Source organism: Streptomyces sp. NPDC052052 (assembly GCF_040680455.1).
GTDB lineage: Bacteria > Actinomycetota > Actinomycetes > Streptomycetales > Streptomycetaceae > Streptomyces.
Genome location: NZ_JBFAWU010000014.1, coordinates 112,314 through 169,984, shown reverse-complemented (window position 1 = coordinate 169,984; position 57,671 = coordinate 112,314). Strand labels below are relative to the sequence as shown.

At 66.8% G+C, this 57,671-nt stretch carries 43 protein-coding genes, 1 tRNA gene and 5 pseudogenes (1 of these 49 only partly in view); 21 read left to right on the top strand and 28 right to left on the bottom strand.

Features of this window, described 5'->3' with window-relative positions; genetic code table 11:
- The first annotated feature begins 190 nt into the window (after nucleotides 1–190).
- Nucleotides 191–266, top strand: a tRNA-Arg gene (locus AB0L71_RS18935).
- A 76-nt stretch (nucleotides 267–342) separates the two neighbouring features.
- Here the strand turns inward: AB0L71_RS18935 and AB0L71_RS18930 are convergent.
- Nucleotides 343–603 (bottom strand): annotated as a pseudogene (locus AB0L71_RS18930) (tyrosine-type recombinase/integrase); the annotation flags it as partial.
- 43 nt (nucleotides 604–646) lie between these two features.
- Here AB0L71_RS18930 and AB0L71_RS18925 point away from each other — a divergent pair.
- Nucleotides 647–1,030 (top strand): NUDIX domain-containing protein, encoded by a 384-nt coding sequence (locus AB0L71_RS18925; RefSeq protein WP_365243942.1) that lies wholly within the window; start codon nucleotides 647–649, stop codon nucleotides 1,028–1,030.
- A 478-nt stretch (nucleotides 1,031–1,508) separates the two neighbouring features.
- Here the strand turns inward: AB0L71_RS18925 and fxsT are convergent, their stop codons facing one another.
- Nucleotides 1,509–3,902 carry an FxSxx-COOH system tetratricopeptide repeat protein gene (fxsT, locus tag AB0L71_RS18920; protein WP_365243940.1) on the bottom strand — a complete coding sequence of 798 codons (2,394 nt, stop codon included), beginning with the start codon at nucleotides 3,900–3,902 and terminating at the stop codon, nucleotides 1,509–1,511.
- 1,983 nt (nucleotides 3,903–5,885) lie between these two features.
- Between fxsT and AB0L71_RS18915 the strand changes: the two genes are divergently transcribed.
- Complete coding sequence (locus AB0L71_RS18915) at nucleotides 5,886–6,131, top strand: hypothetical protein (protein WP_365243938.1); 246 nt, start codon at nucleotides 5,886–5,888, stop codon at nucleotides 6,129–6,131.
- A gap of 244 nt (nucleotides 6,132–6,375) precedes the next feature.
- On the opposite strand, the gene AB0L71_RS18910 is transcribed toward AB0L71_RS18915, so the two are convergent.
- From AB0L71_RS18910 to AB0L71_RS18895, 4 genes are all read right to left on the bottom strand, one after another.
- Complete coding sequence (locus tag AB0L71_RS18910; protein ID WP_365243936.1) at nucleotides 6,376–6,684, bottom strand: hypothetical protein; 309 nt, start codon at nucleotides 6,682–6,684, stop codon at nucleotides 6,376–6,378.
- Nucleotides 6,681–7,424: a GntR family transcriptional regulator gene (locus AB0L71_RS18905; RefSeq protein ID WP_365243934.1), complete on the bottom strand. Its 744-nt coding sequence runs from the start codon at nucleotides 7,422–7,424 to the stop codon at nucleotides 6,681–6,683. The genes AB0L71_RS18910 and AB0L71_RS18905 overlap by 4 nt, the downstream gene beginning before the upstream one ends.
- A complete protein-coding gene (locus tag AB0L71_RS18900; RefSeq protein WP_365243932.1) occupies nucleotides 7,421–7,645 on the bottom strand; it encodes a hypothetical protein in 225 nt (74 codons plus the stop codon). Before AB0L71_RS18900 ends, AB0L71_RS18905 begins: the two co-directional genes overlap by 4 nt.
- A gap of 529 nt (nucleotides 7,646–8,174) precedes the next feature.
- Nucleotides 8,175–8,453, bottom strand: coding sequence for a hypothetical protein (locus AB0L71_RS18895; RefSeq protein WP_365243930.1), 279 nt, complete (start codon nucleotides 8,451–8,453; stop codon nucleotides 8,175–8,177).
- Nucleotides 8,454–8,531: 78 nt separating this feature from the next.
- On the opposite strand from AB0L71_RS18895, the gene AB0L71_RS18890 reads away from it, so the two are divergent.
- Together AB0L71_RS18890 and AB0L71_RS18885 are read left to right on the top strand one after the other, a co-directional pair.
- A complete protein-coding gene (locus AB0L71_RS18890) occupies nucleotides 8,532–9,287 on the top strand; it encodes a GntR family transcriptional regulator (protein WP_365243928.1) in 756 nt (251 codons plus the stop codon).
- A gap of 179 nt (nucleotides 9,288–9,466) precedes the next feature.
- Complete coding sequence (locus AB0L71_RS18885) at nucleotides 9,467–9,721, top strand: cold shock domain-containing protein (RefSeq protein ID WP_365243926.1); 255 nt, start codon at nucleotides 9,467–9,469, stop codon at nucleotides 9,719–9,721.
- Between the two features lie 343 nt (nucleotides 9,722–10,064).
- On the opposite strand, the gene AB0L71_RS18880 is transcribed toward AB0L71_RS18885, so the two are convergent.
- Nucleotides 10,065–10,685 (bottom strand): DUF4232 domain-containing protein, encoded by a 621-nt coding sequence (locus AB0L71_RS18880; protein ID WP_365243924.1) that lies wholly within the window; start codon nucleotides 10,683–10,685, stop codon nucleotides 10,065–10,067.
- 133 nt (nucleotides 10,686–10,818) lie between these two features.
- Between AB0L71_RS18880 and AB0L71_RS18875 the strand changes: the two genes are divergently transcribed.
- The 4 genes from AB0L71_RS18875 (at nucleotide 10,819) to AB0L71_RS18860 (ending at nucleotide 16,896) form a co-directional block, all read left to right on the top strand.
- The gene (locus tag AB0L71_RS18875; RefSeq protein WP_365243923.1) at nucleotides 10,819–12,663 is read left to right on the top strand and encodes an alkaline phosphatase D family protein; all 1,845 of its coding nucleotides are present in this window, start codon (nucleotides 10,819–10,821) and stop codon (nucleotides 12,661–12,663) included.
- 16 nt (nucleotides 12,664–12,679) lie between these two features.
- On the top strand, nucleotides 12,680–14,338 hold the full coding sequence (locus tag AB0L71_RS18870; protein ID WP_365243921.1) for a VCBS repeat-containing protein: 1,659 nt from the start codon (nucleotides 12,680–12,682) through the stop codon (nucleotides 14,336–14,338).
- 656 nt (nucleotides 14,339–14,994) lie between these two features.
- On the top strand, nucleotides 14,995–15,864 hold the full coding sequence (locus tag AB0L71_RS18865) for a calcium-binding protein (protein ID WP_365243920.1): 870 nt from the start codon (nucleotides 14,995–14,997) through the stop codon (nucleotides 15,862–15,864).
- Nucleotides 15,865–16,482: 618 nt separating this feature from the next.
- Complete coding sequence (locus AB0L71_RS18860) at nucleotides 16,483–16,896, top strand: DUF6086 family protein (protein ID WP_365243918.1); 414 nt, start codon at nucleotides 16,483–16,485, stop codon at nucleotides 16,894–16,896.
- Between the two features lie 41 nt (nucleotides 16,897–16,937).
- Here the strand turns inward: AB0L71_RS18860 and AB0L71_RS18855 are convergent.
- Nucleotides 16,938–17,312, bottom strand: a pseudogene (locus AB0L71_RS18855) (transposase); the annotation flags it as partial.
- A gap of 176 nt (nucleotides 17,313–17,488) precedes the next feature.
- Here AB0L71_RS18855 and AB0L71_RS18850 point away from each other — a divergent pair.
- On the top strand, nucleotides 17,489–17,728 hold the full coding sequence (locus AB0L71_RS18850) for a hypothetical protein (protein ID WP_365243916.1): 240 nt from the start codon (nucleotides 17,489–17,491) through the stop codon (nucleotides 17,726–17,728).
- Between the two features lie 323 nt (nucleotides 17,729–18,051).
- On the opposite strand, the pseudogene AB0L71_RS18845 reads toward AB0L71_RS18850, so the two are convergent.
- Nucleotides 18,052–18,216, bottom strand: a pseudogene (locus tag AB0L71_RS18845) (VapC toxin family PIN domain ribonuclease); the annotation flags it as partial.
- A 90-nt stretch (nucleotides 18,217–18,306) separates the two neighbouring features.
- Entirely contained in the window at nucleotides 18,307–18,966 is a 660-nt protein-coding gene (locus tag AB0L71_RS18840) for a nitroreductase family protein (protein WP_365244009.1), read from the bottom strand.
- Between the two features lie 552 nt (nucleotides 18,967–19,518).
- Between AB0L71_RS18840 and AB0L71_RS18835 the strand changes: the two genes are divergently transcribed.
- From AB0L71_RS18835 to AB0L71_RS18825, 3 genes and pseudogenes are all read left to right on the top strand, one after another.
- Nucleotides 19,519–19,983, top strand: a complete 465-nt coding sequence (locus AB0L71_RS18835; RefSeq protein ID WP_365243914.1) for a MarR family transcriptional regulator — start codon at nucleotides 19,519–19,521, stop codon at nucleotides 19,981–19,983.
- A 170-nt stretch (nucleotides 19,984–20,153) separates the two neighbouring features.
- Nucleotides 20,154–20,495, top strand: a pseudogene (locus AB0L71_RS18830) (glycosyltransferase); the annotation flags it as partial.
- A gap of 267 nt (nucleotides 20,496–20,762) precedes the next feature.
- A complete protein-coding gene (locus AB0L71_RS18825) occupies nucleotides 20,763–21,521 on the top strand; it encodes a tetratricopeptide repeat protein (RefSeq protein WP_365243912.1) in 759 nt (252 codons plus the stop codon).
- 292 nt (nucleotides 21,522–21,813) lie between these two features.
- Here AB0L71_RS18825 and AB0L71_RS18820 read toward each other — a convergent pair whose 3' ends face one another.
- From AB0L71_RS18820 to AB0L71_RS18800, 5 genes are all read right to left on the bottom strand, one after another.
- Nucleotides 21,814–23,676: a CotH kinase family protein gene (locus tag AB0L71_RS18820; RefSeq protein ID WP_365243911.1), complete on the bottom strand. Its 1,863-nt coding sequence runs from the start codon at nucleotides 23,674–23,676 to the stop codon at nucleotides 21,814–21,816.
- Nucleotides 23,676–24,353, bottom strand: coding sequence for a DUF4956 domain-containing protein (locus AB0L71_RS18815; protein ID WP_365243909.1), 678 nt, complete (start codon nucleotides 24,351–24,353; stop codon nucleotides 23,676–23,678). Before AB0L71_RS18815 ends, AB0L71_RS18820 begins: the two co-directional genes overlap by 1 nt.
- The gene (locus AB0L71_RS18810) at nucleotides 24,350–25,291 is read right to left on the bottom strand and encodes a polyphosphate polymerase domain-containing protein (RefSeq protein WP_365243907.1); all 942 of its coding nucleotides are present in this window, start codon (nucleotides 25,289–25,291) and stop codon (nucleotides 24,350–24,352) included. Before AB0L71_RS18810 ends, AB0L71_RS18815 begins: the two co-directional genes overlap by 4 nt.
- A 226-nt stretch (nucleotides 25,292–25,517) precedes the next feature.
- On the bottom strand, nucleotides 25,518–27,350 hold the full coding sequence (locus AB0L71_RS18805) for an MFS transporter (RefSeq protein ID WP_365243905.1): 1,833 nt from the start codon (nucleotides 27,348–27,350) through the stop codon (nucleotides 25,518–25,520).
- A 323-nt stretch (nucleotides 27,351–27,673) separates the two neighbouring features.
- Nucleotides 27,674–30,391 (bottom strand): serine hydrolase, encoded by a 2,718-nt coding sequence (locus AB0L71_RS18800; RefSeq protein ID WP_365244008.1) that lies wholly within the window; start codon nucleotides 30,389–30,391, stop codon nucleotides 27,674–27,676.
- Nucleotides 30,392–30,586: 195 nt separating this feature from the next.
- On the opposite strand from AB0L71_RS18800, the gene AB0L71_RS18795 reads away from it, so the two are divergent.
- The 3 genes from AB0L71_RS18795 to AB0L71_RS18785 all read left to right on the top strand — a co-directional run bounded on the left by AB0L71_RS18795 (nucleotide 30,587) and on the right by AB0L71_RS18785 (nucleotide 32,868).
- Nucleotides 30,587–31,309 carry a GPP34 family phosphoprotein gene (locus AB0L71_RS18795; RefSeq protein WP_365243903.1) on the top strand — a complete coding sequence of 241 codons (723 nt, stop codon included), beginning with the start codon at nucleotides 30,587–30,589 and terminating at the stop codon, nucleotides 31,307–31,309.
- A 251-nt stretch (nucleotides 31,310–31,560) separates the two neighbouring features.
- Nucleotides 31,561–32,430 carry a helix-turn-helix transcriptional regulator gene (locus AB0L71_RS18790; RefSeq protein WP_365244006.1) on the top strand — a complete coding sequence of 290 codons (870 nt, stop codon included), beginning with the start codon at nucleotides 31,561–31,563 and terminating at the stop codon, nucleotides 32,428–32,430.
- A gap of 231 nt (nucleotides 32,431–32,661) precedes the next feature.
- Entirely contained in the window at nucleotides 32,662–32,868 is a 207-nt protein-coding gene (locus tag AB0L71_RS18785; protein WP_365243901.1) for a DUF397 domain-containing protein, read from the top strand.
- A gap of 126 nt (nucleotides 32,869–32,994) precedes the next feature.
- Here the strand turns inward: AB0L71_RS18785 and AB0L71_RS18780 are convergent, their stop codons facing one another.
- On the bottom strand, nucleotides 32,995–33,834 hold the full coding sequence (locus tag AB0L71_RS18780) for a hypothetical protein (RefSeq protein ID WP_365243899.1): 840 nt from the start codon (nucleotides 33,832–33,834) through the stop codon (nucleotides 32,995–32,997).
- Between the two features lie 80 nt (nucleotides 33,835–33,914).
- Here AB0L71_RS18780 and AB0L71_RS18775 point away from each other — a divergent pair, with 80 nt between their 5' ends.
- On the top strand, nucleotides 33,915–34,697 hold the full coding sequence (locus AB0L71_RS18775) for an SDR family oxidoreductase (RefSeq protein ID WP_365243898.1): 783 nt from the start codon (nucleotides 33,915–33,917) through the stop codon (nucleotides 34,695–34,697).
- 27 nt (nucleotides 34,698–34,724) lie between these two features.
- Here AB0L71_RS18775 and AB0L71_RS18770 read toward each other — a convergent pair whose 3' ends face one another.
- Nucleotides 34,725–35,840: an ADP-ribosylglycohydrolase family protein gene (locus AB0L71_RS18770; protein WP_365243896.1), complete on the bottom strand. Its 1,116-nt coding sequence runs from the start codon at nucleotides 35,838–35,840 to the stop codon at nucleotides 34,725–34,727.
- 227 nt (nucleotides 35,841–36,067) lie between these two features.
- Nucleotides 36,068–36,523: a MarR family transcriptional regulator gene (locus AB0L71_RS18765; protein ID WP_365243894.1), complete on the bottom strand. Its 456-nt coding sequence runs from the start codon at nucleotides 36,521–36,523 to the stop codon at nucleotides 36,068–36,070.
- A 164-nt stretch (nucleotides 36,524–36,687) separates the two neighbouring features.
- Between AB0L71_RS18765 and AB0L71_RS18760 the strand changes: the two genes are divergently transcribed.
- The gene (locus AB0L71_RS18760; protein WP_365243892.1) at nucleotides 36,688–38,145 is read left to right on the top strand and encodes an MFS transporter; all 1,458 of its coding nucleotides are present in this window, start codon (nucleotides 36,688–36,690) and stop codon (nucleotides 38,143–38,145) included.
- A gap of 226 nt (nucleotides 38,146–38,371) precedes the next feature.
- Here AB0L71_RS18760 and AB0L71_RS18755 read toward each other — a convergent pair whose 3' ends face one another.
- Nucleotides 38,372–38,653, bottom strand: a complete 282-nt coding sequence (locus AB0L71_RS18755; protein ID WP_365243890.1) for a sulfatase — start codon at nucleotides 38,651–38,653, stop codon at nucleotides 38,372–38,374.
- Nucleotides 38,654–38,825: 172 nt separating this feature from the next.
- On the opposite strand from AB0L71_RS18755, the gene AB0L71_RS18750 reads away from it, so the two are divergent.
- From AB0L71_RS18750 to AB0L71_RS18740, 3 genes and pseudogenes are all read left to right on the top strand, one after another.
- On the top strand, nucleotides 38,826–39,650 hold the full coding sequence (locus AB0L71_RS18750) for a helix-turn-helix transcriptional regulator (protein WP_365243888.1): 825 nt from the start codon (nucleotides 38,826–38,828) through the stop codon (nucleotides 39,648–39,650).
- Nucleotides 39,647–39,847 (top strand): DUF397 domain-containing protein, encoded by a 201-nt coding sequence (locus tag AB0L71_RS18745; protein WP_365243886.1) that lies wholly within the window; start codon nucleotides 39,647–39,649, stop codon nucleotides 39,845–39,847. Before AB0L71_RS18750 ends, AB0L71_RS18745 begins: the two co-directional genes overlap by 4 nt.
- Before the next feature lie 41 nt (nucleotides 39,848–39,888).
- Nucleotides 39,889–40,528 (top strand): annotated as a pseudogene (locus AB0L71_RS18740) (site-specific integrase); the annotation flags it as partial.
- Between the two features lie 91 nt (nucleotides 40,529–40,619).
- Here AB0L71_RS18740 and AB0L71_RS18735 read toward each other — a convergent pair.
- The 9 genes from AB0L71_RS18735 to AB0L71_RS18695 all read right to left on the bottom strand — a co-directional run.
- Nucleotides 40,620–41,021 carry a hypothetical protein gene (locus AB0L71_RS18735; protein ID WP_365243884.1) on the bottom strand — a complete coding sequence of 134 codons (402 nt, stop codon included), beginning with the start codon at nucleotides 41,019–41,021 and terminating at the stop codon, nucleotides 40,620–40,622.
- Nucleotides 41,021–47,827 (bottom strand): polymorphic toxin-type HINT domain-containing protein, encoded by a 6,807-nt coding sequence (locus AB0L71_RS18730; protein WP_365243882.1) that lies wholly within the window; start codon nucleotides 47,825–47,827, stop codon nucleotides 41,021–41,023. The genes AB0L71_RS18735 and AB0L71_RS18730 overlap by 1 nt, the downstream gene beginning before the upstream one ends.
- 161 nt (nucleotides 47,828–47,988) lie before the next feature.
- Nucleotides 47,989–51,564 carry a LamG-like jellyroll fold domain-containing protein gene (locus AB0L71_RS18725; protein WP_365243880.1) on the bottom strand — a complete coding sequence of 1,192 codons (3,576 nt, stop codon included), beginning with the start codon at nucleotides 51,562–51,564 and terminating at the stop codon, nucleotides 47,989–47,991.
- 116 nt (nucleotides 51,565–51,680) lie between these two features.
- Nucleotides 51,681–53,258: an FG-GAP repeat protein gene (locus tag AB0L71_RS18720; RefSeq protein WP_365243878.1), complete on the bottom strand. Its 1,578-nt coding sequence runs from the start codon at nucleotides 53,256–53,258 to the stop codon at nucleotides 51,681–51,683.
- 791 nt (nucleotides 53,259–54,049) lie between these two features.
- Nucleotides 54,050–54,820: an inositol monophosphatase family protein gene (locus AB0L71_RS18715; RefSeq protein ID WP_365243876.1), complete on the bottom strand. Its 771-nt coding sequence runs from the start codon at nucleotides 54,818–54,820 to the stop codon at nucleotides 54,050–54,052.
- Nucleotides 54,817–55,443: a 2'-5' RNA ligase family protein gene (locus AB0L71_RS18710; protein WP_365243874.1), complete on the bottom strand. Its 627-nt coding sequence runs from the start codon at nucleotides 55,441–55,443 to the stop codon at nucleotides 54,817–54,819. Before AB0L71_RS18710 ends, AB0L71_RS18715 begins: the two co-directional genes overlap by 4 nt.
- Nucleotides 55,440–56,297 (bottom strand): carbohydrate kinase family protein, encoded by an 858-nt coding sequence (locus AB0L71_RS18705; RefSeq protein WP_365243872.1) that lies wholly within the window; start codon nucleotides 56,295–56,297, stop codon nucleotides 55,440–55,442. Before AB0L71_RS18705 ends, AB0L71_RS18710 begins: the two co-directional genes overlap by 4 nt.
- Nucleotides 56,294–57,559 carry a DUF4145 domain-containing protein gene (locus AB0L71_RS18700; protein WP_365243870.1) on the bottom strand — a complete coding sequence of 422 codons (1,266 nt, stop codon included), beginning with the start codon at nucleotides 57,557–57,559 and terminating at the stop codon, nucleotides 56,294–56,296. Before AB0L71_RS18700 ends, AB0L71_RS18705 begins: the two co-directional genes overlap by 4 nt.
- Before the next feature lie 71 nt (nucleotides 57,560–57,630).
- A protein-coding gene (locus AB0L71_RS18695) for a hypothetical protein (RefSeq protein WP_365243869.1) crosses the window boundary here: on the bottom strand, nucleotides 57,631–57,671 show its 3' portion. 1,231 nt of this gene lie beyond the right edge of the window; only the last 41 of its 1,272 coding nucleotides appear in the window; its start codon lies off the right edge, out of view; it ends in the stop codon at nucleotides 57,631–57,633.

Genomic DNA, 57,671 nt, shown 5'->3' with positions numbered 1-57,671 from the left:
CACCCTGGCACCCCGAGCCGGCCCGACGCAGGAGCCAGTGATCACACACCGGCACCGATCCCACCCGACCCGCTACACTGTCCGCGGTGGCCCAGGCCTCATCGGCCTGCCCACCACCACCTTGTCGGCAGCGCGCCTGAAGCCACCGCCATTCGCGCGGGGTTTTGGACACGTTTTCCGACAGATCCCCGCCTTCGTAGCTCAGGGGATAGAGCACCGCTCTCCTAAAGCGGGTGTCGCAGGTTCGAATCCTGCCGGGGGCACCAGTTCAGAAGGGGGTCACCTCCGGATTTTCGGAGGTGACCCCCTTCTGACATCCAGATCTGACATCAACGGCGGCGATCACTGACGACCGGGACGCCTCCTCAGCAGCCGGTCCATGTGGCTCATGGCCTCCCGCTGCGTGTCCTGGACGACGTGCGTGTACACGTCCATGGTGATGCTGATCTGCGAGTGCCTAAGGATCTCCATCACGACGCGGGGCGCGACCCCGGCCGCCGTGAGGAGAGTGGCGGTGCCGTGTCGGACGTCGTGCAGCCGGATCACACGGAGGCCGGCGGATTCGGAGACCCGGGTGAAGGAGCGGTAGACGTTCCGCGGCTCGTGCCCCTGCGCTCCGTCTCCGTAGCCGGGGCGGTGGTTCGCGATGAACGGGCGCCTCCTGGCGATTTGCCGAGCCGACAACGGCACGTGGGAGCTCCCCGGCGGCGTGCTCGAACTCAACGAAACCCCGGAGGCCGGCGTAGCCCGCGAAGTCCGGGAAGAGACGGGCATCCCCGTCGACGTGGACGAACTCACCGGCGTCTACAAGAACACGACCCGAGGCATCGGCGCCCTGGTCTTCCGCTGCAAGCCCTCCGGCGGCGCCGAGCGCACATCAAGCGAGTCAACAGCCGTCTCCCGGCTCACGCCCGACGAGGTCAGCGAGCGCATGTCCAAGGTCTACACGATCAGACTCCTGGACGCTTTGGATGGCAACGGCCCCCACGCACGAAGCCACGACGGCAAGCACCTCATCCCAGCGGGATAAGACTTTCCCTACTTCATCAAGGCCCGCGCACGGCGCGGGCGCGCGCCGCCCCAGCGGCGCGGCCTGCCTCTGTCTTCGCCCCGGCTGGCCGCGCCAGGCGGCGCGCTCGGCGGCTGCGGGCATGAAGTGGGGGACACCCTCTATGGCTGGGGCGGTCGGCTCCACGGCTTTAGGCAGCCACTTTGGGGCGAGCCTCTAAGATCAAGGCCCCAACGTCGTGCTTTACCGGGCAGGTCCACAGACTGCCCGACTCGCCATCAGCTTACGGGGCCATGATCACTCGCCCCAAAGCAGCTCCAGCCCAAAGCCGCTCCGCCGACCTACAACTGTCACCCATTGACCGGTGAATCCGAAGCCGAATGGATAGTGTCGACTACGCGCTCAGAATGGATTTTTGTCCTGGGTTGGCGATTCGCTCGATTCAATAAGTCGAACTACCAGAACGGGGTTCACTGAGGAGATAGTCGCAATTACTGTGCTAATCCGAACCGGCCGCGATTTCGCGCAAACAATCAAGGTGTTGTCGTACGACACAGCTTTCAGGGTGATGCAAACCAAAGGCCTCTTCTGTGTGAACTGAAAGTACCTTGAACGTGCTGATCGCTCGGTCCATGTCTCCAACGAGCATGTAATGGGAGCCGAGTTGGTAACGCGCGGTCAGAGTTTTGTGATGGTGGCATCCCAAAATCCTCTCCGTGTCAGTTACGAGCGCATCGAGTATGGTGATGGCCGAGTCAACATCATCCGCATCTGCATAGGCTGATGCAAGCGTATAGCGAACATTGAGCGTGTTCGGGTGTCTTGACCCCATCACCTCTTCGTGATCAGCCAGTGTCGCTTCGAGCAATATCAGAGCCTGCTCCGCCTGACCTGAAACTTGGTAAGCGCGCGCGAGATTGTGCCGAGCATTTAGGGTTCTGGGATGCCGCGGTCCCATCACTTCTTCGTGGTCGGCCACGACCGACTCCAACAGCGTTGAGGCCTGCTCCGCGTCACCCGCGTCCAGATGGCTGTACGCCAAAGAGTGCCGAGCATCCAGGGTGCTGGGGTGCCTCGGCCCCATCAACTCTTCCCTATCGGACAGCACCGACTCGGACAACGTCAAAGCCTCTGCTGTTTCACCCGCAATCTGGCAGGCGTCTGCCAGGCTGCTCCGGGTGGCTACGGTATGCGGGTGCCTTGGCCCCATCACCTCTTCCTGCTCGGCCAGCACCGACTTGAACAACGTCAAAGCCTGCCCGAAGTCACCTTCGAGCTCGTACGCATCTGCGAGGTCACTTTTCGCCATTAGGGTGTTTGGGTGGCGTGACCCATGCACCTGCTCGGTATCAGATAGCAAATCCTTGAACATGGGAACGGCGCGGCCAGCGTCCCCTATTTCTCTGTACACAGCCGCCAAATTTCTGCGCACAGTGAGAGCCACAGGAGCTATCTCGCCATGCATCCTTACCAAGGCATCCGTGGCTCGCTGGGCGAGCCTCAAAGCACGATTTCCCTGACCCTCCACTTTTAGAAACTGACTGGCACTGAAACAGATCAGGCCTGTGATTTCAGTATCGTCATTCGGGTCGGCGTGCTCGACGAGAGACTCAATGTGAGGAACTATCTTCCTCCACTGCTCCCATGTGGTGACGTCGGTCTGCGGGTTGCGATCTGGGAGGGCGGCAGCCAGGACGTCCGTGGCGATACAGAGCGCGCGATGAATGGCGCCAACACTGCGGTGCGGGTCGTGTTCAGAGGGAGTGCGGGCGAGGGCTTGGACGACTCGATGAACTGAGACGGTGTCTGCGGTGGTAGTCACCATGCTGAAATCAGCCAGCAAAGCGAGCTGTTCGTCAGCTCGGAAGGGTGGATCCGTCAGCAAGGCGAGAAGGTCACGAGAAACCCCTTCCGAAGCAAACCAAGCAAGCACCTGAAGAGTCTGCACCACCTCGGGATCTCTATCCGCGAGGACGTCCAGGGTGACGCGCCAAGTCCGAGCGATGGTGATTCCGTGCGGATCGCCGTGGCCAGAAGATTCCAAGAAGTGGTTTGTGTAGGAGCGATAATGCTCCAAGTACTTAGCATGAGGCCATCGCAGCCGGCGGATGTAGGTGCCAGCGTGCTCCAGCGCCAATGGCAGGTGTCCCAGTTCCTCCGCAAGTCTTGAGGCATCGGGATCATCCTGGCTAAGAGTGCGCAGCAAGGCGACAGAGGATGGCGGATCAAGAACATCAAGGTGGATCGGGTTGCGGCAGGTGAGTGAATTCCACCCATTAGTGCGGCGCGTGGTAATCACGCAATCGCTTCGATCGAGGCGGGCGAGATATGGAGCGAGAACGTCAGGTTGGCTAGCGTTGTCGAAGATTAACAGGCTGGAGCTTTGGGTTTGGAGCCAGGCTAGAGCCCATTCAGCGGAGAATTCCTCTGGGAGGTGACCGATATTTAGGCCAGGATTGAGGCGCAGCGTAAGCTGTGTGAAGGATTGCGTAAGCGCCTCTGGAGTTTCGGCATTCAGCCACCAAACAATCGGATAGGCATCTCGCGCGACCGCCTCGTGCGCGCAATGCAAAACCAAGGCAGTTTTGCCGATCCCACCCAACCCCGAGACCATCTGGGTCACTACATCGCCAACGCGACGACCCTCCGGACATAGAGCGGACTTCAGTTGCTCTAGCTCAGCAACGCGACCCACAAACGTATTCAGCCGAGGCCGTGGAAGATTATGAATTCGCTCGCGGGGAATTACCTCTTCGACGGGCGGCAGTGTGACCGGCATCACCGCGTCCCCCGCTAGGACGGAGCCATAGTTCACTCCGATTGCCGGAGAGCGGTCACCAGAAGTCTGGGCTGTAAGTCGTGTGCCATGGACTTCGGGCTGATCTGCGGTCACTGCTGCCTCCAATCTGAGTACCGCCCATCGCCAGTCTGGATGGTTCCGTAATTGGTGTGCACGGCAGGCGACCGCTCTCCTGAAGTGCTCACCGCTACAGTTGACGGGGCAGGTGGGCGCGCCCACCCAGCAACCTCAGCGGCCAATTCTGGTTCGGCCTCCAACAAGCGCTGCAAATGCAACCGCATCCACGCTACGCGACCCTCACCTGGTGGGATCTGGTTCGCCTCGATCACCGCACGCTCCAACTCCACCTGTGCTGTGCTCGGGCTCTCTTCAACCTCACCTTGCCCCGTCAGCCGGCGAAGCACTCGTTGTCCAAACGACACTGTGGCATCTGCTGCGTCTGTCTGAACTCGTGCCAGCACTGAACTTCCATATGCAGCGATCGCAGCTGTTACATACGGCGTCAGAGCTTGTGCGTTGTCTGCCGCACTCTCCCACATCGTGTCCCCCTCAAAGCCACAAGATGCCGCCCTTCCCTGGGCGACACCCTCCACACGCTACCGCTGAGCCCACGGCTCATGCGGGCTTGGTGCTCAACGGATCGCTCAGCTTGGCTCGTGACGGGTCGCCAACAGCCTAAATTACAAGGCGCGTTGATCCGTAGCCTCGTGGACTACCAGCGAAGACGCCCCACTTGACGAGCGGCTGGGGGCTATATATCTAGTGTCTTTGGCTGGGCCGCAAGGCTCCTCCGGGACTGTGCGTGCGTCGTGGTACTGCTGAGTGCAGTGGTGGCCCGCCTGACATCCGCGACTGACATCAATGGCGATGGATGTGAGTGGGCTTCAAGGCCCGTTCGTGGAGTAGAGACGCCCGCCCAGGCATGGCGGCCCACTCTCTTAGTCGAACTTGTAAAGCGGTTGTCCCACTCGGCCCAGCTCGAACGGGCTGGCCCCCTCCACGGCGGGCCGACGCTGGGGGGAAGCAGCAGCTGGCCGACGCGAGCCGTGGTGATCGTACGGCGGGCACATGCTTGAGTACACCGCAGTTATGCAAGACAGGCGCACCAGAAGCGCACCAGTCGGGGCAGGCAACAGCGGTCAACGACGGTGTCTGGGCAGCGGACGCTGGCGGGGCATCAGCCGCTCTTTCTGCTGGTCAGCGACCACATCAACCATAAATGGTCAGTGATTCCCAAGCTCAGAGCGCGCACGTCGGCTATCCGAATCGGCAGACACGGGCATAAAGGTATCGAATCACGTGACCGAACTGTTCAGATGCGGGCGTACGGCCGCCGCAAACTCCTCGCGCGCCCGCCGCACTGTAGATAGCTCTGTGTTCCAGTCGAACTGAGGAAGACCGGGATCCCTAAGGCATCCTTCAGCACACATGGTCAGGTTTACGCATGCTCTTTCCACTCTGTGCGCGGCGCTGGCAACCTCGTCCGTACCGTACAGTTCGATCACGGCGAGAGTGGCTCGCATCTGCCTGAGAGTCTCATCGATGGCAGTTCCAATCTGCGCTTCGGCCCGCCAAGAGCGGATCCTGCGCAAAAAGCCTCGTCCACCCAGCGGCTCTCTCAAACAGTGCAGATTAAACGCCTGATTCTTCACCTCCAAAGTCAAGGCCAGGAATTCAAAGCATGCAGAACTTCTACCACCGCGTACCCACTCCATGTGAGCGGTATCCGCCTGGTGCCTAGCTGCTGCGCGGGAGGCGTCAGCCTGTGCTCGGGCACTGCGGGCTTGCGCAAGCGCTCCCGCAAACGCGAATCCCCCACCAATCGCGGCTCCTGCTAACGCCGCTATGACCTCGTTCATGTTGAACGATATTGCCGCATCCTGTGCCACAAGGAGCACGATTCGGCGAGAGTCATCCTGACGCTGTCATCTTCGGTGAGGAACGACATGAACGTCCAGGAGCCATCAGCGCGGTGGAGCAGTGTCTCTCGTAGCCGACGCCGTCGTGCTCAGCTTCCCAAGCTGATGGTTGGGTACCAGCCTTGACCCGATCGGTCGGTGCTGATCGGCTGAGCCCATGGCCACGGACCCCAGCGAGTACGACGAGGCAATGCCGATCGTGGCAGCCCTTCTTGCGAAGATCGAGCGAGCGGTTGACCGGACCCGTGCCTCACATGCGGGGCAGCCGTTCGCGGCGGTCCATCAGGCACTTGCCGAAGCGCTGCAAGACGAGGGCGCTCAACGTGTCGTGCCCCAGGTCGTCGACGAGTTGGTGCGCCAGATCTCTGGTGCAGCGACCGAGCCAAGAGGAGCGGCGGGGTGAGTGTCTGACTGCGTGACAACGCCCATGAACAACGGCGGACAAGCGCGGACGTCAACGAACCGCCAGTGCAGGTGAGAGTCACACCAGCCCAAGGCCGTACCCACATCCAAGTTGCTTCGGGACGAAGCGGTCCTCGGGCTGTCCAAGGTCAGCCACAGTCGGCAGACAACGCCAGAAGCCCACGGCGTCTGAGCTGGTCAGAGCCGTGGGCTTCTCTTGCTGTGCAGGTCAGCGGGAGCGTAGATCAGTGGGCGGGCTCAAGCGGTTCGCTCACCGCCAGAAGGTGGCCGCGGCTGGTTGCGACGCGGAGGACGTCCCGCAGAGCCCCGGTCAGCTCCTTGGCCAGGCGCCGCATTTCCTCAAGGGCCGCGTCCTGGTCGTCGAGGGCTTCGGAGGCCTGCTCCAGCAGTTCAGCCGCCGAGCCGAGTTGGGCTGCTTCGACGTTGTCCGCCAGGCGGGACACGTAACCGCCGCGGTCGTCGGTGCTCAGGTAGCAGGGCTTGTCTTCCGGACCCGACCACGGGAGGAGCCGCAGTTCGTTCGGCGCTGTCATCTATGGGTCTGCCTCTCATCGATCACGTGGTGGGTTGTGAAGACGGCATCGACGCGATCTCCCGGGAAGGCCAAGAGCGTGGCTTCGACGATGCGGCCGGTGGAGTCGGTGGCGATGCGGGTGATGGAGAGGACGAACGATGCCTGGCCGATGCGAAGGGCCGATGCTTCGTCCGGCGTCGGGGGGCGAGCGCGCAGCGTCTCTCGGAGAGCGGCCGGCGGCGGGCCGAGGACTGCGAATCTTGTGACTGCATCTCGGCACGTGGAGTCGTCATCGAGCAATCCGGCCGGGACCAGGTCGCGCGGCATGTAGATGCGAGCCAGGCCGTGCGGCGACTCACCCTCGTGGCTGAGGCAGGTGGTCTCCACGATGGGACTGCCCGTGGGCACCTTCAGCAGGGTCGTGAGGTGCGCTTGAGCCTGAACGGTGGTGCTGCGGACGGTGACGCGTAATGCCGGCTCGGCGGCGGTCCACGGGTCCAGGGCGCCCCAGCCGCCGACGTACAAGATCTTGCGGTGAGGGCGACGGGCGAAGTTTCCTTTGCCGTGGATCTTCTCTACGAGGCCTTCACCTTGGAGTACGGCGAGGGCTCTTCGCAGGGTCGCCGTGCTGACCTTGTACCGGTTGGCAAGGTCGGCTTCGGACGGAAGGCGTTCGCTGGGCTGAAGACGGCCTGCGGTGATCTGCTGCCGGAGGTCGTCGGCGATGTCGTGGTGGCGTGAGCGCATCGAGCCGGTCACCGCCTTCTCGGCATGCGCACGGCGACGAGCCGGGTACGCGCGTGCACGGTCAGCAGGTCCCCCGACTCGAATACCAATTGCTTCGCTCCCCGGGGAAGCTGGAAGAGGTCTTCCACCCGGCGGGCAGCGCCGCCGAGTTGGATGACGTCGCCGCGTCGGACGGTGGCCGCGGTGATCTCGATGCTGGAGACCAGCGCACCGCCGGAGGTCCAGGCGCTCACCGCGTCGCTTCCTTGGGCGCGGACGGGCCGGCAGGCGAGTGGCACGGGCAGTCACACGCTTCGCAGATCACCGGGAGGTCAACTGGTATCGGGACTGGGGAGGATTCCGTGCAGGAAGAGTGTGTGCCGATCCTGCAAGCAGTCGAGCGGTAGGGGACGGCCGAATTATCCGAGACGTGTAGCTGTCGACGAGGCGGCATCAGCAGCCCTCCGCGAGCAACGACCAGGAGCCCGGCGGCAGATGAGAAGCGGTGACCATCGAGCGTGCGCGAACACGTCTTTCTGACACCAGCACGTACGGGCGGACGAGTGCGACGTCCTCCCCCCTGAGTAAGTTTCGGTGGGGCGCCATGTCGATGGTTGCCCGTCCCAGGACAAGGGTCGACTCACCAACGGGCACGTGGGAGACGAGCTGGGACGCCGGAGGGCAGGAGGGCGTTAACGAGCGGCGGTGCCTGCTTCTTGAGAAGTACCGCGCCCTGGTGAGGGCGAAGGCGCGGCGGATACGGTTGAGCATGCTGTTCAGCTCCTATCGCTGATAGCTCGGTCCCCCGACATCGCCCGTCGTGGGGACCGCTTTGCGTACGACCGCCCATAAGGTGCGGCCGTTCAAGCTGCTGGCGAGGAGCCCGAATCGATCGGCCTCAGCCACCACATCCAGGACCTCCCGCCATGACTCGGCGGAGAGCGCATCGGGCACCTCCGCTTCCACCGCCGTGTGCCGGGGGTGTTCCTGCACCCGCGCGGGAAGCCCGAGGGCGGACAGCCGGGCGGCGAGGGCCGCCGCGCTAATTCCCAAAGCGGGCACAGGGCAGCCTCCGTCACCAGTGATCACTTTCAGTGAAGCTAGTTAACTAGATTAGATCTAGTGGACTAGATTTTCCATATGCCTGAGCAGCCGCCCTATCTCCGCATCGCCGACGAACTCCGGCGGCGGATCGCGGAGCACGTATGGGAGCCGGGAGACCGCCTCCCCTCCCGCGCCCAGATCGGCCAGGAGTGCGGCGTGGGCGAGAACGTGGTCCGCCGGGCGCAGGAGTTGCTGATCTCCCAAGGTGTGCTGGAGGGTCGTGCCGGGTCGGGCACCTACGTCGCCGAGCCCCGACATCGGGTGCGGGTGGTGCGGTCGTCGGCGCGTGAGCAACCGACCGGTTCACCCTTCCGGGCCGACATGAAGGCCGTGGGCAGGCAAGGGGATTGGGAGAGCCGGACGGACGCCAAGGTGCCGGCGCCTGCCGACATCGCGGCGCGACTCGGAATCTCTGAAAGCGAGCTGTGTGTCCGGACGAGGTATGAGTTCCTGGCGGACGGCAAGCCGGTGCAGTTGTCGATGAGTTGGGAGCCCTACGACCTCACCGCGGGCTCTCTCGTCGTTCTCCCCGAGGGCGGACCGTACGCGGGCGCAGGGGTCGTGAACCGCATGGCCGCGATCGGGATCACGGTGAGCCATGCCGTCGAGCAGCCAGAGCCGAGGCAGGCGACCGCCGAGGAGGCTTCACTACTCGGCATCCAGAAAGCCGCGCTCGTGACGCACATCCGGCGGACGTACTACAGCGACGACGGCCGGCCCGTTGAGACGGCGGATATCGTCGTGCCCGCCGCTCACTGCGAGATCGTCTACGAGATCCCGATCAACCGGTGATCGCGCCGTTTACAGCGAGACCCCCGACGGAATCCACTACAAGGGCCACAGCCCTGCTTCGCCCGTGCATCTTTCGAGTCTCCTGACTGCCAGTGTTCACAGTGCCTTCCACGGAGGAACGTGTCAGCCTGGCAGGTCAGGTCTTTGTGATCTTGCGGGATGGATGAGAGGAGAGACGGATGCGTCGCCACAGAGGGCCCCGGAAGGTCCCCGTGACTGCGACTGTGCGTGAGTGGAGGGACGAGGAGGGGTGGGGCGTGCTCGACTCACCCGAGACTCCCGGAGGGTGCTTCGGCCACTACGCCGACATTCAGGCGCCCGGCTTTCGCACGCTGTCACCAGGGCAAGAGGTCGATCTCATCTGGGAAGCGCCCGGCTTCAAGCAGGACGGTTACGACTACCGCGCGTTGAGCATCGTCCCCAGGACTGTCTGACATCCACACCTGACATCAACGGCGGCGAACGCCGCCATACCGAAGCAGCCACAGCCGGACCAACGACGAGCCGTTCAAGGCCGTTTCAGCACCCTGCACCACGCAGTGATCGAACTCCTAAAGCGGGTGTCGCAGGTTCGAATCCTGCCGTGGGCACACAGCGTCAAGCCGCTGACCTGGGATTTTTCCCCCAGGAAGGCGTCTTATTCGGCCTCGGACTCCTCGTCCGCCGCTCCCCCACTCCTCGCGGTCCTTGTCCTGCTGGGCGCGGTGCCGTGTGGACAGAGGAACGCATCCTCCATGGGAAGCGCACCGGCGAGAAGCCTTCACCGTTAACCCTGGGTCACGACTCCGAGAACGCCTTCACTTGCACACCGGTGTCACAGATACGCACCGTCGCCTTCTCGCCGCCGCTCGTCGTGAACGCGGGGCTCAGCGGCCGGGACTCACCTGGCGGGACGACATCGACGCCGGTGACGACGTCGCACTCGTCCAGGGTCGTGAAGGTGAGCGCGGCGGAAGCGGAATCCCCCGGAGCGAGCTTGACCTTCGCGGCGTCGGCGGTCGACCCGGCCCAGTCGACCGGAAGTTCCATCCGGCCGGCCGTACCGACGAACATGAGGGACGGGAAGCCGCGCACCGTGCAGGAGTCGCCCCCCTTGTTGGTGATCACCACCGAGGACTGGCCTCGACCTGTGCTGACGGCCGTGGCTTTCAGATCCTTTGTACGGCAGTGATCGGCGGCGGGGCTCGGCAGGGAGTCCGCCCCGTAGAGCACCCCGGCCGACGGGGGCGAGGAACCACCGTTCTGCGACTGGCCCTTGGACCCAGTACTCGACGAGCTGGAAGCGGAACCGATTTCGGGGCGGGTTCCGGCGTCGGACGACGAGGAGGACGCGGACGACGAGCACCCGGTCGCGCCGACGAGGAGCAGGACCATGACTGCGATCGGTGGTCGGCGCATGACTCCTGCCTGCTCTTCGAACGGATCGACCGTACTTCTATGTCGCACACGTGAGCGTATTGCATAGAATCCTCGCCGATCGCGTTCACTGGCGCTGCGGAGCGCGCGCCACCTTTGGGGGAAAGGCACGCGTGTGCGGCAGAGCAGCGACGACACGGGCACCAACGTGATACGCAGAAGGCGCTTTCTCGGCGTGGGAGCCGTCACGCTGGGCGCCGCCGGCGCGGTGACCACCGGTCAGCTGCTGACCGGGAACGCCTCGGCCTCCGTCGGCGGGTCGACCGCCACGGCCGGTGCCGGTACGTCGGTGAGCGGCTCGGTCTTCAAGCTGGGCGTCGCCTCCGGCGACCCGCTGCCGGGCGCGATCGTACTGTGGACCCGTGTGGTGCCCGCGAATCCGGGCAGCTCCGGCATTCTCCCCCCGACCGTCGCGGTGAGCTGGGAACTCGCCTCGGACAGCGCCTTCACCAAGATCCTCAAGAGCGGGACGGTGAACGCGACCAGCAGCCTCGGCTACAGCGTCCACGTCGATGTCACGGGCCTGTCCCCGGCCACCGACTACTGGTACCGGTTCAAGGCGCTGGGCCGCACCTCCCGCACCGGCCGGACCCGTACCGCGCCCGCCGCCGGCAGCAGTCCCGAGAACCTGCGCATCGCGCTGGCCTCCTGCCAGAACTGGGCGCACGGCTACTTCACCGTCTATCAGGACATGCGCGCGCAGAAGCCGGACCTCGTGCTGTTCGTCGGCGACTACATCTACGAGAGTTCCGCGTACTCGTATCGCGTACGCCGCCACGAGGGCTCGAGCGCGCCCGTGACGCTCGCCCAGTACCGGGCCCGCCATGAGCAGTACAACACCGACCCGGACCTGCAGGCGATGCGCGCCTCCGCCCCCTTCGTGGTCGTGTTCGACGACCACGAAGTGGAGCAGGACTGGGCCGGCGACATTGCCAACGACCCGGTGGCCTGGCCCACCGCCACGTTCTTGGCTCGCCGGGCGGCCGCCTTCCAGGCGTACTACGAGCACATGCCGATCCGTGTCGCACAGAAGCCCAGCGGCCCGGACGTCCAGCTGTACCGCAAGCTCGACTTCGGCACCCTGGCCCGGCTGCACGTCCTGGACACCCGGCAGTACCGCGACGACCAGGCGACCACGCAGGAGGGTGCTATGGCGGCCGGCCGGGTCATCATGGGCGACGCCCAGCGCGACTGGCTGGTCGGCAGCATGCGCAACTCGGGCAGGCAATGGAACCTGGTCGCCTCCCAGGTGATGATGGCCGAGACCGACTACCTGGCCGGTGTGGGCAAGGAGTGGTTTTACGACGCCTGGGACGGTTACCAGGTCGAACGCAACGCCCTGCTCGGCGACTTCCAAGACATCCGCAACCCCGTGGTGCTCTCCGGCGACCGGCACCGCACCATCGTCAGCGACCTCAAGCTGGACTACTCCGACCCGAACTCGACCGTTGTCGGCGCGGAGTTCGTCGGGACCTCCATCTCCAGCAACGGCGACGAGGATCTGGAAGCCTTTGCCGCCGAATGGGCACCCAAGCTGGCGGACAACCCGCACTGGAAGATGATCGACGCCCGGCGCGGCTATCTGCTCCTCGACATCTCGGCGGACGGTATCGAGGTCCAACTGCGGGCCATCTCGACGGTCGTTACCAGGGACGGCACGACCAGCACCGCGGCGACCTTCCGGGTGGAGGACGGGGTGCCGGGTGTGTACATGGTCGGTGCACAGACGGGTTCCTCGCAGAGTGCGAGCCCGGACGAGTCGGCGAGCTCGACGGACTCGCCCACACCGACAGAGACGGACTCGCCCACGCCGACGGAGACGGAGTCGCCCACGCCGACGGAGACGGAGTCGCCCACGCCGAGCGAGTCGGCCTCGCCCTCCGCCACCGAGTCGGCGAGCGACGCCGCGACGGACGTGTCGTCCACCGCTTCCACCGCCGACGTGACCACCACCCCCTGACCTTCCGGGAGAGAACGTGTTCACCACCCGATCCCGGCGTATCGACGGGAACCACAGACACCGGCGCCCCCTCGCCATGAAAGCGTCCGTGCTGGCGGGCATGGCGGCGGCGCTCGTGGCAGGCGTCCTCACCGTGCTGCCCGGCGACGCGGACGCGACAACCCCGGCGCGCGGCGACTTCGACGGGGACGGCACGTCCGACCTGGTCTACCGCAACGTGGCGGGCCAGTTGTACGTCAACACAGGCTCGGCCGAGACCATGGCGCTCGCCGCGGACGTGTCCAAGGTGAAGGACGTCCTGACCCCCGGCGACCTCGACTCGGACGGCGTCCAGGACGTCCTGACCCTCAGCTCCAGCGGCGTCCTGTCCTTCCACCCCGGCATCTACGCCCGCGTCCCCGGCGGCCTGGGCTCACGCCGCACGGTTGCGACCGGCTGGCAGATCTACAACAAGGTTGCCGCGCCGGGGGACATGAACGGCGACGGCAAGGCCGACCTGCTCGCCCGCACGCCCTCCGGAACGCTCTACTACTACCCGGGCCGGGGCACCGGCGCCTTCGGCAGTCGCGTGAAGATCGGCACCGGCTGGCAGCAGTACGACGAGCTGATCGGTGCCGGCGATCTGAACGGCGACGGCATCGGCGACCTGTTGGCCCGCACCCCGGCCGGCGTCCTCTACCGCTACCTGGGCAAGAAGGGCGGCACCTTCAACGCCAAGGTCAAGGACTCCAGGACGGAGTGGGCGTCGTACAACCAGATCATCGGCGGCGGCGACTGGGACGGCAACGGCAAGACCGACCTGCTGGCCCGGGACTTCTCCGGCAACCTGTGGTTCTACGCCGGCAACGGCAAGGGCACCTTCGCCGCCCGAGCCGCCCGCAGCAAGGGCTGGGGCAAGGCCACCCAGTTCGCAGGCGCGGGCAACAACCCGCACTTCGGCAAGTACGGGATCATGGCCCGTACGTCGGCGGGGTCCGTCTACAGCTACGAGGTCACCGGCACCGGTGCGCTGACCAACAAGCTCCTGGTCGGTTCGTCGTCCTGGCCGACGTCCGCCACTCGTCTCGCCTACGCCTCCTCCCTCCGGGACAACGGCCTGGCCGACCTGGTCGTCCAGTCCGTCTCCAGCGGCCGGCTCAGCAACCCGGCCTTCTACGCCCTCTCCGACCCCAAACTCGCCACGGGTTCCACCTCCTACAGCCGGATCGTCGGTCCCGGCGACCTGACCGGTAACGGCAAGGGCGACATCCTGGCCGTGACGAGCGGCGGAACGCTCTACCTCTACGCGGGCGACGGCACTGGCACGAACGTCGCCGGCCGGGTGAAGATCGGCACCGGCTGGCAGAAGTACAACACCCTGATCGGCGGCGGCGACTTCACCGGCGACGGCCGCCCCGACCTCCTGGCCCGCGACGCCTCGGGCGCCCTGTGGCGCTACGCGGGCACGGGCAACGCCTCAGCCCCCTTCTCGGCCCGGGTCAAGATCGGCACCGGCTGGCAGCAGTACAAGAAACTCTTCTCCCCGGGCGACGCCAACGGCGATGGCAAGGCTGACCTCATGGCCACCAACTCCTCCGGCGCTCTGTACTTCTACGCCGGCACCGGCACCGGCACCTTCAAGTCACGGGTGTCGAAGGCGACGAGCGGGTGGAGCAGTTGGTCGGACCTGCTGTGACGCTGGTGTGAACGACGGGCCTTGTGAGACGGGCCTCAGGCCGTGTGCGCAACCACTGTGCCCAACCCGTCGGCCCGCCCCTCCGTGACCGCGCCGACCGCGGAGAGATGAATCGGTCGGTGCGCCACAGCCACTACCCACCGGCGGAGACCGCACCGAGAACGAACACACCGACGAGACAGGGCCAGATCACGCTCCAGAAGGCCACCAGGAGGACGGCGCTCACGCCCCCGGTGACAGCGCCAGTCTTGAGCCGCCGCTGGCGGCGCTTACGCGCAGCCGAACCCGCCGCTTCCGTGCCACCGCCATGGCCCTCCCTTTGGGCCAGCACAGCAGGATCAAGAAGGCCGCTTCGAACCGTAAGGGCGCCGATCAGCCAATGTCTGACAAGCAGCGCGTCGCGTGCCCATCTCTATGGGTACGGCTCGTTCACTGGCGACAGCGCCGGTGACGCGGCCGGGCACGCCGCTTCCTGCCCGTCCCGGCCGCATCACTACAGGTGGGCAGCTGGGCGACATGGAGGTGTTGGCCGGACGGGGCAACGATCGGGCCGGTTCAGCAGTCGTAGGGAGTGACACAGGTCGGTCTCCTGCGCTCGCCACCAACTGCTCGTGCGCGCGGTGTGGTTGGTGGGACTGACATCCCTGGGAGGATTTATGAGCCGCTTCGCCGCACCACCTGGCAACAGACAAAGAGGCGGGCGCGACATCGCCCCGCCCATCGCCGCCGCACGCGCCATACGGCGCAAGCCCGTCGGTCGCGCCACAAGCCGCGGGGTCGTGGTGGGGGCCGTCGCCGTTTTGCTGGCGGGGGTCGGCACCTCGGTCGAGGCCGCGTCCGTTACCGCGCCCAGCGAACCGGTGGTCAGCGGTGCCACCATCAACTCCGGACATGACGTCATCGTGGGTATCACGCACAACGTGCGGTTCTCGGTCACAGTCACCGGATCGGATGACTCCGGTCTGTCCTTCGCCGATGTGGATCTGAAGGGGCCGCACGGCGGTTTCTACACCACCGATGCGTACTGCAAGACCGCGACGGCATGCACGACGGTGTTCACCGTCAATGCTCACCCGGCTCCGGGCAGCGACGACCCAGTGGACCTGGCCAACACCAACGCGGGAACATGGTCGGTCGACGCCTTGGTCGACGCCAACGACGGCGATTCCGTATTTGCCCCCGGCGTGGGGTCTTTCGGCCTCAAACGTGCCGCGCGGCTCACGGTCAACGCCTCACCGGAACCGGTGACCAAAGGCGCTCGTATCACCGTCACCGGCAAGCTCGTGCGGGCCAACTGGGACACCTACCGGTATGCGGGATACGCGGGCCAAGCCGTGAAACTGCAGTTCCGCCCGAAGAACAGCAGCACCTACACCACGGTGGCCACGGTGAAGACCAGCGGCACCGGCAACCTTCGCACCACGGTCAAGGCAGTCAAGGACGGCTACTGGCGGTGGAACTTCACCGGCACCAAAACCACCGGCCCGGCCAAGGCCACCGGCGACTACGTCGATGTGCGTCCCTGATCCGGCAGGCACCACCATGAGCGGCCGATGTGGCCCGGCCTTGGAGGGATTCGGGTCGTCCTGACACCACTTGGACTCCCCAGTCCAGCCACAGAGGGGCCCCGCCTACGGCGGGTCCCCTCTCTTTGAAGGAGTCTCATCTTGATCGTTCCTTGGTCAGGAAAAGACGTCCGATGCTGGCGCATCGGCGCTCGAAGTCCGTCGGCCAACAGCCACCCTCGACCAAGAAGACGGGGGACTGGGAATGCCTCACAGCGGCGACGGCCGAGACAGGGCCGCAGGTCAGGACGGGTACGGTCCGCGCCGGACCCCCATACGGACATGTGGAGCGCGTCTTGGGGGGTTTGGTGTCGAGGTGTCCGCGCCATTGCCTCCTGTGCGGGATGACTGGCTGCCAGCCGCGCCGTTGTTCCAGTCCGCGGGTTCCGTGCGCGCGCGATGCGTACGCGGACGGTGCGGCAGGTGTCATGAGCGAGACGGGGTGCGAGGCCGTAGGCCTGATCAGGCCGAACAGCACCCTGCAGCAGCCTCTGGCATTGTTCACGTTCTGGCGCACATTCCGTGAGGGGCTGACTGGCCATAATGTCGACCTCCTATGACCAGCGGTGAGAGGCTGATGTGAGCCAGTATTACAAGTTGGGCGACCGAACCCTGTGGAATCCGTCCAACGGGGCGTCGCGGCTGTTCATGAGCCATGTCACCCTCTATCAAGTTGAGGTGGGGCTGCCATCCGGCATCGGCTGCATGGAAGCCGATGAGTGTCAGATCGACCCCATCGCATTCGCAGCGTTCGTCGACGCCCTGCTCGCCTGGCATAGCAAAACCAGGCACGCCGTCATGGCCACCCTGTCCGAAGGGTTCGTTGCCACGGTGCTGGCCTTGGCTGAAGGAGCGAACATCGAGGTGAGCTGGCAGGCGGCAAAGCGCGCCGAGAACCACTATCTCAAGACGGCTTCGGATCCCCGTGCAAAGGAGTGGACAGCCGCACTGCAGCAGAAGTCACTGGAGCTCGTTCGACACGTGGCGCCCTGAGTCTCATCTGCCAGCACCTCTGGCGGCTCGGGAACGTGGCCCTACGTGTAGAGCAGGACACGCTTGCGGAGGAGATCGAAGCCGGCGTGTCCGAACATCTGGCGCTTGAGCGTCTTGATTCGGTTGACGTGTCCTCCAACAACGCCAGAACTCCAAGGCCGAATGCAGCCGGCGATGACGGGGTTGCGGTCTCGGTCGATGCCTGTGGCGAGGCTGTGGAGACTGGGCAGGTCGTCCTGGCGGACGGCGTCGAGCCACTGCGAGAGCCGCTCGCCCTGGCACTCGGTGAGCATCCGGGCGAAGGACCACACGTGACCGGCGAGTGCTTCGAGCTCGGGACACTCGGCCAATACGGTCTTGAGCCGCAGCTTTTCGAGCTCTGTGAGGGTCTCCGAACAGCCGAGAATCCATCGTGCCGGCCCAGGGCGTCAGGGGCGCTGTACAAGCGACGCGCTCCACCTCGACGCCCTGAACCACGCCCGCTCCACGGTGTGTGGGTCGAAGGCGGGCGGGATGGGAGCTGGGGTGAGTGGCCGGTCGAGCAGGAGTCGGCTTGCTTCCTCCCGGGCCTCGTTCGCCGCACAAGGGGCAGGTGACAGCAGCCGTGATGGTCATCTTGGGTCCCCTGATGATGTCGCTCGCGGGCATCGTCCTGGCTACCGACTACCGGGGGTGGCGTGATGCCGCGGCCAAGGCGCACGGTGGCGTCTGGAACATTGGTTATTTCAAGACCTACGCAACCTTCCGGTACGTAGGGCTGACGGCGGCGTGGATGGGAGCCATTTTCACTGTGGGAGCTACGGTCGCGGTGATCTTCACCTGTGCGAGGTAGGAGCAAACCTGTCTCGGCGCCGTCGATCAGTTGACATCAGCGGCTGACACCAACAGATGCGAACAGCGGCGACCGATGCCGGATGACAACAGGTGGCCGTCTGAGGATTCCGGGCGATTGGTCGACGTTATCCAGGTCAACCACGATGCGGCCCAACCTCGCTCCTCGAGCGGGTGTCGCAGGCTCGAATCCTGCCGGGGGCACAGCACAAAGGGCCGGTTCGAGGGACTTGATCCTCCGAACCGGCCCTCTTGCATGATCGCTTGCGCGCCGCGTTGGCGCCTCGAAGTCCGTTGAGCCACCACCCGCATGACCGCCTGGCATCAGCCTACGTGGAGCGCCGTAGGACGGGTGACAAGTACGACGGTGACGAGGTCGTCCAGTCCTTTGAAGTCGTCGGAGTAGGCGGTGAAATGGGGAAGTTCCTCAGTCACGGCGAAGGCAGCAATCATCAGGTCGGCTCGGCGGCGCGGCTTGTGGCCCGCGTTGCCAAACCACCGACCCCGGCCGTCACGGGCAGCTCTCCATGCGCGTCACCGTCGCAAGCCACGGTCGCACCGATGCTCCGGTGCGAGAGATCAGTGGCTCCGCTTCCACTGGTCCCAGTGCAGGACCTGCTCACGAGGGATCCGCCGGGCCGGCTTGAAGTCGGTGCCGATAGTGAAGGCCAGCGGGATGAACGCGGCCAGCATGACGTCGTCGTACGGCACGTCGAGCACCTGGGCGAGCTCCCGTTCGAGCGGTCCCTGCGCTGTTGTCCACACCGTGCCCAGGCCCCGGGCCCGAGCCGCCAGCATGAAACTCCACACGGCAGGCAGGATCGATCCCCAGGCCCCCGCCTGCACGGCGACCGGCGCGGCGTCGGTACGCCCTTCGACACCGGGGATGACGAACGCCGGCACCCGGTGGATGTTCGCGGCCAGGTGGCGCAGGCCGTCGAAGACCCGCTCGGTGGAGCCGGGGTGGTGGTTCATACGCCGCACGTCGCGCTCTGTCAGGGGCTGCCCGTCGGCCAGCGAGAGGGCACGCAGGAAGATGTCGGCCACGGCCTGCCGCCGGGCGGGGTCGGTGACGACAATGAAGTGCCAGCGCTGCCGGTTGCGGCCGGTCGGAGCCTGCACAGCCAGATCCACGCACTCCTCGATCAAGGAGCGCGGCACCGGGCGGTCCAGGTCCAGACGCTTACGCACCGCGCGGGTGGTCGACAGCAGCTCATCAGGGGTGAGGTCGAGCGTCACGACTGCCTCCTCGGGCATCGGATGACGGTGTAGAGAGTGGTTGGCCAGGCATGGGCCAGGGCCTCGCCGCCTGTGGCGCGGTTCCGCAGGTCGCAGTGGCCAGGACGGCGCCGAGGACGGAGAAGCCACCAGCGACGAGGAAGGCGAGCCGGTAACCGTCGATGCCGGGCCCGCCCGTCGCCGTGATCGAGACGGGCACCACCACGCCGATTCCGGCGCCGATCTGGACGGCCTCGGTGATCAGCCCGGAGGCCAGGTGCTGCTGGCTCCCGGACAGAGCGCAGAAGCAGCGATGTTGAGGCTCGGGAAGGAGAGGTCGTTGCCCACGCCGTGCGCAAGGGAAGCAAGCAGCAGCACGTCGGCATACCGCAGTGGGCCTTGTCCATGCCGAGCCTCCATCTGAGCACCAATAATCTGTCTACAGACAGTTGGCGAGCATACAATGCAATGACTGGCACGCAAATAATCTGTTGGCAGACGATTCTTGGTAGGCTTCCCGGAGAGGCGCACCGCAGCAGAGCGCAGGAGCACCGAGCAGAGGAGGTGGGCCCTATGCCGCCCAAGACCGCAGACCGGACACACGCGGCGTACTTCCCGAAGCTCGCCGCGGAACGTCTGGACATCGCCCTGTGCCGGGCCTCGACCGCGGTCGCGCGAGCCGCGGACGCCCACGCGAGCGAGTCCGGGCTCGGGGTCGGGCAGCATCTGGTGCTGAAAATGCTGGCATCGGTCGGCCCCTGCTCACAGCGTGTCCTGAGCGACGAACTGCGCATCGACCGCAGCGTCATGGTCGGCATCTGCGACAGCCTGGAGCAGGCGGGCCACGTGCGCCGCGAGCGGGACACCGGTGACCGACGCGCCTACGCCGTCACTCTCACCGACTCGGGCCGACAGCTACTCGCCCACGCTGAAGGCGTCATCCCCGAATTCCTCGATGCCACGTTCCAGCCCCTCACTCCTGCCGAGCGCGAACAGCTCTCCGCTCTTCTCGGCAAACTGCTGCAGCTTCACTCCTGACTCGGTTTCCTCCATCACGGCCAACGGCCAACGTCCGTCCGTGTCTTCCAGCATGTGTGCCGTTCACGACGTGTTCGGAGTTCGAGGTTCGGGGTTCGAGGTTCGGGCTTGCTCCGTCCGTTCCTGCACGAAAGCCACCCGGATCCCCGGCGGCGCGTAAGGTCCGTGGAGTGCCGAGGAACAAGGTCAGTGTGATCGGCCCCCTCCACAACACCGGGAAGCACATCGATGAGTGCGCACCGTCCCTGCTCGGGCAGAGCCTTCCGGCCGACGAGTACGAGGTCATCTACGTCGACGACGGGTCGACGGACGACACGCTGACGCGGCTGGAGAAACTGGCGTCCGGGCATCCGAACGTTCAGGTACATACCCAGCCCAACTCCGGCTGGCCGGGCGCGCCGCGCAACCTCGGCCTGAAGTACGCCAAGGGCGAGTACGTGCAGTTCGTCGACCATGACGACACACTCGGGTCCAAGGCCCTCGAGCGGCCGTACGAACACGCGACGCGCAACCGGGCCGTCCCGGGTCCGGCGTACGAAGCCGGCACCGGGCGCCGCATCCTCGACGTGGTCGCCGCCAGCCCCCGGGTCCGGCGCGCACGCCGACGGCTGGGACGGCTGGGACGGCTGGGACGGCTGGGACGGTCAAGCTGACCCCGCAGCCATCACGTTCACATAGCCTCGCGGCTTGTGAAGTTCATACGAACGGTGTGGGGCCGAGAGCGGGGCAGGTGGGCAAGGGACCAGCTGACCCCTTCGCAGGCGAAGGCATACGACCGGGTGGCCAATCTGTTCGACAGGGGCGAGTACGAGAAGGCAGAGGCCGGGGCGAGAGCCCTCGCGGCCGCGCCCAGGCGCTTCTGGGACCGGGGCCCGGTGCTGGAGTGGCTGACAGGGGGTTTGGCCACGGCGGCGGCCATTGCTCAGGGGCGGGGAGCCGAGGTGCAGGCTGAGCTGGATACCCTGATCGCGGATCTGGAGCGGACGACCGGCGCCGGGCGGGCATTGCTGCTGGAGGTTCGGGTGAACCGCGTGGCAGCCCTCCTCGACCAGGGGCGGTATACGGAGGCAGAGGCCGAAGCAGACGGCATACTGCGTGCCGCGCTACGGATCGCGCATCTCACCCAGGTACACGATATCGAGCTGTCCGCTTTGGCCAACCTGGCAACTGCGTTGAACAGGCAGGGCCGTTACGAAGAGGCGGAGGCCATCGCCCGCGGGAATCTTCCACGCGCGCAGGCGGGCTTGGTCACCACCCTGCACTGTTCCCTGGTAAGCAGCTTGAACGGGCAGGGACGGTACGAGGAGGCTCTGGCCGAGGCCCGTCACCTCACGCCGACGTGGGACTGCACCGAGAGCGGGACGCTGGACATCGGCGTGGCCACAGCCCTGCACGGCCTGGGCCGCCGTAGCGAGGCGGAAGCCACAGCCCGCCGGGCGTTGAGCGCCTGCGAGGAGTTCCTGCATCCGGCTCATCCCCGGATCGAGGAGGCCCGCACGCTGCTGCACCGCATCACCGCAGAGGGTCCGCCCGCCTGACGAGCACGCACCACCCATCCTCCGGTCCTCCGGTCCTCCGGTGACAGACGGGCCGAGCCTCGTCCCGCCCCCTACCGGGGCCCGCAGGGGCCCGAGCACCGCGCACCGGGACCGGCCGGCGCCTGCGGCAGGTCGGGCGGCGGGGCGGCGGGCTCGTAGGGCAGGAGCAGGCGGAACAGGCAGCCCAGGCCGGGGCCGGTGTCGAGTTCCAGGCGGCCGTCGTGGCCGGACTGGGCGCGCCTGTGCCGGGGCGGTTCCCTGGTTCGGGAGCCGCCCCGGCACGGGTGCGGGATCAGCCGGTGACCTCCTTGTTCTTCGCCAGTGCCTCGGTGCGTTCCTTCACTGTCTTGCGCAGGTTCTCCACCACGGTGTCCAGGCCCTTGCCGACCGCCTCCGCCTGGTCGGCGACGCGGTCGAGTGCCTTCAGTGCGGTGCCCGATCCGTAGAACTTCTGGTACTGCTCGCTGTACGCCTTCTTGTAAATCTTGTCGAAGGCGGACGAGTCCTGGAACCGTTCCTTGAGCGGGTGACCTGTGGAGATCCCCATGCCTTCCGGCATGTCTCCGCCCCCGGGACCCTGGGCGCCGCCCTGCTGCCCCTGGGAGTCCTGGCCCGCACCTGCGCCCGCACCCGGCATGCCGCTCGGCATGCCCTGCGGCATGTCCGTGGGCATCCCCTGCGGCATCCCCGTAGGCATCCCCTGCGGCATGTCCGTCGGCATCCCCGTAGGCATCCCGGAAGGCAGGTCCTGATCGTTCTGATCGTTCTGACCCTGCTGCGCGTCCTGGCCGGTCGTGGTTCCGCCCTGGCCGCCCGGCATGGGGCCGCCGCCCATGCTCATGTCGTCGTCCGGTCCCGCGGTCGCGTCACCGGAGAACGTGAGGTTGTAGTCCCAGCCCAGAACCGTGAACTTCTTGGTGTCGAGGTCGTACCAGAGCAGGTAGTTCTTGCCCGGTCCGGCCATGTCGTCGAAGTTCATCAGCAGGTTCTGCGTCGCCACGTAGGTGGCCAGGGACTCGACGTCCACGTACTGGTCGAGTTCCTCGGCGAACTCCTTGTCCGACGCCTGGTCGAGCCACTTGATGAGCTTCATGACCGGTTTCAGGTCCTGGCTGCCCACCTTGTTGAGCTGCTTGAAGGAGTCCTCGTAGTCGGTCGGGTCGTCGCCCTGGTACGCGAAGCTACTACCGGCCCGTGCCTTGTACAGGACCCCGTTCCCGTCACCGACGGACTCGGCGTACTCGGTGTCGGGGTTCTCGACCATCAGCCGGGTGGCGACCGGCCGTTGGTTGACCTTCACGGAGGTGAAGGCGTACCGCTCGTTCTTCAGACCGGTCTCGTCCATCAGGTTCAGCGACAACGCCTCGTTCACCGGAACCTGGTCGTTGCTGCCCGGACGCAGTGAGATCTCGCGCTCGCCCTGGTAGGCCCGGCCCTCGATGAACTCGTCGACCTTGATCAGCCAGGGCAGCTCCTCCGGCTTCTTCTCGGACAGGTCGTACTGCATCATCCCGCCGGCGCCGCCTCCTGCGGGGTTCATGCCGTCCTGGCCGGTGGTGCCTGAACTGCCGCCGTCCGCCTTGTCGCCGGTCCCTGAACTGCCGGCGTCGGACTGGGCGTTGGCGCCAGGGACACCGGTGTTGGCCTGACCCCCGGTCCCCCCCGACTGCTGCGGGGCCGGGGCGCCCTGTCCGTCACCGACACCTGCGGGCGGCGCCTGGCCGCCACCAGGCATGCCCTGGCCGGTGCCGCGCAGGGACATCAGGGTGGAGTTGCCCTTCAGGCGGATGCCGACGTCCTTCAGGAAGACGCCGTCGATGGTGAGGTCGGCCTCGATGTACTCCTTGCTGCCGTCTTCCCGGAACTCCTTCATCATCTTGTCGAAGTCGGTCTGGTTGTACTCCAGTTGGATGGAGTGGGCGACCGAGGAGTCGTACAGGCCGACCGTGCCCTTGACGTTCTCGGTGATGGTGTCGGCCTCCACCCGTGAGGCGGAGGTGACGTACGGCGAGATCCGGACGTCACCGAAGGCGTAGACCATGACCGCCAGCCCCGCGCACAACGCTCCGGCCGGCTTCCAGTGGTGCCGCAGCCGAACCGGCACCCGGTCCTTCAGCCGACGGCGCGGAGACGCCGTCGTACCGTCGCCCGGCATCACAGGTCGGTCTGGTCGTAACCGGTCAGGACCGTCACCCGCTGTCCGGACGTCCGCTGCTGGAGCGCGGCCACCACGTCACCGGGCTCGGTGCCCTTCTTCATACGCACCGTGTAGAACACCTCGGTCAGTGCACCGCCACGTATCGTCTCCGTGCTCACCAGTTCGAACTCGGTGGTGTACTTGATCAGGACGTCGCGGATGGCGGCGGTGTAGTCCTCACCGGCCGGGACCTGGACCTTGACGACCTGGCGCTGCACGTCCAGGGCGAACCAGTCGAACTTGAACATCACGAAGACGATCGCACTGATCACCACGGCGCCCACCGCGGCGAGGGTGTAGAACCGGGCACCGCAGGCCATGCCGATGGCCATCACCAGGAAGACGAAGCCGACGTCCCGGGTCTCCTTGACCGCGTTCCGGAACCGGACCACGGACAACGCGCCGACCAGGGAGAACGCGCGGGCGAGGTTGGACCCGACGACCAGCATGATCAGGGCCACGACCATGCCCACGATGACGAGGGTCTGCACGTAGGACTGGCTGTAGGAGACGTTCCGGTGCGTGTACCGGTACACGTAGCCGATCAGCGTACTCAGGACGAAGGACAGCGCCATGGCCGCGACGACATCGGCGACACTGAACGTGCCACTGAGTTCCTGAAGATCGAAATTCACTGTGCTCCTGCTTTCCGAGGCGCGTCATGCGCCGGCCGCTGCGGGGGCAGCGGCTCGTTGGTGGGGGTGGGCGGCGGACAGTCCGCCTCGCCGAGGTGGAAGACGGACCGGGGGGCCAGGCCGAACGTCTCGATGGACTGCACGTACTTGGAGACCCGGATGAGGTTCAGGTTCCGGCGGGCGGCCAGATCCGTGATCCAGTGCGGCGTGCGCTCGTTCACCTTGATCTCCATCACCGACATGTGCGGCGGGACGGTGAACCGGTTCTCCGGGTTGTTCGTGCCGAAGTGGAAGTCGCGGTCCCGGCCGCGGATGCGCCGGTCGAAGGTGACCCGCAGCCCGGTGTCCGCGTCCCGGCCGACCAGGGCCTCACGCTGGTAGCCGGTGATCGCGGTGGGCTGGAGGTTCAGCCGGATGACCAGTTCCAGGACCTCCTGGACGAAGGCGCTCTCCTTGGCCGAGTGCTCGATCATCTGCCGGCCGTCGCACAGCTGCTGGGCGACGCCGTAGGGGAGCGTGATCCGGCGCTTCTGCGTGACCCGGTTCACCCGCTGCTTGATCTCCACGCAGACCGGAGATTCGTCAGTCACCCCGTCCAGGTCGCCGTAGTGGCGGATGCGCAGCTTGCGCCGGAACTTCAGGCCCTCGATCTTCTCCCAGTAGAAACGCAGCTGCGGAGTGTCGTAGTACAGGCTCCACACGCCGTAGCCGCCGACCGGGCTGTTCAGGTCGCGGTCCATGCGTTCGGCGAGCTCGTCCCTGATGTCGGCGGCCTGTTCCACCGGCACCAGGTACTTCAGCTCGAACCGGTTGAAGGCGTGCAGCCTGCTGGCGACGTGCAGCGATTCGCCCTCCGCCGTTCCGGACCCGGTCGCGGGTTCCGCGGGTGCATCAGGGGTCTTCGCCTTCCGCCACGTGGTCACCGGCAGTGCCACCATGCGCCTCCTTCGTTCGTGCGGTCGGACGGACCGCACGACCACGGAACAGACGCTGCGTGAGAGAAAGCTGAGAATTCAGAGATAAATCAAAGAGAATTTCAGGTGTCCGTACGGTGAACAGCAGGTTCCGCGAGGGGCGGGGCTGCGCGAGGCACAGAGCTGTACGAGGTGCCGACGACGGGACGAGGGGGCGCGCCCGGCCCGAGAGGTCGGTGCGCCCCGTCGTTCACGACCCGGAAGGCGACCGCAGTTCTTCCGGGCAGGGCGTGCCGGGCGACAGCTGATAGGGCGCGGCCAGCCGGTAGACGCCGGGGCGCGGTGCGAGCAGTTCCGTCCACTCGTCGCCGTCCTCGTCCTTCTCGACCCTGTTCAGACAGCCGTAGGTGTTGACGAAGGTCCGTGGGGTGTCCGCGTCCTCGCGCTTCTTGGACTCCTCGGTCTCCTGCGGCCGCTCGACGCTCCTGCCCTCGCTGTCGACCAGGGCGAGCCAGCGCGAGTACGGGATGCGGATCAGGACCCGGCCGGGCGTCTTCACATGGATGGTCAGCTCGCCCGCACCGGCCCGGTCCACCGTGGCCGGCGGATCCGCCAGCGGCACCGGGTTGTCGACCTCGTAGAGCCGCCAGTTGGTGTCCGACCAGATCAGCTTCAGATACGGCAGCCCCTGAGCGACCAGTTCCGCCTCCCGCACCGCCCCGCTGGAGTCCGGTTTCCCCTTGGGCAGCACCACGTAGTGCACGGCCCAGCGGTCGAGCCACTGGCGGTAGTTGGCGCTGTTCAGGGTGTCGTCGTAGAAGAGCGGGTTGCGCTCCATGTCCGCCTGCCGGTTCCAGCCACGGGCCAGATTGACGTACGGGGCGAGCGCGGACGCCTCCCGGTGGCTGCTCGCGGGCACGACCTCGACCCTGCCGCGCTCGGCCCCGACCACCTGCAGCTGGTTGACGAGCGGGGCCAGCTCACGCGTCCAGGAGGCGGCAGGGGCGGTCTTCACGATGTCGTCGACGGCCTTGACGCCGATCCAGAGGTTCAGCCCGGCGAACGCGACCACCAGTGCGTACCAGCGCCGGGAGCGCGGCTTGGCGTACGGCAGCGCGGCGAGCAGCACCACACCGGCGAACAGCATCGCCAGGCGGGTGATGTTCGAGCCGATCTGCGAGTCGATCACATAGGTGAGCAGCGTCCCGACGCCGTACACCGCGGCCGCGGTACGGACCGTCTTCCAGTCGCGCGGGACGAGGACGAAGACGAGGACCGAGAAGAGGAACGGCAGCGACAGGGTCGCGACCGACATCGGCTGGGTTCCGGAGAACGGGAACAGCCACGCGGACAGCACCACGACGGCGACCGGTGCCAGGCCCAGCGCATACGCTCCGGGGCGCCGCTTGTTCAGGAAGAGCGCGGCGGCGACCACGCCCAGGAACAGTCCGGCCACCGGGCTGCTCGCCGTCGCGAGCCCGGCGAGCGGGGCGGCGACGGCCGCCTTCGCCCACCGCTTGTACCGCCAGCGGTGGGGCCAGCAGAACACCGCCGCCACCGCGCCCAGCGCGAACATCATGCCGAGCCCGAACGTCACGCGCCCGGACATCGCGTTGCACAGGTACGCGAACACCCCGGCGAACGAGCACGCGAGCGGATTGCGGACGGCCCGGACCCGGACCAGGATCAGCGCCGTCAGCGCCGCCGAGACGGTCCCGGCGACCATCATCGTCGTCCGCACGCCGAGCACCGACATCAGATACGGCGACACGACGCTGTACGAGACGGGGTGCATGCCCCCGTACCAGGCGAGGTTGTACGCGGTACCGGGATGCCGGCCGACGAACTCGGCCCAGGCGTCCTGGGCCGCGAGGTCACCGCCGCTGTTGGCGAAGAAGAAGAACCAGAGCAGGTGGGTGATCGCGGCGACCACGGTCGTCAGCAGGACCGGATGGCGGTGGCACCACTGCCTGAATCCGGCCACCAGGCCGCCACTGTCCGGCGCGGACGGCCGCGCGGAGCCCTGTTCGGGATCCACGAGGTCCGTGCTGTGCTTCGCCCGTCGCGGCTCAGCAGTGGTCACTGCGACTCTCCCCGTCCTCGCCCGGACACGTGGTCGCAACCGACGGTGTACCGCGCGGGCCCCATGCGCCGGAAGACGCGTCCCGGGATCCACGCGTTGTCTCCGGGACGCTAGCACGCACCGCATCACTGCCCGAAAGGGGTCGTACGGAACGGGTCATTCCAAAGCGGGCCGCCATGGACGACCAAGATCTTTTGCGCACGGGCCGTGGACGAGCGGGTGGAGCCACTGCGGCTGATCGGTATGCCGCCAGAACGGACCGGGCCACGCAGCGCCTGCCGCGCCGCGTGGCCCGGTCACGTTCCGGACGTCTCTCCGCCCGATCAGCTGATCCGCTTCATCTTCTGCGCGAAGCCGGGAGCCTTCAGATCCTGCTGGAGCGCCACCGGGGCGCTGACCTTGCCGGGGCCCGTGCCCACGGTCACCACGCCCACCTCGGTGCCCGCCGAGGCGTCGTGCGGAATCGTCTTGCCGTTGTCCGACACGGACAGTTCGACCTTGAGGCCGGACCAGCCCTTCGCCTTCAGGTTGCGGGTCGCGACCACCGGTGTCCGGCCGCCGAGTCCGTCGTCGACGTACCCGACCACGTCGCCCTTCTTCACGACCGTGGTCGAGGTGACGGCCTTCTGCACACCCTTGATCAGCTTGAGGCTGTTGTCCAACGACATCTTGAGGCTGTCGTAGGGCTGGCCGGTTCCCGCCTGCTGGCCCATGACGGCGCCGTAGATCCAGAGCCGCTTCCCGTCGACGACGGTGTTCGCGGACCAGAGCAGGTTGCCGCCGGCCGGGGTGGACGAGCCGGTCTTGATGCCGCTCACACCCGGCTCCAGCAGGATGGTGTTGTTGTTGTAGATCGTCTGGTCGATCCCCGGAATCTGGATCTGCGGGGTGTCGACGATCTCCCGGAACACGTCGTTCTGCATGACCGCCCTGGCCAGCTTCAGCTGGTCCTCGGCGGTGGAGACCGTCGTCTTCTCCAGGCCGCTCGGGTCCGTGTACGTGGTGTTCGTCATCCCGAGTTCCTCGGCGGCGGCGTTCATCTTGACGACGAACTCCTTCTCGGACGACGCGTCCCACCGCGCGAACAGCCGCGCCGCGTTGTTCCCGGAGGGGATCATCAGCAGCTGGAGCAGCTGCTTCTCGGTGAACTGCTGCCCCTTCGTGATCGGTGCCGTCGACTCGTCCTCACGCTTGGACTCGTCCTCCGCCTGCTGGTCGACCGTGATCTTCTCGCCCTGCTCCTTGCCGGTGAGGGGGTGGCCCTTGAGGACCACGTACGCGGTCATGACCTTGGCGACGCTGGCGATGGGCGCGGGCTTCTGTGCGCCCGCGCTGCCCATCGAACCGACGCCGTCCACGGTCACCGCCGACTGCCCCTGCGACGGCCAGGAGAGGTTCAGGCCCTCCCCCTTGAAGGTGAAGGACGGATCCACCGACAGCCCCAGCTCGGGGTCCGGGAGCGGGCGCACCATCTGCACGATCGCAAAGATGATCAGCAGAAGCAGAACCAGCGGGGTCCAGATCTTGACCCGGCGCACGGCGGTGCGGACCGGCGTGTCGGGCGGCGGAGGCGTGTTCGTCAGCTCGGCCAGCAGGTCGAGCGGCGGCTTGGGCGGCATCGGCTGCTGCGTGGTCCGCTCGGCGCGGGAGATCGAGGGGGCCACGGGCGGCGTACCGGCCGTGCCGGGCTTCGCGGACGATCCGGGCGACGCCTCGGGCCTGACGGAAGCGGGCTCCGGCCGCTCGTCGTCCCCGCGCAGCGGTACGAACGTGCTGGTCCGCTCGGCGGCGGCCTCGGGCTTCGTCTCCGCATCCGGCTTCGGGGCGGGCCGGGCGACCTTCAGTGCGGTCGTCGGCTGGTCGAACGCGTCCGCGGCGGGCGCCCGGAAAACAGCGGTCGGCTGGTCGACTACGCGCTTGTCCTCGGCGGGACCGGGCTCGGCGGCGTCGGCCGCGGTGTCGGTGCCGGGCTCGGCGTCGGCCTTGGGCTCGGCGTCGGGCTTGGGCTCGGCGTCGGGCTTGGGCTCGGCGTCGGGCTTGGGCTCGGCGTCGGGCTTGGGCTTGTCAGCGGTGTCCTGCTTGGTTTCGGCGCCGGGCTCGGTGTCGACGTCCGGCTCATCGGCGCCCGACTCATCGGCGTCGGGCCCACCGGCGTCGGGCCCACCGGCGGTATCGGCGGTGTCCTCGGCGTCGGCTTCCGGAGCTTCGGCGTCCTTGGCATCCGCTTCCGGGGCTTCGGCGTCCTTGGCGTCCTCGTCATCATCAGAGGCGTCGGCGGACGGTTCCTCCGAGGCATCGGTACCGGCACCGGCACCGCCCGACGTGGTGGCCTCGTCCATGGCTGCGGAATTCGGGGCGACCTGCTCCGGTGCGTCACCCTTCGCCGCGGTGTCGTCGTCCGCGCCGGCAACAGCCCCGTCCTCGGCCGCAGCGTCCTTCGCGTCGCCGTTCGAGACCCAGGCGGCGACCGCCGCACGCAGCCGCGCGTCGCCCTCTTCGGGCGCGGCGGACTCGGCGGACTCGGTGCGGTCCACCTCCTGTGAGGGCTCAGCGGCGTCCTCGCCGACCGCGCCCTCTGCATCCTCCGCGTTGTCCGAGGGCTTGGAGGGCTTGGAGGGCTCGGAGGGCTCGGAGGGCTCGGAGGGCTCGGAGGGCTCGTCCGAGGCTGCCGAGGCCCCAGAGGCCCCCTCCACACCCTCGGCGGGCCCCTGCGCGTCCTCAGCACCCTCGGCGCTCACCGCGCCCTTGTCCCCGTCCTCGTCCTCGTCCTGCACGGACGGTCGCGTCCGGAAGACGGCTGTCGCCGTGTCCACCGGGCCGCTCTCGGCGCCCTTGTCCCTCTCGGTGTCCTGGCCGGGCAGTCCCGCCCTCGGCCCGGTACGGAAGACGGCCGTCGCCGTGTCCTTCCCACTGCCGGAATCGGCATCGGCATGGGTCTCGGCAGGCGGTTCGCGGAAGACGGCAAGCCGCGGATCGCTCTCGCTCCGAGCCGTGCCCGACGACTTCTGCTGCTCCGACTTGTCGGGGGACTCGCCCGCCACCGATGCCTCCTCCATGCGGCGCGGGGACATCCCCGCGCTGTCCGAACCATCTACCAGTGTCCCGTGTGATTCCACCGGCCCGGTTGCAAGACGAGAACGACATACCTACCGGTTCCCGAACAAAGCACCCAGGCGCTCTCGACAGACCAATGTGAGAGGGGTCACCCTGTCATTCATCCACGCGGGGAGGCATGGATGGGCAGGAGCCGCAGAACAATTCCGGAGGAGCTTCTGCTGCTCGCTCTGGACCCGACCACGGGTACCACAGCGCAGCCGCAGTCGCTCGACCTCGGCCTCGCCGGAGCACAGCTAGTGGAGCTGGCTCTGGCAGGACGGATAGCCCCTGACGGGGATCGTATCGCCGTGGTGATGCCACGGCCGACAGGAGATCCGACCCTGGACTCCGCACTGGAACTGCTGCGCCGACGCGGCAGCCCGGTCCGGGCCGTCCACTGGATCGGCGGACCCCGGCTCGGGCTTCGCCAGATCTATCTCGCTCACCTGGAACGGTGCGGCATGGTGCATGCCGCGGCGGGCCAGATGTGCGGGGTGCTGCCGACGACTCGCTACCAGGCGACGGACACGGCAGTCAGCCGGGACATCAGAGCCAGGCTGGACAGCGCGATCCGCACCGGTGTACCGCCGGACGCGCGGACCGCGGCGCTCGCCGCGCTGGCCCATGCGGTCGGGCTCGGCAAGCACCTGTACCCGGGGAACGAGGGGCGCTCGTCGCGTTCCAGGCTCCGGGACCTGATCAGGCACGACCCGATGGGCGGACTCGTGGCGCATGCCGTGATGGACGTCCAGAACGGAGCGGTCGCACAGCCGCGTCGCAACCAGGCGGCCGGTGTGCCGTTGCCACCACAGGTCCGGGCACAGTCACGCCGCGGCGGCATGGCGCACACCGCGGTCCACTAGGACCGCACCCGTCCGCCGGCCCACCGCACCACCGCACCACCGCGTAACACCGCAGCACTACCGCCACACCAACCGCATACCGCCGCACCTCGTCCCACGACCCGGTTCGGGAGCCGCAGATGAGCGGGGCAGCCATGGACACGGCTGCCCCGCTCGTCCTCGTGTGCCCGTTTCCCAGCGCGACCGGGGTCAGTGGTGGCAATCTGCTCAGAAGTAGATACGCACAGCTACACAGCGGAGGTGCCGTTTCCGTGCCGTCCAACGTCAATCCCACCGTCAGGCGACGCCGGTTGGGCCAGGAATTGCGCCGCCTGCGCGAACTCAAGGGCATGACGGCCGAGGAGGTGGCGGAGCGACTGCTGGTCTCGCAGTCGAAGATCAGCCGCCTGGAGAACGGCCGCCGCTCCATCAGCCAGCGCGATGTGCGCGACCTCTGCGGGGTGTACGAGGTCGCGGACCACCGGGTCGTCGAATCACTCATGCAGATGGCCAAGGACTCGCGCCAACAAGGATGGTGGCACGCCTTCGGCGACATCCCGTACAGCGTCTACATCGGCCTGGAGACCGATGCCGATTCCCTCAGGGTCTACGAACCCCAGGTGATCCCGGGCCTGTTGCAGACCAGGAGCTACGCCGAGTCGGTCATCCAGGGCGCACTGCCGGAGGCCCCGCCGAGCGACATCGACAAGCGCGTCGGCGTCCGGCTCCGCCGCCAGGACCGGATCACCGCCCCGGACCATCCGCTGCGCCTGTGGGCGGTGATCGACGAGTCCGCGCTGCGCCGGATGGTCGGCGGCAAGCAGGTGATGATCGAGCAGTTGGAGCGGCTGATCGAGCTGTCGAACCAGCCGCATGTCACCGTGCAGGTACTGCCGTTCCACATGGGCGCGCACCCCGGCATCAACGGGCAGTACGCCATCCTGGAATTCCCCGACGCCCTGGACTCCAGCGTCGTCTACATCGAAGGAGTCACCAGCGATCTCTATCTGGAGAAAGCCATCGATGTGCAGCGGTACAGCGTCATGTACGAGCATCTGCGGGCACAGGCGCTGAATGCGGAACAGACCCGGCATTTCATCGGCGACATCGTGAAGCAATACGCCGAACTCTCCGGCGCGTAAAACCGGACAGCCCATAAAGTCCGGCATACGACGAAAAGGCGATATGCGAGAGTGGGCGGCGGGACTTTACACCGCCGCCCACTAAAGCCGGAAGACCTGGCTGGTATATACCACCCGGTCGAGTGAACACCCGCGTCACTCAGGGAACTTGACGGGTAGCGTCGATCACGCCAACCGGAACGCTTTTCCGGCGAGCTCGTCATTCACCCACCTCTCTGAACCGGAGTGAGCATGGCCATTCGTCAAGGTGCTACGGACCAGTGGACGAAGTCCTCGTATTCCGGGGGAAACGGCGCCTGCGTCGAAGTCAGGTCCCCTGTCGTGCAGGCGGTTTCCGTGCGTGACTCGAAGGCGCCCGAGGGGCCTTCGATCACTTTCGTCCCCACCGCATGGAACGCCTTCGTGCGGGACATCGGCAAGGGTGCCGTCGACGCCTGACCGATGCTCCCGGCGTTCTCACCGCAGCACTGTCGTCCGATGCCGCCGGAAGCCCTCTCGACTGGTCCGCCGTCCTGGCCGAGGGGGCTCCGGCGGTCATCCGCGGACGTCCGGGTTCCTTACTTCTCAGCGCAGTTGATCGACATACCGGTCGGTGCCGGGCACGGTCGGAATGAACGGCGCGACCAACTCCACCCGCCCCGCACCGGATTCCGCGACGAGTGCGTCGAGTCCGGTGAAGTGGTCCTCCCAACAGGTCCGCGGATCCTCCTGGAGAAACCACAGCAGGGTCAGCCGGGTATCGACACCCTCGACCTGCTTCACATAGGTCATCCGGTCGCCGGGCAGTGGCGTGGGACGGAAGACCGTCACCATCGCCGCCGGGGAACCGCTCAGCCGCTTCGGCAGATGGCGCACGCGCAGCCATTCCAGCAACTCGGCCCGCTGCTCGGCCCCTTCGGACTCGACCACCTGAAGGACGAGCCCCTGGTAGGGGTGGTCGAGCGCATGGTAGTCCCGGGGCCCCGCGGCGCCGTCCCGGTACACCGTCGCCACATGGTCCTGGAACGACGTGAACACATGGGTGCGCCCCTGATAGACCCGGCCGTCCCGGTTGAGTCTCTTGTTGATCCCGACGGTCCACTTCATGTGGTCGTCGTAACGCCCCCGGGTCACCCAGTACGTCGACAGATAGCAGCCGGCACCGACGGGTTCGGCGACCGCGGACTTCTCCGGGTAGCGCAGCTCCCGCAGCTCCTTCGTGGCGACCCAGCGACGGCCCGCGAACATCCACGGCATCGCCATCGCGCCCGCGTAGTAGTGGTCGTCCTCATACCAGCGGTTGTACGCGTACTCGTGCCCCGGGTGCGGTTCGACCATGGTGATCAGCGCATGGCCGGGATGCACTCCGTACGGTCCCAGCGCGGCCAGCTCGGCATAGGTGTCGCTCCGCGTCTCGTCGCTCATACCGTTCCCCTTCCGTGCTCCGCAGCAGCGCCCTACTCTGACGCACCGTCAGACAAACTGCCAGAGCCGGGAGGCCACCGATGCTGCTCGCGGGGAAGACCGTCATCGTGTCCGGGGTGGGCGCAGGGCTCGGGCATCAGGTCGCGGCGGCGGTCGTCCGGGACGGCGGCAACGCGGTGCTCGGCGCGCGCACCGCCGCGAAGCTCGCCGCGTCGGCCGCCGCGATCGACCCGGAGGGCCGGCGCACCGCCCACCGGGCCACCGACATCACGGACGAGGCGCAGTGCGAGGTGCTCGCCGCGCTGGCGCTGGAGCGGTTCGGCCGCATCGACGCGGTGGTTCATGTCGCCGCCTGGGACAGCTACTTCGGCGGGATCGAGGATGCCGACTTCGCCGCCTGGCAGTCGGTCATCGATGTCAATCTGCTCGGCACGCTGCGGATGACCCGGGCCTGCCTGCCCGCCCTCAAGAAGCGGGGCGGCTCGGTGGTCGTCATCGGGACGCAGTCCGCGGTGGCCGCACCGTCCCAGGTGCAGCAGGCGGCGTACGCGGCGTCGAAGGGGGCACTCACCTCCGCGATGTACTCCATGGCGCGGGAGTTCGGACCCCACCGGATCCGGGTGAACACGGTGCTGCCCGGCTGGATGTGGGGCCCGCCGGTGCAGGCGTACGTACGGTTCACCGCGCGCACCGAGGGCGTGTCCGAGGACGAGGTGCTGGGGAGGCTCACCGCGCGCATGGCGCTGCCGGACCTGGCCACGGACGGCGATGTGGCCGAGGCCGCCGCGTTTCTGGCCTCGGACCGGGCGCGGGCGATCACCGGGCAGTCGCTGCTGGTCAACGCGGGCGAGCTGATGCGCTGACGCCGCCACTCCCCTGGGTTCGGTGCCTCAGCCGCGCGGATAGCGGATCAGCCAGCCCGGCACGGCCGCCGACGGGCTGTGCAGGGCCTGCCCCTGGGTCGTCTCCATCGCGAAGTCGTCGGCGATCTCCAACAGCGTTCCCCTCCCCTCCAGTTCGGCGATCCAGGCCGGGGGCAGCGCCGTCTCGCCGTGCAGCGCACCGAGCAGGGCCCCGCACAGGGCCCCGGTGGCCGCGGAGGGCCCGCCGTGGTTGACCGCCAGGCGCAGCCCCTGCGGGACGTCCTCACCGACCAGTGCGCAGTAGACGGCGACGGCGAGGACTTCCTCGGCGGCACCCGTGACACCCAGCGACTCGATCAGGGCCGGCCCCGGGATGCCCTGGCGTACGGCTCCGAGGGCCTGTTTCAGCGCTTCGGTGAGCGGTTCGTGCCCCGGACGCTCGGCGATCAGGGCGAGGGTGTGCTGGACGGAACCGTCCAGGGTCTCACCGCGGGCCAGCCCGTGCACCAGGACGGCGAGAGCGCCCGAGGCGAGGAGCGTGGTGGGGTGGCCGTGGGTCTGCGCGGCGCATTCGACGGCGAGTTGGAACACGAGCTGGGGTTCCCAGCCGATGAGCAGCCCGAACGGGGCGGACCGGGTGAGCGCCGCCGAGTCCCGTGCGGTGGGGTTCTTCGGCTGGTCGAGGGTGCCCATCGTGTCGTCCCCGAGCCCGGTCAGGCACTCCCGGGTGGGCCCGCGGCGGGCGTAGAGCCATTCCTGCTGGGCGAGCCAGCCGTTGTCCTTGCGGCGTTCGTCGGGCCCCCAGTCGTGCTGGGTGGCCACCCACCGCAGATGGGCCCGGTACACGTCGGTGGGCGGGTGCCAGGCGCCGGTGTCCCGGCGGACCTGGGCGCGGATCAGCCCGTCGACGGTGAACAGGGTGAGCTGGGTGATCGCGGTGACGGTGCCGCGTCCGCCGTGCACGGGCAGGAAGTCGGTGACGCCGTCGGCTCCGTGGGCCTGCCGGATCTCTTCGAGGGTCAGCCCGTCGACCCCCGCACCGAGGGCGTCCCCGATGGCACCGCCCAGCAGCACGCCGCGCGCCCGGCTGCGGAAGTCCTGCCGCTCCGCGCGGCCCCAGACAGCTGTGGTCCCTCTGGTCACCGCGTCCCTCCCGGTCGGCCCACCCGCGTGCGACTGCAAGGCACTGTAATCGAACAGGAGGGGGCCGCTGAGAGGGCGAAAACGGGTACGCGTGGGTATGTGAACGGACGTCCCGCAGGTCGTTTTTGAGCCGAAGCGGGCCTGCCCGGACGGCCCCCGACGGGCCAGGTCAGGGGCGGGTCAGCAGACGGGTCGGGTGCGGATCGGCCGGCAGGTCGGCGGGCGGATCAGGGGCGCGGCCACGGGCGCCCGCTCAGGCGCTCGATGTCGACGTTGAAACGCCTGAGGTACCCGGCGAAGGCCGAGATGTCCTCCTCGGACCAGTCGGACATGATCCGGTCCAACGACTCGGTGTTGTTCTCCCGTTCGTCGTCGAGCATCCGCTCACCCTCTTCGGTGATGCGGAACTTGCGGGCCATGCCGCCATCGGGATCGGGGATGCGTTCGACCAGGCCGGCGCGCTTCGCCGCCGCGGTCTGCCGGTTCAGGGTCGAGGCGTCGAGCCCGAAGGCGTCACTCAGTTCGCCGATCGACATGGGGCCCTGCACACGGATACGGCTGAGCAGGATGTAGGCGCTCCGCTCCAGCCGGCTGTGCTCACGACGGCTGTACTTCTGATGCAGGAGGCCATGGCGACTGAGCAGCATCTGCTCGTACTCGACTTCGTGCGTAGCCCTGACCATGCGACCGTTGCCTCCCACTCCCTGCGGGGCCGCCGAGCATCCTTCGGGGCGGCTCATTTTCATCCTCTCACACAGGTATGCATCACACACATAATATGGGCGATACATAAGTCGTGTACGATGCATGCCTTCGTCCGAAACAGTCTTACCCGAGGAGTCCCGGCATGGGAGCCCCCCAAGCACCGCCCCGTACGACCGGCGTGATCGCCACGCTGGCCTTCGCCGGCACCGTGGCCGCGATCATGCAGACCCTGGTCACGCCGCTCATCGCGGATCTGCCGCAGATCCTGCACTCCGACGCGTCGAACACCGCCTGGGTCATCACGGTGACCCTGTTGATGGGCGGGGTGTGCGTACCCATCACCGGACGCCTCGGCGACCTGCTGGGCAAGCGCCGGATGCTCCTCGCGTGCTCCGTGCCGCTCATCGTGGGATCGGTGGTCTGCGCCCTCTCGTCGTCCGTCGTCCCCATGATCATCGGTCGTGGTATGCAGGGCATGGGCATGGGCATGGTGCCGCTCGGCATCGCCCTGCTCCGTGACGTGGTCCCCGCCGAGAAGCTCAGCTCCTCCATCGCCCTGGTCAGCGCGTCCATGGGCATCGGCGGCGGTCTCGGCCTGCCGATCTCCTCGGCCGTCGCCCAGTACGCGAACTGGCGTGTGCTGTTCTGGGGCTCCGCCGCCCTGGCCGTGATCATCGCCGCCCTGATCTGGTTCCTCATTCCGGACGTCCCGCCCAGCGCCAAGGGCCAGCGTTTCGACACCCTCGGTGCGGTCGGCCTCGGCGCCGGCCTGGTCTGCCTGCTGCTCGCCATCTCCAAGGGCGCCGAGTGGGGCTGGGCCTCCGCGACGACGCTCGGCCTGTTCGCCGCGGCCGTCGTCATCCTGCTGGCCTGGGGTGCGTGGGAGCTGCGCACCACTGACCCGATGGTCGACCTGCGCACCACCGCCCGCCCCCGCGTGCTGATCACCAACGTCGCCTCGGTGTTCGTCGGCTTCGGCATGTACGCCAGCATGCTGATCGTTCCGCAGCTGCTTCAGTACCCCGAGGCCACCGGATACGGCCTCGGCCAGTCGATGCTGGCAGCGGGCCTCTGGATGGCCCCCGGCGGCATCATGATGATGTTCGTCTCCCCGCTCGGCGGAAAGCTCACCGACGCCCGCGGCCCGAAGTTCACCCTGGTCTGCGGCATCCTGGTGCTGGCCGCCGGTTACGGCGTCTCGCTGTTCCTCATGGGCTCCGCCTGGGGTCTGATGCTGTCCCTCATGGTCATGAACAGCGGTGTGGGTCTCGCCTACGGGGCCATGCCGGCCCTGATCATGGGCTCCGTGCCGCTCTCCGAGACGGCCGCGGCCAACGGCTTCAACACGCTGATGCGTTCCCTCGGTACCTCGATCGGTGCCGCCGTGATCGGCGCGGTCCTGGCCCAGATGACCACCACGGCAGGCCCCTACACCTTCACCTCGGAGAGCGGCTTCCGCACCGGTCTGGTCGTCGGCTGTGGTATCGCCCTGGTCGCCGCGGCGGTCGCCCTCGCCATCCCGGCGCTGCGCCGCAACGCGTCCGAGACCGCGAAGGACGAGGCGGTCCCCGCCCCGAGCCAGGCCGCTGTCGAAGCCTGACGCACCCCGGCGCCCGTCGCGGCGCCCCACCCGGGCCCCCTCGGGCCCGGGTCCGGACCTCGGTTCCGGACCTGACGTCCGGACCTGCGTTCCGGACAGCGAGCACGACCACAGTGCCCGGCGTCGCCTCTCGGCTGACGCCGGGCACTGTGCGTGTTCTCCCCGGTGGGCGTGAGAGAACGTACGGCTCAGCTGCCCGGGCCATACAACCCCTCGGTCGTACGGCTCAGCCGCTCAGGCGTGCGCCCCGACTGCGCGCGATAACCAGCACCTCCCGCAGCGACACGATGACCTGCGTGAGCGCGAACCGCAGGGCGACCTCCCCCGCCGCCCCATCCGCCAGCACCGCTGCCGCTCCCGCCACCACGTCTTCCCCGCAGTCGAGTTGCTCGGCCTCCATCGCGTCGGCCAGCCGGGAGATCCTGCTGCCGGGGTCGTCGGTGCTGAGGTAGCAGGGCTTGCCCTCGGGGGACGTCCAGGGCAGGAGGCGGAGGAGCGCGTCGGTCATGGCGGGTTCCTTGTGACGGAGGCCGGGAAGGGGAGAACAGCCCCGTGCCATGCCCGGAGAAGTACCCGGAGGAGTGGCGACGACCGTTCGTACCCTCATCGTCACTCCCTCCGCCCTACGCTCGGCAGAGCCACGCGATTGCCTGCGCACGGGACAACGGAGAGGGGCCGTCATGGCCGAACTCACGGATGCGGACGAGGAGTCGGGGCGCGCCGCGTTGGGGCGGGCGCTGCGGTTCCTGCGGGAGCGGGCGGGGAAGTCCCTGGGGCAGCTCGCCGAGGAGACGCGGTACGACAAGAGTTACCTGTCCCGGTTGGAGAACACGAAGAGGCTGTCCAAGCTCCCTGTGATGGAGGACCTGGACCGCTACTACGGAACCGATGGCTTGCTCGCCGATCTGTGGCGGTCAGCACGGAGAGAGGTGTTCAAGGACAAGTACAAGGAGTTCATGCGGCTGGAGAATCTGGCGCGCATCATGTGGATGTACCAACTGGCCGTCCCAGGACTGCTCCAGACCGAGGAATACGCACGCGAGGTGTTGTCGACCGCCCAGACCGCGAACCGCAACACCGAGTGGGTCGAGGAGCAGGTGGCCGCACGCATGAGTCGCCAGGAGTTGTTGCACCGCACTCCATCACCGCAAGTGCGAGTGATCCTTGACGAGGTGGCTCTTCGGCGTCAAACCACCGATCCGAAGGTCTGGACGGACCAACTGAGCCATCTGGTCGAGATTTCGGAGTTTCGCTCCGTCACGTTGCAGGTACTTCCGTTCAGCGCGGGACTACATGGGCTGATGGGCAGCCACCTCTGGCTGCTGTGGCAACCGGATGGCAGCTCGGTTGCCTACGTGGAAGGCAACGGGTTCGGCGAGTTGGTGGATGATCTGGACAAGGTTGCGGACTATCGGCTGTCCTACGATCGGGTCCGAGATCTGGCGCTGTCCCCGTCGGGCTCGCTGGCGTTTATCCGGGGCGTCTTGGAGGAGCACCGATCATGAACCGTGTCCCTGACCTCTCCACCGCGGTGTGGCGCAAGTCCAGCTACAGCGACGGCGGCGGCACGAACTGCGTCGAGGTGGCCGACGGGTACCCCGGCCTCGTCCCCGTACGCGACAGCAAGACCCCCACTGGCCCCACACTCCTCATCCCGGCCCCCGCCTGGACCACCTTCGTTGCGTTCGCCACCGGGCGCTGAGCCCTGCACCACGCGACGCCGGGCTTCGGCCCGGGGTCCGCAGGCGCTTCCAACCACTCACCGCGACCGAAGCCCGGCAGTTCCTCGACGCCGCACGCACGGACCGGCTCCACGCGCTGTACGAACTCGCCCTACGCACCGGACTCCGCAAGGGCGAACTCCTCGGCCTCCGGTGGGAGGACCTCGACCTCAACGCAGGCACCGCCACCATCCGCCACTCGCTCCAGCGCACCCGCACCGGCGGCCTCACGCATCTGCCCACCAAGACCCGGGCGTCCGAGCGCCGTATCGCGCTCCCGACCGGATGCATCCACTCCCTCAAGGAGCACAAACAGCAGCAGGACACGGAGCGCGAGACCGCAGGGTCAGCCTGGCAGCACAGCGGCCTTGTCTTCACCACGCCAGCCGGCCGACCTCTCGACCCCGCCAACCTCACCCGCCGCTTCCGCAGCTTCCTCAACAGGGCCGGACTCCGGCGCATCCGCTTCCACGACCTCCGACATTCGACCGCGACCCTGCTCCTGGAACAAGGCGTCAACCTCGTCGTCATCAAGGAACTCCTCGGCCACGCCCACATCGGCGTCACCGCCGCAACGCCAGGCCATCGACTCCCTCGGCGAGGCCCTTGGCCAGGGCGACGACGGCCCCGACGTCCCGCCCACCACAGCCGTCGTCCGCTGACGTTTCCGTCACCGTTGCCGTCAGACGCTCCAGAGGCCCCACCGGAAATAATCCGGTGGGGCCTCTGCTGGATTATCGGAGAGGGTTTCCGTCAGTCACCATCAAGCATCTCTTCGACTGCCGCCTTGATGGCTTCCAGCGCCTCATCATCCACTGCGAGTGGCGCTGCGAGCGTTTCGACCCAGTGACGCACTTCGACCGCGGTTAGGTCTCGCCAACGCGGATGGAGGGCAGCCCTTCTAGCAATGAGCCGCCAGCGATGCTGGTGCTGCGAGAGTCGATACCATTCATCCTGTTTCTGCGCTCGCCCTGGCGTTGAGCTCGAACGCAATCCAGAGACCAGACCTTCGCGAAGGTGATTCAGCGCCGATGCATAGACCGGACTCCCGTTGAGCACGTCCGCATCATCGGAGAGCTCAAACTTGAGCTCCATACCGGCACGGAGCAGCATCTCCACCTGGGCAAAGTTGTCGAACTCGACCAGTTCTGACATCAGAAGGGGTTCCTTCCATGGAAGAGGACATTCCCCGCCGGGATCTTCAACGAGCCTCTCGTAATCAGCTCATTTGGCTGAGATCCCGGACCAAGCTCTACACCTTCAGGCATCCGGAAGGCGAACATGTAGTCAGCCTTTCCGGCATACATTGGGTTACCGATGAAGATGTTCTGCTCGATCTCTGCCGGGCTTCCAATTTCCTGGGTCACATGGACCTTGCCAGCGGAGTTGGCGCCAATCCTGAGACTGCCATCATCGGCCAAAATCCCACTGTGCCCTCCCTCGCTCGTGTAATGGAAGTAGACGTTGTCATCGAGATTATCGACAACGTTCCCGACGTCATGAGTCGCCGCGTTGCCACAGTTATGAACGAGGACCGGAGTGGCGCCCGCCAGCACATAGTACGTATGCAGGTCATCGACGGTGAGGTTGTAGACCGTCTCGTCCAGGGCTGTCCAGCGCTTGACTGTTTGGATGTCTACCTGGACGCCCGTGGTCGTGCGGAGCTGCTCACCGGGCTTCAGGTCGGTGGCGTCGACCCAGGTGTTCAGTTCGGCTACCCAGAACGGGTGGCCGTCGGTCGCGGTGACGGAGGCGGTTTTGTCGCCCCTGGCACCGTCGATGTCGATGGTGACCTGGACGAGATGCTTCAGGCCGTGGCCCTTGATCTCGGCTGTGACCTTGCGGGGTTTGGTCTCGCCTGTTTCGGGGTCCGTGGCGAGTACTTCGTCACCGATTTTGACTTTGGAGATCGGTTTTGTGGTCCCATCGGCCATCAGTACCCGGGTTCCCGGGGTGAAACTGTTGGAGATGGGACATGTAGTAGCCAGTTTCCGGGCCAGTTTCGACTTGCTGTACCAGTCCTTGACGCCTCTGGCAAGCTTGGCGCCCAGTTTCCCCAGGCGCATGACCAGCGCAGCGCCCTTTTTCCACTTGAAGAGGTATTTTGCGGTTATTTTCCCGAGGAAGCCGCCGACCGCGCTGGAGGCGACGTTGAGGGCGGTGGCACCGCAGGCGCCCAGAGCCCCTGTGGTGAAGCAGTCCAGGGCGTCGGTGATGCCGAGTTCCTCAGCGGCTATCGCGGCGATTTCTTTCGCCACGGCAATCGCGCGCTGTTTGGCCCGGTCGGCGTCGTTCTGGGCGGTGCGGGCCTTGTGCTGCGACGGGGTCTCCGTGGGGGCCTTGACGCCGTAGTACGTGTAGTACGTCGAGGTGGCCTGAACGTTCCATCCCTTGCTGGTCAGGTTGCAGCTGACCCCCGTCATGACGCAGTCGTCGGGCTTCAGGCCGTCCGGGTCGGAGAAGGTGACCGGGTTGTTCAGGCTGTATGAGTAGCCGTTGATCTGTTGTGGGTCGGTGTAGTCGATGATCGGGTCGGCGGAGATGAACCGTCCCGTCTCAGGGTCGTACTCGCGTGCCCCGAGGGTGGTGAGTCCGGTGGATGCCTGTACGGTGCCGCCGACGAAACCCTTGTCGTCCACCCAGTCCGTTGAGGACGACTCCCGTTCGGTGCCGAACGGGTCCATGCGGCGGCGCTGGGTTGCGCCGGTGGTCGCATCGATGGCGAGCTGGGCCGTGCCGTGGTGGTCGGAGGCGAGGAAGGTCACGCCGTCGTTGTCGCGGACCGCGACGGTCTGGCCCGCCAGGCTGTAGTAGCGCGAGCCTGTGACGGTGCCGGTGGACTTGTTGAGGTGCAGTTCCATGCCGGGCAGGTAGAACGTCGTCTCCGACGCCGTCTTGCTCAGCAGGCGGCTGCCGGCCGCGTCGTAGACGTAGTCCGTGGTGGTGCCGTCGGCATTGGTGACCTTGGTCAGTTCACCTTGCTTGTCCCATTCGAGGTCTTGCGTGTCACCGTTGAGTACCCGGTGGTCGGTGTTGCCCGTGTCGTCATAGGTGAAGGTGTTGGTGAGTTTGACGGCGGGCGTCGACGAGGTGGCGGTGGTGTCCACCACCTGGGTGGTCAGCTGGTGCGGGCCCTCGCCGTTCTCCCCGTAGGCATAGGACTTGGTGGAGGTGGCGGAGCCGTCGATGCCGTAGTCGGTCTGCGATTGCCTGTTGCCGAGGGTGTCGTACCCGTAGCTGGACCAGTACGGAGCTGTCCCGCCGACCGTCGTGGCGGACGGGGCGGAGGCGCAGGCGGCATCCGTCGATCCGGTGCCGACCGCACGGTCGGGGGTCACCTTCGAGGTCCACGCGTCGGTCATCTGCCGCAGACCGTCGTACCGGAAGCACTGGACGTCGGCCGTGCCACCGGTCGGGGTGTCGGCGATGGACTGGACGTTGCCGCCCGCGTCGTACGTGTAACGGGCGTCGTAGGCAACCGAAGTGGCGTCCTCCACGTCCACCCGCGCGTTGGTGAGGCGGGAGGTGCCCTGCTCGTAGGCGTAGGACAGCCAGGTCTTCTTGGCGCCCGTGTCCCCGGTGGTCAGCTCCAGCTGCTCCACCTGGTTCGTGGGCGAGTAGGACACCTTGGAGACATAGCTCATCCCGCCGAGCGAGGTGTCCAGGGCGACCGGCCGCTGGAGGTCGTCGTACTGGTAGGAGAGAGTCTCCGCGGACAGGCCGCCGGCGGCCGGGAAGTTCTGTGCCCGGACGGTGCCGTCCTTGTTGTACTCCGTGTTGAACTCGTAGGTACCGCCCAGTTCGGGCTCGGCCGTCTTCGACAAGTAGTACTTGGTCGTGGTCGGTTCGAGATCGTCGTCCAGTGCCGAGTAGAGCACTGACGACAGCACCGCGCCGTCCTTGTAGGTGTACGTGATGTACAGCTCGCCCTTCGCCACCGTGTCGTATTTCGAGAGCGACAGCTTGGTTCCGGTGGTTGCTGCACCCTGCCAGGTCTCGGTGACGCGGCCGATCTTGTCGTAGACCGAGGTGACGGTGTTGGAGCGGGCGTCCGTGGTGGAGATCAGCCGGTCCAGGTCGTCGTACGCGTAATGGGTGGTGCCGGTGTCGGGGTCGGTCGAGGTGTCTTTACGGCCGCGCTGGTCGTAGGTGTACGTCCAGGCGTTGTTCTTGTTGTCGGTGACCTTTTCCAGCCGGCCGGCCGGTGTGTAGCTGTACCGGGTGGAGACGTAGTCGTCCGCAGTGCCCGCCGGGAGAGGCTTGTCGCCGGTGTACTGGCGCAGCTCGACCGTGCGGTCCTGGGCGTCGGTGATCGTCGTGGTCGGGGTCTGGCCGTTCGGCGGGTCCACATGGACCCGGTCGCCGCCGTAGGTGTACGTGGTGCGGTTCTTCTCCACACCCGCGACGTTCAGGATCGTCGCCGAGGTGCGGCCGGCGCCGTCGAACTCGGTCACGGTCTGTGCGTCGATGTCCGCGTTGCGCGGGAGGAACAGTGTGGCCGACGGAGCGCCGGTCGTGTAGTAGGTGTCGTTGGTCTTCACCAGGCGGCCGGAGCCGTCGTAGTAGGTGTCAGCGACGAGGCGGCCGCCGCCCTGGCCATCGGTCTGGACCTGACGGGGCCTCAGCAGCCCGTCGTAGAGTGTGTACTCGTCGCTGTAGGACGCGCCGTCCTTGCGGATCTTCTGTGTACGCAGGTAGTTCGCGGCGTTCTTGCGAATGCCGTACTCGTAGGTGATGGACGGGGTGAAGTCCGCCTTCGACCGGTCGGGCAACCAGACCGAGACCAGCCGGCCGAGCCCGTCGTAGGCCACGTCGGTGCGCTTGCCGTTGATGTCCGTCTGCGACGACACCGTGCCCCACTGGGGGGCGTACTCCGTGGCCCAGGACCAGCCCAGTGCGTTCGTCTGGGTCTTGGAGACGGCCAGCCCGTAGGCGTTCTCCTGGTAGGTGATGGTCGTCGGTGTCTGCGCCGCGTCCTTCACGACCAGTGGACGGCCGTAGGTGTCGAAGGTGGAGGTGGAGACCTCCTGGTAGGTGGCTGTGGTGCCGTCGTGCGAAGCCAGACGCTTGACCAGGGTGGGTTCACCCTTGGTCGGGGCGGCACCCAGTGTGGTGGTGCCGTCGTAGAAAGTCAGGTCATCGGAGACGACCTTCTTGGAGCGGTCGGGTGTTGTGCTGCAGCCCACCGCGACCGTCTCGACCCGCGAGACATAGCTGTAGAGATGCTTGGCAGGGTTGTCCGCGTACTCGGTGCGGGTGCACTGGTTGTCGGCGACGTTCACTTCGCCCACATCGGCTACCTGGACGACGCGGCCCTTGTCGTCGTACGACGTGGTAGACGCGGTCTGGCGCCAGCCTCCAGCTTCCCGTGCCTCGTAGGTGTCGGTCCGGGCGGCCCTGACGAATCGGGCGGTGGAGGTCCCCCAGTCCTTGACGCGGGTCGCGGTGACCTGGGTCCAGGGAGTGTTGATGGACTTGGAGACGATCTCGTCGCCGTTGTAGGTCGTCGTTTCCAGCTCGGAACCGGACTTCCAGTCGGAGTCCGCGTACGACGTCCCGTTCGAGTCGGCCAGGGCGACGGATCGGGTACCGCCGCTCGGGGTGGAGTCCCCGTCCAGGCCACGGAAGAAAACGTGCTCGGTCTTGGTGTTGGAGGGGCTGGCGCTGCCGTCCGAGGTCTCGACACGGACCTTGCCGTAGCCGCGCCAGTCGCTCCATGTCAGGTAGTCGGTCTTGGACAGGCCGTCCGGCTTGGCCTTGCGCCAGCCCGCGTCACCGAGGTACGTGTATGTGGTCACCTGGTCGGGGCTGCCGCCGACGAGATCACTTTCGATCACCGAGGTGACCACGTACTTGTTGAACCAGTCGGTGACCGGGTCCTTGACGCCGGGCGGGTTCCACTTGACCGGGTAGCAGCGCACCGTGGACTCACCCGGTGTGGGCAGGGTCGTGGACGTGCACTGAGGGGTCGAGTAGTTGGCGGTCAGGACGCTGCCCGACTCGCTCTTCACAGCACTGAGGCGGTAGCGGTAGAACGCCTGGATGTTGTCGTCCGGGACATCGATCCGGTTGGCGAGCTGGGTTCCGTACAGCTCGACCGACGGAACGGACTGGTCCGTGCCGACCAGGCCTGTGTGGTCGATGGTGTTGAGCCAGAGGGACTTGGACCCGTCGCCGTTGTCCGTGAAGACGTGACCGAGCTTCCAGCTGTCGACGTCCTCGTATGTGGTGTCACCGTTGCGGATCTGCGTGGTGATGCGGGTGAGCTTCTTCCGCGTCCAGAAGGTGGGTGAGTTCTGGCCCGGACACTTGGTGTCGGCCTTGCAGTTGCGGTCCCACGGGACGTCGGGCCAGTCGGCGGCCGTGTCGTCCTTCAGGGCGGAGGCGGAGCAGTCGGTGAGGTCGCCGACGCAGCGCTCGGCGGTGGTGAACACCACCCGCGCGGCGGCCTTGGTGGAGTACGTCTTGTCCTCGCGCTGACCGTAGTCGATGCGCTTGAGGTAGCCACCTCGGATGTACGGCTTGCCGTTCTCCTCGGTCTTCAGTCCCTGGGTGTAGTAATTGGTCTCCGTGCCGTAGAAGTACGACATGGTGTTGCCGTGCGGGTCCACGACATGGTCGAGGTTCCAGCGCCATGCCTGGTCGCAGTAGGCGTCCGCGAGAGTGGACTTGTAGCAGGGCTCACCGTCGTCGTCGCCGTAGACCGGTACGGTCCAGGCGGAGTTGGTGGTCTCGTTGCCGGAGGCGAAGCCGGGGAGCTGATTCAGACCGAAGAAGTACTGTGTGCCGTCGGTCGATGTGACCTTCCAGTACTCGCCGTCGTTGTCGCCGTTGGTGGCGCCGGTGACCTTCTCGATCTTGGAGAAGTCGTCGGAGCTGACGTGCCACTCACCGGTGGTGTCGTCCTTGATCAGCTCGCCGGAGGTGCCACCGGCCAGGGAGATCGTCGCGTTGTCGTAGCCCCAGCACTGGTCGCCGTTGGTGTCGTCGTGCCCGTCTTCGGCACACGGCTTGTAACGGCGCTCGATGTATCCGGGCTCGTAGCCGAAGCCCTCACCGATCCAGGACCCCTGGTTGTTCGTGACGGCCGTCTGGCCGTCCACGGACTGGGAGCTGTAGCCGAGAGAGACTCCCGGGGCCAGTCCGCCGGGCACCGGTGGTGCGCTGATCGGATACGACCAGTTGAAGACACCGGAGGAGTTGGAGACGCTCCACTGCGACGACGGCTTGAGCGAGGTGGCGCCGAAGTCGCCCTGGTCCCCGCTGGTCCCCGCGGTCGCCGCCAGCACGGTCACCGAGGACCGCACGGTGGCCTCTGCGGCTGTGCCGGCGGTTTCCGCCGCCGGCGCGGGCGCGGCGAGAACCTTTGCGGTCAGCGTGGTGCGGTTGGTGTCGTTGACGGTGGACAGCGGGGTGGCTTCGGTGCACTCTGGCCGTTCCGGCGTGGTGAGCACACACTCCGGATAGGTCACCAGGCGCAACCGCGATCCGTAGCCACCACCGTAGGCCTCGCTGAAGTCCCCGTAGTCGAGCGACACCTTGACCGGGCCGCTCTTGGCGCTCTGGTCGGTGCGGGACACGGTCATCAGCGGGCCGGCGACTCCTGCCGCCTCGGCCTTCGTGCGGTCCAGGACCGCGAGCCGGACGGTCTGGGGGCTGGAGGTGCCGGTCGCCGCCACCTTCAGGGGAAGGCCGTCGGCCTGAACCCCCTTGGACCCCTTGGCGCCGACGACGACCTCGTCCGATGCCGCCCGGGGCCAGTGGGTGGCGGCAGCCTTGGTGACCTTTGCCCGGGCGGCCTGGTTGACGCCGGTGTATTTCCGGGCGGTGCCGTTCTTACCGGCGACCGGATCATCAAGGTTGGTCTGGGTGGGGGGCCGGGTCACCCCGTCTCGCGCCGAAGCCTCCGGCGCGTACTGGGGCAACAGGCCCACGGACAGGGCAACCGCTACGGTCAGCACGCAGTTGCGTACTGCCCGTATCGATAGGCGGAAGTGCGATCTTCCGAAAGGTGATGAACGCATGGAAGCTCCGTCAGGAGATGCTGGACAGGGATGTGAAACAGAGGAAACGGCCGTGGGACCGGACAGATTCGTCCGGCCCCACGGCCGCGATGGTCGGATCAGGTAAGGGTGGCCTCGATGCTGGAGTCGTCCGCCAGCCCACTGACGGTGTTCACGAGGCTGGCATCCAACGCACCCTGGAACAGACGCAGTTCGTCGACCGCGCCGGACAGGAAGGAACCGGAAGCGGTCCCGGTGAGCGTGCGGCCCACCTGATATGCGGTCGTGGTGAAGTCCCAGGTGTTGCCCCAGGGCGTCCGGGCGCTTTCAACCCCGTTGACGTAGAGCACCAGGTCGCCGAAGACCGCCGAATAGACCAGCGCCAGATGATCGCCCTTGATCCCGGTACTGGGCAGGAAGCCCGTCGCCTTCACGGTGGTGGTCACCGGAGTGCCCGAGTCCGCGTCGGTGGCCGTGAGGATCCACCGGCTGTCGGCGGCGGAGTAGCCCACCGTGACCGCGCTGCCCTGGGTGCCGGAGAGCGCGAGGACCGTCTGGTCCTTCGTGGGAGAGACGGAGGACAGTCGCGCTCGTGCGGTCAGGGTGAAGCTGTCCCGCTTCGAGAGCAGACCGGCAGCCCGCGTCGCATAGGCGTCAGTGCCGTTGAGCAGCAGATGGCCGTCACCCCACATGGGGTCTTCAGGTGCGGTCTCGACACAGTCCGGATCGCTCTCCACGTCGCAGCCCGGCGCCGGTACGTAGATGGAGGCGCCACCGCCGAGAGTCAGACCCGTTCCGCCGTACGCCTCCGGCGCCACACCGTCGGGAGCTGTGTCGACATCCCAATAGGCGAGCTGCTGAGCCACGATTCCGCCCAGGTCGGCGCTTTCAGGGCCCGTGACCACTCGGTCGTAGACCTGGACATCGGCGATGCCGCCCTTGAAATGTCCGGTGTATCCGTCCAGCGCCAACCGGCGGCCGATCTGGAGGGAACCAGTCGCATTCCACGGCGTCGTCCGCTTCACGGTGGTGGTGACCGCCGTGCCGTCCACGTACAGCCTCATCTCGCCGGTGACGCCGTCATACGAACCGATGAGGTGCGTCCAGGAACCCGGCACCACCTTGCCTCCGGTGACCTGCCAATTCCCCAGGGACTCCAGGTCATTGAACGGAGAGCGGAAGACCCAGCTACGGCCGTCCGCGTCATAACCCAGGTCGAAGCCGGGCAGGCCGGTGCCGTCCTGACTGACCACGGTCTGGTCCCGGTTCGGTTCCTCGGGCAGGTTGACCCAGGCACTGACCGAGAACCCGGTGTCGGTGTTCACGATGTGCTGGCCCGCGTCCAGATAGGCGTTCTCCGTACCGTCCAGTGCCGCATAGGTGTCGGCCGCACCGAGCGGACCGGGCTTGGCGCCGAAGGTGACACCCGTACCGGGCGCGGCGCTGGGCGAGGAGCCCGTGCCGGCCGCGGATGCGGAACCCTTGACGTCCCCGAGGGTCCAGCCGCCGATGGGGGCCCGGCCGTCGGAGACGAGAAAGACGTACCCCATGGGCGCCGTCTTCTGCGCATTGCCGGCCGCGTCGACCGCCTTGGCCTCCACCGTCCAGTTGCCCTCAGAAGTCGGCATGAACTTGACGGTCGCCGGCCCGCCCACGGTGGCCGGGGTCACCGTCGACCAACCGGAGCTTCCGGTGAACCGGTAGAGGTACTGAGCCACATCGGTGGACGAGGAGGCGAAGGTGAAGCTTCCGTAGTCGCCGACCCCCGCGTGCCAGACGTCGTCGTTGGGATACTGCGCGGAGGTGATGACGGGCGCGCTGGGCGCGGACGCGTCGTAGATGAACTCGCAGCGAGTGGCGCTGCCGGCAGAGCTCCACGGGCCCCAGGCAGTCCCGTCCCAACCCTGCACCTCCCAGCCGATCGTGACGTTGGACGGCAGCGTGAACCCGGCGTCCGAGTCGGTGCTGAGATCGGAGCCGACCTTGTACTTGAATGATGCCGAACCGGTCTGGCCGGTACCGGTCGTCGACAGAGCGCCGGTCGTGGCGTAGTGATCTATCTGCGTGTTGTTCGCGGTCCAGAAGACATGGAAACGAGCCTTCAGACTCTCGGACTTTCCGGCAACGTCGTTGTGGTCGTAGTCCTTGATGACCGCGTTGAGGACCGGCACGGTCGAGACATAGTGCTCGTCCGCGTGCCCGTACTGGCACGAACCACCCGGCGACATGGTCAGATCACCCATGGCAGGCGCCAGCGGCGGCCGGTTGTACGTCACCTCGAGCTGGGCGTTCCCGCAGAACCTCTTCCAGTACGCATAGTCGTCCTCATCGCCCGCACGCAACCGAAAGGTCGTGGTGTCCCATCCACTGTCGGCGGCCTTCTGGACAGTGCTCTTCACATCGAAACGCACGTTCTGGTTGGTCGATGTGCACGACCCGGCCGGGTTGGTGGGAGATTGACTGGCGATGGTCTCCTTCAGAGACGGCTGGTTGCCCCAGTTGGTCGAGGAGCTGATCGCGCTCGCACCGGTGGAGTTCACCCGCCCCAACTGCACAGCCTTGGCCGCACTGCTGTAGGTGTGGACCATGGTCACGGCGAACTCCGCCTCGATGATGTCCTTGCCCTCGAAGGACGCCGTCGGAATCGCGAAGAACTGACGCTTCTTGTCGTTCGAACTCGCGCACTGGTACGACACATCGGCCGGACACTTCCCAACCCCCTCGTGATCGTCGAACTTCCAGAACTCGGCCGACGAGTAGTACGAGGAAACCATGGTCCAGGCGCTGCGGCTGGCGGTCTTGACCACGGGGTCGATGTAGACCGGGTAGACCGTGTCGTCACCCGTGAGCAGCGACTTGTCCGGAGTCAGAGTCAGGGTGTCCGGGCCGATGTCCACACCCACGTCGGCGACCTGCGTGCCGTCCGGGGGCGTCACCGCCAGACCGTCGGCAGAGGGCTCCGACGACGCGGACGGCGCAGTGCCCTCATCGGAGCCTTCCCCCTCCCGGCTGTCCCACATCAAAGGCGCCGGCGCCTCGAACACCGTGCCACCTGCCGCATCGAGGGCGGTCAATCCGCTGTCCTCGGACTTCTTCAGCTCCACGGATTCGGTATCGACCGGAAGTTCGAGCTCGGCCAGCTCCGGATTGTCGGCAGCCTTCGCATCGTTGACGACAATGAGATGCGAGAAGCCCTCAGCGCTTGCGGTCACCTTGAGGTCGACGCCTGGCAACACATCCGCATACGTCGCGGTCGCCCCGTCGACCGTGGGCGCCGGCAGCTTGTCGGGCCAGTCCAGAGACAGCGCATGGCCGTCCTTCTGGATCGTGGCGAACGTCGTGGTACCCCCACCGGAGAACGACATGGCCGACACAGCGGCCTTCGGCGCATACGACCCGTCCGCCCGGCGGACGAGTGTGGTGTCGATGTCCGTCCACTTGCCGTTCTTACGGGTACGCACCGGCTGGACAGCCGTGGTGGTGGTGAAGGTGCCGTCCGGATTGGCCACGGTAGTACTGCGCTCATCACGCAGACCCAGAACCTCCACCGGGGCGTTCGACTCCGCCGCGGCTTCCTGGGCCTCCTCCGTCCCCACCACCGTACTGCCCTCGGAGGACGCCGCGTTCGCCTGGGGAAGATCGCTGGACAGAGCCGGAAAACCCAGGCCGGCAGCCAGCAAGGTTGTCAACGTCACCACAACGAGGGGACCACGGCTCCTCCGCCGACGCCCACCGCCAGCACGCCTGTTCACGATCGCTGTCTTCCTTCTCTTGCTCTCACCGTCGGTCAGCTCCTCGCGCTCCATACCGGTCACCCCACGGCCGCGAAGGAAGCGCCGATGTCCGAGATCCCACCGGCGCCGGGCTGGAAGGTCTTGGTCCCGGATGTCGTGGTGCCGTCGATGTCGGACCAGGGCATCGTGTACAGAACACCCTTGGACGTGCCGGGGTCCTTGCTGTAAGGGATGCCGATGTAGAGCGTCGTAGCACCGGAACGCAGCGACATGCCGGTCAGGTCACGGGCGTTCGGAGTGCCGGGCAGGATGCTCGACCCGCGCTCGATGATCTTGTCGGCTGTGCCTATGTGGCTGTCCAGCGGATTGAACACATGGATCACCCCGGCGTCCTCCACCCCACCGACGTCGCGCCCGGGAATCCCCACGGCCAGCCGAACAGTGGCTGTGCTGGTGACGACACTGGTGTCGGTGTTCGTGATCGCCACGCGCTGCCCCATGAAGTCGCCTGCTTCGGGATCGCCTTCGACGTCCGCGGTCCCGGCGTCGAAGGCCTTCAGCTGGGTGAAACTGCCGGAGGGTTCGATCCGCATCACCGTGGCACCACCCGCGTCGGGCACGTCGCCTATGTCCTCACCCGGGATTCCGATGGCGAGGAGTGCGTCGGAGTTGTACGTCTCGGTGGACGGACGGTAGCCGGTCATCGACAGTGCGGCACCGAACCGGTCACCGGCCTCGGCGACGCCCGCCATCCCTGCACTGTCCTGACCCATGGAGGCGATCGCCGTGGGATACCCGTCGGTGAGTGTGTGGTTGAAGACGGTCACGGCTCCAGCGGCAACCGCGTCGGTTCCGATGGTCTCGCCCGGTACACCCACGGCGAAATAGCGGCTGGTGCCGGCGAGTGAGGCCCCGAACTGATCGCCGGCCTCGACCACACCGGGCACGCCCGGACTCTTCTGCGTCACAGTGATCCGGTCGCTGCCCTGCTGGTAGATGATGGCACCGGCATCGGCCAGGTCCACACCGTCCACCACCACGTCCTCACCCGGGACACCGACGACGAGATACGGCTTCCCCGTGTTGGCCGCGCTTGCCTGAAGCGCGTAGCCGAAATGGTCGCCCGCCTCGTTGTCGGCCCCTGGGGTGAAGGCCGACTGGGTGTACCCCTCGATGACCGATCCCTCACCGATCCCGGAGGGCGAGCCGTAAATGACGTGCAGGCACCCGGCGTCCTTGACGTCCGCCCCGCTCACGGTGACGTCCTCGTAGGGAGTTCCGATCACGAGGTCGGTACAGCCGTCCCCGTTGAAGTCTGCCCGGGCCACCGCCGTGCCGAACTGGTCCCCCGGCTCCGGAACGGCTTTCATCCCGGTGGTTGCCTGCGAAATCTCACTGACGCCCTTGTCGCCGCCGTAGAGCACCCGGACCAGCCCGGCCTGCGAGGCCCCGTTCACCGTCGCCTGCGGGTCCGTGACAACGGTGTCGACAATGCCGTCGCCGTTGTAGTCCGGGGTCACGCCCGCGCACGTGGCCGCGGCGGCGGGCTCGGTCCCCGCAACTGTCACGCCCAGGGTCCCGAACAACAACACCACCACAGCAAGGATTCCGGATATACCGGATTCCCTATTCACAACCCACCCCTTGAGAGCCACCCCACACCTATCCCCTGATTTGCAAATTTCCAACAACACAAGGCAAAGCGTATGCAATAACGGCATCACCGAAACCGTCAAGAACCTGCCCGATACATGTACTTACGTGAGCAGTTGATGGTGACAAGTCAACAAAAGATGGACATTGGTGCCCTACGGGAGATATGTTAAGCGGGCGTAACTAAACTCTTAAGTCATCGCTTAATCCGAACGGGGAGAACCTCGAAGAACCTGGTTCTGCGCGCAGAAAAGATGCGATATGCCCTAACAGGGACCGACTTGACCGGGTGTCACACTCGGAGGGTTTTCGATGAGGCCCTGACGCTGCGCACGGGAATGGCCGCACCAGAACGGCGAGTTCCTGACGAGAATCGATTGCTCCCCCAAGCCGTTCCGGGGAAACGGTTCGTACGCCGTGGAATGAAGGCCCCGGAATGCGCCGCGTCGCCATCCGGGTAAACGGCCGCGTCGCCGTCGGCGTGCCAACAGGCGATGTCACCATGCGGGGAATGCCCGCAGTCGAGCGCCGGCAGTTCAACCCGGCTCCTGGACGCGGCAGCTCCCGGCACCTCACCGGCCGACTGATCTCACTTCGGAGCGTCATCAACTCCCGTGCCAGGGGCGGCTACCGCACTGCGGACGGAGACGAGCTGACGATGTGTGAGATTCACCGCCGGCCTCCAACGACTACCGGACGGAGGCGAACGTCGTGGCGCCCGCCTCCCTGCTCGCCGGGCAGGGCGGTGCGTACAAGCGTCGGCTGCCCCGTCAACTGAGAGGCTCTACAACCCTCAAGAGAAGGACTCCCACACAGCAACCAGCTCGCGGGCGAGCGACGACGCACCCGCGACCAGCACCGGAGAGTCCGGCGTGAAGTCTCGCCCGCCGGCCCCCAGCACCACCCCGCCGCGCTCGCGGACCAGGGCGGCACCGGCCGCCACGTCCCATGGCTTGGGGCGGAGGCAGACGCAGGCATCCAGCCAGCCCTCGGACACTCCGACCAGGTCGAGGCTCATCGCACCCTGCACCCTGATGCGGTACGCCTCGTTGTAGAGGTGGCCGACGAGCCGGGCGACCCGCGGGTTTCCGCGCCCCGTCCCCGTCAGCCCGACGACCGCCCGGGAGAGGGTCTCCGCACCGGTCGGCCGCTGCACGGCCGGTCCGGGTGTCGCCCCGGTGCTCCACCGACGCCGGAGGGCCGGTGCGTGGACCAAGGCCAGCAGGGGCGAGCCCTCCTCCATGTACGCGAGCGAAACGGCGTACCCCGGTGCTCCGCGGGTGAAGTTCATGGTGCCGTCGATGGGGTCCAGCAGCCAGCATCGGGCCGGCAACACCCCCTCGGTGTACGACTCCTCCGCGATGACCGGGATGTCGGGCGTACGGTCCGCCAGAACCTCCGTGACCCGGCGTTCCACCTCGACGTCGGCGGGCGTGACCTCCTCACCGGACGATTTGAAGCGCACGCGGGTCCACGGGGTTGTCGTTCCTTCCCCGGTCAGCCACTCCACCCCCGCATCCACGGCCTCCTGAGCAACGCGGTGCAGGTCGGGCAACTCGTTCACGCGGAAGCCAGCGGCAACTCGGCGACCTTCTCCGCATGGGCGCCGTGTTCGCCCATCACGTAGAAGCTGAGCCGGTCGAAGGTCCACGCCTCGGGGACGTGGATGCGCTGGGGTGCGGTCCGCACCAGTTCCAGAGCCGTGGTCTCCTCCGTCCGGCCCAGTGTGATGTGGGGTGCGTAGGCATCGCCGGTGTAGCGGTACCCGTACTCCGCGAAACTCGCACGTTCGGTTTCCGTGAACCTCGATGTGTCCTTCGAGGTGTCGAATGCCGCACGGTCGAGATGCGGCGCCAGCCGGTCCACCACCACCTCCTGCAGCTTCTGCAGAAGCGGCGGCCTTTCGACGGACATGAACAGCCAACCGGTCGGCTGGTAGACGATGCCGACGGACGCAAGGGTCAGTTCGTCGGGCAGGCTCACCGCGGCGCTGATCCTCGCCAGTTCCTGCTCCGGTTCGAGGGTGTCGACGAAAGGCCCCTGGAATACCGTCAGATGGGGCAGATTGCCCTCCTCGCTCAGCGGAGGCCGCAGAGGGCTGTCGACGCCCAGGTTCTTCTGCAGCTGGATCGCCGCGCGTGTGTGGTCCGCGCACGGAAGCAGTGCGACGCCAAGCCACCGGGTCATGGATGTGCTCCTATCTTCGTGATCACGTGCAACGCCGCATCGAGGCCTCTGCGCAGGCATGCCTCCGGCGGCTCACCGAACAGCCGGCCTGCGATGACGCCCGCATTGAAGGCATCACCGCCTCCGGTCCGGTCCACCGGTTCCACGGCCGTGGTCGGTTCATGGACGACCGTGCCGGAAGCGGTGGCCCACAGCGCACCTTCGGCCCCGAGTGTCAGGATCACATCTCCGGCCAGCTGCTGCGCGTACCACCGCGCGGTGGCGGCGGCGTCGCCGGTGCGCGCACCGGGCAGATGACCCGCCTCGTCGGCATTCATCAGATTCAGCCCGGGGCCCTGCGCGAGCGGGCTCATGTCCCGGCCGTTCCATTCGACCGACACGGAACGGCCGAGTCGGCGCGCCAGACCCACCACGCGGCTCAGAGCCGGCGTGGGTTCCCCGACGACGTGCACATGGTCCACCGCGCTCACGTCGGCCTCCGTGACCGTGCGGAACGCCAGGTCACGGTCCGCCCCAGCAAAGGTCATCATCCGTTTACCCGTACCGGACGAGATCACTATCGCCAGACCGGTCCTCATGGCGGTGTCCACACGTATCAACCCGGTGTCCACACCACCGGCACGGAGATCGTCCAGACACAGCCTGCCGAGCGCGTCGTCCCCCACTGCCGAGACGAGCCGGACCGCACAGCCCTGCCGGGCGAGCCCCAGTGCGGTATTGGCTGCGGACCCTCCGGGAAGCGCCGCGCACTCGTTGCCGCGGACCTTCTCGTGCTCCTCCGGGAACTTCTCCGCCTGGACGATGAAGTCGAAGTTGGTTCCGCCCAGGACGAGAACGCGCTTCGGGTCGGTCACGGGTCCCCCAGGCGATAGCTCTCGAACAGGACATGACGTACCAGTCGTTCACGGCTGGCCGGGCTGCTCTGCAGGGGGAACGACGCGTGGGCGACCAGGTCGTCCACGATGGTCTCGAAGCGGCTCTGGTCGGCGCCCAGGTCGTGGAACCGGCGCATCAGCTCCCGGTACAGGTCGTTCGGGCGGGTGCCGATCGCGGAGAGCCAGGACCGGCTCGCGATGAGCACATTGGCCGCGGCGGAACGTAAGCGTGCCTGCGTCACGGGCGGCAGCACGTCGGAGTTGAGCAGTTCGAAGTAGTCGTCCTCGTCACGGGCGTGCATCCGCAGGTTCTGTCCGCCGACCGCCAGCACGTCCCGGTTCAGATGGAACAGTTCGAGCCCCAGATGGTGGGGGACGTCGAGAATCCGGATGCCCAGGTCGTGGAGGCCCTCCTCATCGGTGGAGAAGGCCGTGAGGACATTGGTGAACATGTCGCTGTGCTTCGGTACGGCGATCTCCGCACCGGCCGGATTCGTCAGGAACTCCTCGGCTGTCGCCCGGCCCCAGCGGCCACCGCGCGCCGCGAGAAGATAGAAGTTCCGCCCACCCATCGAGTGACCGACTCGACCGAGGGGAACCACGTGGTCCTTCAGGTCCTCCTCGTCCTCGATCATCCTGTGCAGCCGCTGTTCGTTGTAGATGGCGAGGTCCAGCCGTCCCTGCGCGACATCGCGGATCAGTTGATCCGACCAGGGCAGCTGTATGGGCACGACCCGGTGGTGGTGCCTCGCCAGGACCTCGTCGATGCCGCAGCCCAGCAGCACGGCCTTCACCACGATCAGGGTCGAGTCGGCCAGACGCGTCGTTCCCGCGGAGCGGTGCACGGCGGCCAGTGCCTCGCGCCCCTCGTTCTCCGCGAAGGACGACACGGTGCGCCCGTACCAAACGGCCAGTTGTGTCAGGGCGTTGAGGCAGGGCTGCACGTCCTCCGCGGAGATCTCCTCCCCCGACGTGTCGTGGGCGTGGCTGCCGTAGTTGCCGTAGTTCTGGATGGTGCGGACGGCCAGAACCATCTTCTGTGGCAGAACGCCCTTGCTGGTGAGCACGGTGAGCAGGGATTCCAGCGTCGGTTTCGAGCCGACTGCTTCCTGCAGGGCAATGTCCAAAAGAATCGACTCCGCCGCTCGTCGTGCCGTACTGAGAAACACTTCTGGATCTGATTCGGCGTACCTCAGAGCCTTTTTGTAGAGCCGGAGCGACTCGCCCTCGTTGACCGTCACGTCGACCGTGTCCTGTTCGACAGCTCGTACCTGATGCTAACAATGCAGTGTCTGGGCAGTTCAGTTGTCCGTCATTCTCCAGGATTCGGACCGCCACGCAGTGAGGCGAGAA

Bases quoted from the DNA above. Each gene is read 5' to 3' on its own strand.
- AB0L71_RS18755 (WP_365243890.1), bottom strand. From the start codon at position 38,653: ATGACCGACGCGCTCCTCCGCCTCCTGCCCTGGACGTCCCCCGAGGGC.
- AB0L71_RS18760 (WP_365243892.1), top strand. From the start codon at position 36,688: ATGGGAGCCCCCCAAGCACCGCCCCGTACGACCGGCGTGATCGCCACG.
- AB0L71_RS18745 (WP_365243886.1), top strand. From the start codon at position 39,647: ATGAACCGTGTCCCTGACCTCTCCACCGCGGTGTGGCGCAAGTCCAGC.
- AB0L71_RS18910 (WP_365243936.1), bottom strand. From the start codon at position 6,684: ATGACAGCGCCGAACGAACTGCGGCTCCTCCCGTGGTCGGGTCCGGAA.
- AB0L71_RS18890 (WP_365243928.1), top strand. From the start codon at position 8,532: ATGCCTGAGCAGCCGCCCTATCTCCGCATCGCCGACGAACTCCGGCGG.
- AB0L71_RS18820 (WP_365243911.1), bottom strand. From the start codon at position 23,676: ATGCCGGGCGACGGTACGACGGCGTCTCCGCGCCGTCGGCTGAAGGAC.
- AB0L71_RS18810 (WP_365243907.1), bottom strand. From the start codon at position 25,291: ATGGTGGCACTGCCGGTGACCACGTGGCGGAAGGCGAAGACCCCTGAT.
- AB0L71_RS18880 (WP_365243924.1), bottom strand. From the start codon at position 10,685: ATGCGCCGACCACCGATCGCAGTCATGGTCCTGCTCCTCGTCGGCGCG.
- AB0L71_RS18710 (WP_365243874.1), bottom strand. From the start codon at position 55,443: ATGACCCGGTGGCTTGGCGTCGCACTGCTTCCGTGCGCGGACCACACA.
- AB0L71_RS18735 (WP_365243884.1), bottom strand. From the start codon at position 41,021: ATGTCAGAACTGGTCGAGTTCGACAACTTTGCCCAGGTGGAGATGCTG.
- AB0L71_RS18750 (WP_365243888.1), top strand. From the start codon at position 38,826: ATGGCCGAACTCACGGATGCGGACGAGGAGTCGGGGCGCGCCGCGTTG.
- AB0L71_RS18785 (WP_365243901.1), top strand. From the start codon at position 32,662: ATGGCCATTCGTCAAGGTGCTACGGACCAGTGGACGAAGTCCTCGTAT.
- AB0L71_RS18765 (WP_365243894.1), bottom strand. From the start codon at position 36,523: ATGGTCAGGGCTACGCACGAAGTCGAGTACGAGCAGATGCTGCTCAGT.
- AB0L71_RS18885 (WP_365243926.1), top strand. From the start codon at position 9,467: ATGCGTCGCCACAGAGGGCCCCGGAAGGTCCCCGTGACTGCGACTGTG.
- AB0L71_RS18915 (WP_365243938.1), top strand. From the start codon at position 5,886: ATGGCCACGGACCCCAGCGAGTACGACGAGGCAATGCCGATCGTGGCA.
- AB0L71_RS18835 (WP_365243914.1), top strand. From the start codon at position 19,519: ATGCCGCCCAAGACCGCAGACCGGACACACGCGGCGTACTTCCCGAAG.
- AB0L71_RS18865 (WP_365243920.1), top strand. From the start codon at position 14,995: ATGAGCCGCTTCGCCGCACCACCTGGCAACAGACAAAGAGGCGGGCGC.
- AB0L71_RS18925 (WP_365243942.1), top strand. From the start codon at position 647: ATGAACGGGCGCCTCCTGGCGATTTGCCGAGCCGACAACGGCACGTGG.
- AB0L71_RS18775 (WP_365243898.1), top strand. From the start codon at position 33,915: ATGCTGCTCGCGGGGAAGACCGTCATCGTGTCCGGGGTGGGCGCAGGG.
- AB0L71_RS18795 (WP_365243903.1), top strand. From the start codon at position 30,587: ATGGGCAGGAGCCGCAGAACAATTCCGGAGGAGCTTCTGCTGCTCGCT.
- AB0L71_RS18780 (WP_365243899.1), bottom strand. From the start codon at position 33,834: ATGAGCGACGAGACGCGGAGCGACACCTATGCCGAGCTGGCCGCGCTG.